This is a genomic window from Pseudomonas fluorescens (assembly GCF_902497745.1).
Classification (GTDB): Bacteria; Pseudomonadota; Gammaproteobacteria; order Pseudomonadales; family Pseudomonadaceae; genus Aquipseudomonas; species Aquipseudomonas fluorescens_BM.
Window position 1 is genome coordinate 173,014 of the sequence record NZ_CABVHJ010000009.1, and the last position, 57,671, is coordinate 230,684.

General features: G+C 59.4%; 50 protein-coding genes and 8 tRNA genes (1 of these 58 running past the window's edge). 48 read left to right on the forward strand and 10 right to left on the reverse strand.

Annotated elements, in window-relative coordinates; translation table 11 throughout:
• On the reverse strand, window positions 1-880 hold the 5' portion of the coding sequence (locus F8N44_RS16120) for an HlyD family secretion protein (RefSeq protein ID WP_095111759.1). The gene continues 170 nt to the left of window position 1, outside the view; 880 of the gene's 1,050 nt are visible here — the first part of the coding sequence; the start codon lies at window positions 878-880; the stop codon falls past the left edge of the window.
• A gap of 228 nt (window positions 881-1,108) precedes the next feature.
• Between F8N44_RS16120 and gltX the strand changes: the two genes are divergently transcribed.
• From gltX to F8N44_RS16180, 12 genes are all read left to right on the forward strand, one after another.
• A complete protein-coding gene (gene gltX, locus F8N44_RS16125; RefSeq protein WP_150651000.1) occupies window positions 1,109-2,590 on the forward strand; it encodes a glutamate--tRNA ligase in 1,482 nt (493 codons plus the stop codon).
• A gap of 202 nt (window positions 2,591-2,792) precedes the next feature.
• A tRNA-Ala gene (locus F8N44_RS16130) sits at window positions 2,793-2,868 on the forward strand.
• A gap of 79 nt (window positions 2,869-2,947) precedes the next feature.
• Window positions 2,948-3,023 (forward strand) — tRNA-Glu (locus F8N44_RS16135).
• Window positions 3,024-3,076: 53 nt separating this feature from the next.
• Window positions 3,077-3,152, forward strand: a tRNA-Ala gene (locus F8N44_RS16140).
• Window positions 3,153-3,232: 80 nt separating this feature from the next.
• Window positions 3,233-3,308, forward strand: a tRNA-Glu gene (locus tag F8N44_RS16145).
• Window positions 3,309-3,490: 182 nt separating this feature from the next.
• Complete coding sequence (locus F8N44_RS16150; protein ID WP_007913421.1) at window positions 3,491-4,030, forward strand: TetR/AcrR family transcriptional regulator; 540 nt, start codon at window positions 3,491-3,493, stop codon at window positions 4,028-4,030.
• Window positions 4,031-4,060: 30 nt separating this feature from the next.
• The gene (locus F8N44_RS16155; RefSeq protein ID WP_150651001.1) at window positions 4,061-4,894 is read left to right on the forward strand and encodes an alpha/beta fold hydrolase; all 834 of its coding nucleotides are present in this window, start codon (window positions 4,061-4,063) and stop codon (window positions 4,892-4,894) included.
• A gap of 45 nt (window positions 4,895-4,939) precedes the next feature.
• The gene (locus F8N44_RS16160) at window positions 4,940-5,389 is read left to right on the forward strand and encodes an acyl-CoA thioesterase (RefSeq protein ID WP_150651002.1); all 450 of its coding nucleotides are present in this window, start codon (window positions 4,940-4,942) and stop codon (window positions 5,387-5,389) included.
• 157 nt (window positions 5,390-5,546) lie between these two features.
• Window positions 5,547-6,506, forward strand: coding sequence for a tRNA dihydrouridine synthase (locus tag F8N44_RS16165; RefSeq protein WP_116031011.1), 960 nt, complete (start codon window positions 5,547-5,549; stop codon window positions 6,504-6,506).
• A 122-nt stretch (window positions 6,507-6,628) separates the two neighbouring features.
• On the forward strand, window positions 6,629-7,075 hold the full coding sequence (locus tag F8N44_RS16170) for an Hsp20 family protein (protein WP_122609043.1): 447 nt from the start codon (window positions 6,629-6,631) through the stop codon (window positions 7,073-7,075).
• A 189-nt stretch (window positions 7,076-7,264) separates the two neighbouring features.
• Window positions 7,265-7,960 (forward strand): DUF1266 domain-containing protein, encoded by a 696-nt coding sequence (locus F8N44_RS16175; RefSeq protein WP_150651003.1) that lies wholly within the window; start codon window positions 7,265-7,267, stop codon window positions 7,958-7,960.
• Window positions 7,957-10,659 carry a DUF805 domain-containing protein gene (locus F8N44_RS16180; protein WP_150651004.1) on the forward strand — a complete coding sequence of 901 codons (2,703 nt, stop codon included), beginning with the start codon at window positions 7,957-7,959 and terminating at the stop codon, window positions 10,657-10,659. Before F8N44_RS16175 ends, F8N44_RS16180 begins: the two co-directional genes overlap by 4 nt.
• Here F8N44_RS16180 and F8N44_RS16185 read toward each other — a convergent pair.
• From F8N44_RS16185 to F8N44_RS16195, 3 genes are all read right to left on the reverse strand, one after another.
• Complete coding sequence (locus F8N44_RS16185; protein ID WP_150651005.1) at window positions 10,656-12,347, reverse strand: molecular chaperone HscC; 1,692 nt, start codon at window positions 12,345-12,347, stop codon at window positions 10,656-10,658. The genes F8N44_RS16180 and F8N44_RS16185 overlap by 4 nt on opposite strands.
• A gap of 86 nt (window positions 12,348-12,433) precedes the next feature.
• Window positions 12,434-15,712: a PAS domain S-box protein gene (locus F8N44_RS16190; protein ID WP_150651006.1), complete on the reverse strand. Its 3,279-nt coding sequence runs from the start codon at window positions 15,710-15,712 to the stop codon at window positions 12,434-12,436.
• A gap of 73 nt (window positions 15,713-15,785) precedes the next feature.
• Window positions 15,786-16,670: a LysR family transcriptional regulator gene (locus F8N44_RS16195; RefSeq protein WP_150651007.1), complete on the reverse strand. Its 885-nt coding sequence runs from the start codon at window positions 16,668-16,670 to the stop codon at window positions 15,786-15,788.
• A gap of 140 nt (window positions 16,671-16,810) precedes the next feature.
• On the opposite strand from F8N44_RS16195, the gene leuC reads away from it, so the two are divergent.
• The 23 genes from leuC to F8N44_RS16310 all read left to right on the forward strand — a co-directional run bounded on the left by leuC (window position 16,811) and on the right by F8N44_RS16310 (window position 41,956).
• Window positions 16,811-18,229 carry a 3-isopropylmalate dehydratase large subunit gene (leuC, locus tag F8N44_RS16200; RefSeq protein WP_016984527.1) on the forward strand — a complete coding sequence of 473 codons (1,419 nt, stop codon included), beginning with the start codon at window positions 16,811-16,813 and terminating at the stop codon, window positions 18,227-18,229.
• Window positions 18,230-18,240: 11 nt separating this feature from the next.
• On the forward strand, window positions 18,241-18,885 hold the full coding sequence (leuD, locus tag F8N44_RS16205) for a 3-isopropylmalate dehydratase small subunit (protein WP_007913445.1): 645 nt from the start codon (window positions 18,241-18,243) through the stop codon (window positions 18,883-18,885).
• Window positions 18,886-19,032: 147 nt separating this feature from the next.
• A complete protein-coding gene (locus tag F8N44_RS16210; protein WP_150651008.1) occupies window positions 19,033-19,800 on the forward strand; it encodes a class I SAM-dependent methyltransferase in 768 nt (255 codons plus the stop codon).
• 54 nt (window positions 19,801-19,854) lie between these two features.
• Window positions 19,855-20,937: a 3-isopropylmalate dehydrogenase gene (leuB, locus tag F8N44_RS16215; protein WP_038363640.1), complete on the forward strand. Its 1,083-nt coding sequence runs from the start codon at window positions 19,855-19,857 to the stop codon at window positions 20,935-20,937.
• A 66-nt stretch (window positions 20,938-21,003) separates the two neighbouring features.
• A complete protein-coding gene (gene asd / locus F8N44_RS16220) occupies window positions 21,004-22,116 on the forward strand; it encodes an aspartate-semialdehyde dehydrogenase (protein WP_007913448.1) in 1,113 nt (370 codons plus the stop codon).
• A gap of 249 nt (window positions 22,117-22,365) precedes the next feature.
• Window positions 22,366-23,376: an aspartate-semialdehyde dehydrogenase gene (locus tag F8N44_RS16225; RefSeq protein WP_150651009.1), complete on the forward strand. Its 1,011-nt coding sequence runs from the start codon at window positions 22,366-22,368 to the stop codon at window positions 23,374-23,376.
• 208 nt (window positions 23,377-23,584) lie between these two features.
• On the forward strand, window positions 23,585-26,233 hold the full coding sequence (locus tag F8N44_RS16230) for a FimV/HubP family polar landmark protein (RefSeq protein WP_150651010.1): 2,649 nt from the start codon (window positions 23,585-23,587) through the stop codon (window positions 26,231-26,233).
• A gap of 246 nt (window positions 26,234-26,479) precedes the next feature.
• Window positions 26,480-27,304: a tRNA pseudouridine(38-40) synthase TruA gene (truA, locus tag F8N44_RS16235; protein ID WP_034152768.1), complete on the forward strand. Its 825-nt coding sequence runs from the start codon at window positions 26,480-26,482 to the stop codon at window positions 27,302-27,304.
• 65 nt (window positions 27,305-27,369) lie between these two features.
• Window positions 27,370-27,996, forward strand: a complete 627-nt coding sequence (locus F8N44_RS16240; protein ID WP_150651011.1) for a phosphoribosylanthranilate isomerase — start codon at window positions 27,370-27,372, stop codon at window positions 27,994-27,996.
• A 204-nt stretch (window positions 27,997-28,200) separates the two neighbouring features.
• Entirely contained in the window at window positions 28,201-29,121 is a 921-nt protein-coding gene (gene accD / locus F8N44_RS16245; RefSeq protein ID WP_123448656.1) for an acetyl-CoA carboxylase, carboxyltransferase subunit beta, read from the forward strand.
• Window positions 29,118-30,425, forward strand: a complete 1,308-nt coding sequence (folC, locus tag F8N44_RS16250; RefSeq protein WP_150651012.1) for a bifunctional tetrahydrofolate synthase/dihydrofolate synthase — start codon at window positions 29,118-29,120, stop codon at window positions 30,423-30,425. Before accD ends, folC begins: the two co-directional genes overlap by 4 nt.
• Window positions 30,409-31,071 (forward strand): SPOR domain-containing protein, encoded by a 663-nt coding sequence (locus F8N44_RS16255; RefSeq protein WP_150651013.1) that lies wholly within the window; start codon window positions 30,409-30,411, stop codon window positions 31,069-31,071. The genes folC and F8N44_RS16255 overlap by 17 nt, the downstream gene beginning before the upstream one ends.
• Window positions 31,072-31,169: 98 nt before the next feature.
• On the forward strand, window positions 31,170-31,730 hold the full coding sequence (locus F8N44_RS16260; protein ID WP_007913461.1) for a CvpA family protein: 561 nt from the start codon (window positions 31,170-31,172) through the stop codon (window positions 31,728-31,730).
• Between the two features lie 41 nt (window positions 31,731-31,771).
• A complete protein-coding gene (gene purF, locus F8N44_RS16265) occupies window positions 31,772-33,277 on the forward strand; it encodes an amidophosphoribosyltransferase (RefSeq protein ID WP_016984539.1) in 1,506 nt (501 codons plus the stop codon).
• 73 nt (window positions 33,278-33,350) lie between these two features.
• Window positions 33,351-34,562, forward strand: a complete 1,212-nt coding sequence (locus F8N44_RS16270; RefSeq protein ID WP_150651014.1) for an O-succinylhomoserine sulfhydrylase — start codon at window positions 33,351-33,353, stop codon at window positions 34,560-34,562.
• Entirely contained in the window at window positions 34,559-35,335 is a 777-nt protein-coding gene (locus tag F8N44_RS16275) for an SDR family oxidoreductase (RefSeq protein ID WP_150651015.1), read from the forward strand. Before F8N44_RS16270 ends, F8N44_RS16275 begins: the two co-directional genes overlap by 4 nt.
• Before the next feature lie 167 nt (window positions 35,336-35,502).
• A tRNA-Val gene (locus tag F8N44_RS16280) sits at window positions 35,503-35,578 on the forward strand.
• Window positions 35,579-35,633: 55 nt separating this feature from the next.
• A tRNA-Asp gene (locus F8N44_RS16285) sits at window positions 35,634-35,710 on the forward strand.
• A gap of 94 nt (window positions 35,711-35,804) precedes the next feature.
• Window positions 35,805-35,881 (forward strand) — tRNA-Asp (locus F8N44_RS16290).
• Window positions 35,882-36,381: 500 nt separating this feature from the next.
• Window positions 36,382-39,213: a xanthine dehydrogenase family protein molybdopterin-binding subunit gene (locus tag F8N44_RS16295; RefSeq protein ID WP_150651016.1), complete on the forward strand. Its 2,832-nt coding sequence runs from the start codon at window positions 36,382-36,384 to the stop codon at window positions 39,211-39,213.
• A complete protein-coding gene (locus F8N44_RS16300; RefSeq protein WP_150651017.1) occupies window positions 39,206-39,745 on the forward strand; it encodes a (2Fe-2S)-binding protein in 540 nt (179 codons plus the stop codon). The genes F8N44_RS16295 and F8N44_RS16300 overlap by 8 nt, the downstream gene beginning before the upstream one ends.
• Window positions 39,746-39,747: 2 nt before the next feature.
• Window positions 39,748-40,983: a c-type cytochrome gene (locus F8N44_RS16305; RefSeq protein WP_150651018.1), complete on the forward strand. Its 1,236-nt coding sequence runs from the start codon at window positions 39,748-39,750 to the stop codon at window positions 40,981-40,983.
• 1 nt (window position 40,984) lies between these two features.
• Window positions 40,985-41,956 (forward strand): XdhC family protein, encoded by a 972-nt coding sequence (locus tag F8N44_RS16310; RefSeq protein WP_150651019.1) that lies wholly within the window; start codon window positions 40,985-40,987, stop codon window positions 41,954-41,956.
• Window positions 41,957-42,003: 47 nt separating this feature from the next.
• Here F8N44_RS16310 and F8N44_RS16315 read toward each other — a convergent pair whose 3' ends face one another.
• Window positions 42,004-43,287 carry an NAD(P)/FAD-dependent oxidoreductase gene (locus tag F8N44_RS16315; protein WP_150651020.1) on the reverse strand — a complete coding sequence of 428 codons (1,284 nt, stop codon included), beginning with the start codon at window positions 43,285-43,287 and terminating at the stop codon, window positions 42,004-42,006.
• Between the two features lie 183 nt (window positions 43,288-43,470).
• Between F8N44_RS16315 and F8N44_RS16320 the strand changes: the two genes are divergently transcribed.
• A tRNA-Val gene (locus F8N44_RS16320) sits at window positions 43,471-43,547 on the forward strand.
• A 606-nt stretch (window positions 43,548-44,153) separates the two neighbouring features.
• Window positions 44,154-44,609: a DUF2214 family protein gene (locus F8N44_RS16325; RefSeq protein ID WP_150651052.1), complete on the forward strand. Its 456-nt coding sequence runs from the start codon at window positions 44,154-44,156 to the stop codon at window positions 44,607-44,609.
• Window positions 44,610-44,834: 225 nt separating this feature from the next.
• Here F8N44_RS16325 and csrA read toward each other — a convergent pair whose 3' ends face one another.
• A complete protein-coding gene (gene csrA / locus F8N44_RS16330; RefSeq protein WP_003179932.1) occupies window positions 44,835-45,029 on the reverse strand; it encodes a carbon storage regulator CsrA in 195 nt (64 codons plus the stop codon).
• A 250-nt stretch (window positions 45,030-45,279) separates the two neighbouring features.
• Here csrA and F8N44_RS16335 point away from each other — a divergent pair, with 250 nt between their 5' ends.
• A complete protein-coding gene (locus F8N44_RS16335) occupies window positions 45,280-45,645 on the forward strand; it encodes an SPOR domain-containing protein (protein ID WP_150651021.1) in 366 nt (121 codons plus the stop codon).
• 87 nt (window positions 45,646-45,732) lie between these two features.
• A complete protein-coding gene (locus F8N44_RS16340; RefSeq protein WP_150651022.1) occupies window positions 45,733-46,635 on the forward strand; it encodes a siderophore-interacting protein in 903 nt (300 codons plus the stop codon).
• A 53-nt stretch (window positions 46,636-46,688) separates the two neighbouring features.
• On the opposite strand, the gene F8N44_RS16345 is transcribed toward F8N44_RS16340, so the two are convergent.
• From F8N44_RS16345 to F8N44_RS16355, 3 genes are all read right to left on the reverse strand, one after another.
• The gene (locus tag F8N44_RS16345) at window positions 46,689-47,378 is read right to left on the reverse strand and encodes an endonuclease (protein ID WP_095111733.1); all 690 of its coding nucleotides are present in this window, start codon (window positions 47,376-47,378) and stop codon (window positions 46,689-46,691) included.
• Window positions 47,379-47,382: 4 nt separating this feature from the next.
• Window positions 47,383-47,652: a DUF1654 domain-containing protein gene (locus tag F8N44_RS16350; protein ID WP_064389142.1), complete on the reverse strand. Its 270-nt coding sequence runs from the start codon at window positions 47,650-47,652 to the stop codon at window positions 47,383-47,385.
• Between the two features lie 198 nt (window positions 47,653-47,850).
• Entirely contained in the window at window positions 47,851-48,939 is a 1,089-nt protein-coding gene (locus F8N44_RS16355) for an asparaginase (RefSeq protein WP_034152752.1), read from the reverse strand.
• A 349-nt stretch (window positions 48,940-49,288) separates the two neighbouring features.
• Here F8N44_RS16355 and F8N44_RS16360 point away from each other — a divergent pair, with 349 nt between their 5' ends.
• The 8 genes from F8N44_RS16360 to F8N44_RS16395 all read left to right on the forward strand — a co-directional run bounded on the left by F8N44_RS16360 (window position 49,289) and on the right by F8N44_RS16395 (window position 56,902).
• Window positions 49,289-49,735, forward strand: a complete 447-nt coding sequence (locus F8N44_RS16360) for a hypothetical protein (RefSeq protein WP_150651024.1) — start codon at window positions 49,289-49,291, stop codon at window positions 49,733-49,735.
• 200 nt (window positions 49,736-49,935) lie between these two features.
• Window positions 49,936-50,892: a sugar ABC transporter substrate-binding protein gene (locus tag F8N44_RS16365; RefSeq protein WP_150651025.1), complete on the forward strand. Its 957-nt coding sequence runs from the start codon at window positions 49,936-49,938 to the stop codon at window positions 50,890-50,892.
• A 56-nt stretch (window positions 50,893-50,948) separates the two neighbouring features.
• Entirely contained in the window at window positions 50,949-52,502 is a 1,554-nt protein-coding gene (locus tag F8N44_RS16370) for a sugar ABC transporter ATP-binding protein (protein WP_150651026.1), read from the forward strand.
• On the forward strand, window positions 52,499-53,476 hold the full coding sequence (locus F8N44_RS16375; protein WP_016984938.1) for an ABC transporter permease: 978 nt from the start codon (window positions 52,499-52,501) through the stop codon (window positions 53,474-53,476). The genes F8N44_RS16370 and F8N44_RS16375 overlap by 4 nt, the downstream gene beginning before the upstream one ends.
• A 3-nt stretch (window positions 53,477-53,479) precedes the next feature.
• Entirely contained in the window at window positions 53,480-54,499 is a 1,020-nt protein-coding gene (locus F8N44_RS16380; RefSeq protein ID WP_150651027.1) for a LacI family DNA-binding transcriptional regulator, read from the forward strand.
• Window positions 54,500-54,523: 24 nt separating this feature from the next.
• Window positions 54,524-55,441, forward strand: coding sequence for a ribokinase (gene rbsK / locus F8N44_RS16385; RefSeq protein ID WP_150651028.1), 918 nt, complete (start codon window positions 54,524-54,526; stop codon window positions 55,439-55,441).
• On the forward strand, window positions 55,438-55,842 hold the full coding sequence (rbsD, locus tag F8N44_RS16390; RefSeq protein ID WP_150651029.1) for a D-ribose pyranase: 405 nt from the start codon (window positions 55,438-55,440) through the stop codon (window positions 55,840-55,842). Before rbsK ends, rbsD begins: the two co-directional genes overlap by 4 nt.
• Window positions 55,843-55,873: 31 nt before the next feature.
• A complete protein-coding gene (locus tag F8N44_RS16395; RefSeq protein WP_150651030.1) occupies window positions 55,874-56,902 on the forward strand; it encodes a nucleoside hydrolase in 1,029 nt (342 codons plus the stop codon).
• Between the two features lie 31 nt (window positions 56,903-56,933).
• Here the strand turns inward: F8N44_RS16395 and F8N44_RS16400 are convergent, their stop codons facing one another.
• Window positions 56,934-57,146 carry a hypothetical protein gene (locus F8N44_RS16400; RefSeq protein ID WP_150651031.1) on the reverse strand — a complete coding sequence of 71 codons (213 nt, stop codon included), beginning with the start codon at window positions 57,144-57,146 and terminating at the stop codon, window positions 56,934-56,936.
• Between the two features lie 130 nt (window positions 57,147-57,276).
• Between F8N44_RS16400 and F8N44_RS16405 the strand changes: the two genes are divergently transcribed.
• Entirely contained in the window at window positions 57,277-57,582 is a 306-nt protein-coding gene (locus F8N44_RS16405) for a hypothetical protein (RefSeq protein WP_007913485.1), read from the forward strand.
• Window positions 57,583-57,671: the final 89 nt, after the last annotated feature.

Here is a 57,671-nt window from a genome sequence, read left to right on the forward strand (position 1 = left end):
ATTGCGCGCCGGACGCGGCGAACAGGCTGTCGACCCGCGCTTCGATCGGCGTGTCGCCATAGGCATCGAAGGTCAGCTCGGCTTTCTGGCCGGGTTGCATATGGCCGATCTGGGTTTCCTTGAAGTTGGCCTGCACCCAGATGTCTTCGTCCGGGACGATCGACAGCAGATAAGCGCCGGCCTGCACCACTTGACCATTGCGCGCGGCACGCTGGCCGACCAGACCGCTGATTGGCGCGTGGATTTCGCTGCGGGTCAGATTGAGTTCGGCTTGCGCGAGATCGGCGCGGGCGTTGGCGATCTGTGCGTCGAGGCGTTTGATTTCCGCGTTCAGGGCGTTGACCTGTTGGCGCTGGCCCTGCGCATCGGCTTGCGCCTTGGCCACTTGTGATCGAGCAATGTGGGCGTCGGCGGAGAGGGTGGTCACGCGTTCTTCGGAAACATAACCGGGTTTGCGCAGGGTTTCTGCCCGCGACAAATCCATCTGCGAGCGGCCAAGCGTCGCTTGGGTGGTCGCCACTTGTGCATCGCTAGCGGCGATCAGGCTGGATTGCTGGGTCAGTTTGCTCTGCGCTTGCAGGCGTTCGGCTTCGCGGGTAGCGAGGGCGGCATTGGCGCGGTCGATGGCCAGGCGGAAATCATTGGGTTCGAGGCGCACCAGCAACTGGCCTTTTTCGACGTGCTGATTGTCCTGCACCAGCACTTCATCGATGCGTGCGCTCAACTGGCTCGACACACGGGTGATTTCGCCCTGGACATAAGCGTTGTCGGTGCTTTCATAAAAGCGTCCCTTGAAAAACCAATGAGCGAAGAAGCCCCCGGCGATCAGCAGGACGAGCAGCAGGAAAATCAACAGGCGACGCTTGAGTTGGGCAGGCATGGGCAAACTGTAGTCGAGGAATTGTAAGGAAAGTTATCAGCAGGCGAATCTGGCATACAGCCGATAAACGGTAAATGTCATCCGCTGATATTTACCCATTCACTGCGGCTTACGGGCGTTCCAGAGGCAAACTTGGCTTAAATGCCCTGCCTGCTGGAGCGGGGCGGGTGTCGCCTGTTACCATTCGCCGCTTGATTGTTTTGCTTTTCATTCTTTTCGAGACATGCCATGACCACCGTCCGCACTCGCATCGCGCCATCGCCTACCGGGGATCCCCACGTAGGTACCGCTTACATCGCATTGTTCAACTACTGCTTTGCCAAGCAGCATGGCGGTGAGTTCATCCTGCGGATCGAAGACACCGACCAGTTGCGTTCGACCCGTGAGTCCGAACAGCAGATCTTCGACGCCCTGCGCTGGCTGGGTATCGACTGGAGCGAAGGCCCGGACGTCGGCGGCCCGCACGGCCCGTACCGTCAGAGCGAGCGCGGTGACATCTACCAGAAGTACTGCCAGCAACTGGTCGACATGGGCCATGCGTTCCCATGCTTCTGCACCGCTGAAGAGCTGGATCAGATGCGCGCCGAGCAAATGGCTCGCGGCGAAACTCCACGTTACGACGGCCGCGCGCTGCTGCTGTCGAAAGAAGAAGTCGCCGCCCGTCTGGCTGCCGGCGAACCGCACGTAATCCGCATGAAAGTGCCGAGCGAAGGCGTTTGCGTGGTACCGGACATGCTCCGTGGTGATGTCGAGATCCCGTGGGATCGCATGGACATGCAAGTGCTGATGAAGACCGACGGCCTGCCGACGTACTTCCTCGCCAATGTTGTCGACGACCATTTGATGGGCATCACCCACGTCCTGCGCGGCGAAGAGTGGCTGCCGTCGGCGCCAAAACTGATTCTGCTGTACGAATACTTCGGCTGGGAGCAACCGGAGCTGTGCTACATGCCGCTGCTGCGTAACCCGGACAAGAGCAAGCTGTCCAAGCGCAAAAACCCGACTTCGGTGACGTTCTACGAGCGCATGGGCTTCATGCCTGAGGCGATGCTCAACTACCTCGGCCGCATGGGTTGGTCGATGCCGGACGAGCGCGAGAAGTTCTCGCTGCAGGAAATGGTCGACAATTTCGACCTCAAGCGTGTGTCCCTCGGCGGGCCGATCTTCGACATCGAGAAGCTGTCGTGGCTCAACGGCCAGTGGCTGCGTGATCTGCCGGTGGAAGAGTTCGCCGCACGCGTGCAGAAGTGGGCGTTCAATTCCGATTACATGATGAAGATCGCGCCGCACGTTCAGGGTCGCGTCGAAACCTTCAGCCAGGTTGCACCGCTGGGCGGGTTCTTCTTCGCTGGTGGCGTCAATCCGGATGCCAAACTGTTCGAATCGAAGAAGCTCTCCGGCGATCAGGTTCGTCAGTTGATGCAGTTGATCCTGTGGAAGCTGGAAAGCCTGCGTCAGTGGGAGAAGGACAACATCACTGCGACGATTCAGGCTGTGGTCGAATCGCTGGAGTTGAAACTGCGTGATGCGATGCCGCTGATGTTCGCTGCGATCACTGGTCAGGCGAGTTCGGTGTCGGTGCTCGATGCCATGGAAATCCTCGGCCCGGACCTGACCCGTTATCGTCTGCGCCAGGCGATTGATCTGCTGGGCGGCGTGTCGAAGAAAGAAAACAAAGAGTGGGAAAAGCTGCTGGGCGCTATCGCCTGATTGCTTTTGCTTCGCTTTAGGAGCTGCCGAAGGCTGCGATCTTTTGATCCTGCCTTCGGCGCTTCTCCCGAATTTACGGGGGGAGGGCGGTAAGTGATTGTTATGCCGACGAAAAACTTTGAAAAATTTCAAAAATAAGTTTGACAGGCTTTCGATACGCCCTTAAGATTCGCCCCGTCCTCAGCGATGACATCAACGATGAGGGGCTATAGCTCAGCTGGGAGAGCGCTTGCATGGCATGCAAGAGGTCAACGGTTCGATCCCGTTTAGCTCCACCAATTTACACTTCAAGGTCTGGCCACACCGGCCTTGAAGCGATCAACACTCAGCGTTGATCAGTTGTATAGAAGGGTTTGCGTCCCCTTCGTCTAGTGGCCTAGGACACCGCCCTTTCACGGCGGTAACAGGGGTTCGAGTCCCCTAGGGGACGCCAGTTTTACAGAAGCGATGTTGCAAAATGTCGCTCCGCCGCGAGGCGAAAAATCCGGGGCTTTAGCTCAGCTGGGAGAGCGCCTGCATGGCATGCAGGAGGTCAGCGGTTCGATCCCGCTAAGCTCCACCAATTTTACAAGTTCAAGGTCTGGCCACACCGGCCTTGAATCGATCAGTTCTCAGCGCTGATCAGTTGTATAGAAGGTTTGTGTCCCCTTCGTCTAGTGGCCTAGGACACCGCCCTTTCACGGCGGTAACAGGGGTTCGAGTCCCCTAGGGGACGCCACGATTACCCGCTCTGCGGGATTTTATAAGGGTCATTCAATTATTGAATGGCCCTTTTGTTTGTCTGGCGTTTGGCCAATTCTCCTTTTTCCTTACACTGTGCTTCAGACCAGCGGTCATATCCTTGACTTGCAGAATATTATTATAAGAATAATATTCTAGTCGTAATATTCGGAGGCAACGATGAACGATAAAAAAGCTCAAACCCGCGAACGCATCCTTAAGGCTGCCAGCGCCGCACTGATCCAGCGTGGCCCGGCCGACCCGAGCGTGGGCGAAGTGATGGGCGCAGCCGGCCTGACCGTCGGTGGCTTCTATGCGCACTTCGAAAGCAAGGACGCGATGATGCTCGAAGCGTTCAAGCAATTACTCGGTCGCCGCCGCGACCTGATTGCTGACATGGATGCCGAACTGACCGGCGAAGAGCGCCGCGCCCTGGTCGCTGCGTTCTACCTGTCGCGCAAGCATCGTGATTCCAGTGACGCGGCATGCCCGATTCCGGCTTCGATTGGCGAGTTGGGCCGTTTGCCGGAATCGTTCCGCATCGCGCTGAACGAACACCTGGAGTTGATGATTGCGCAGTTGGCGTCCAGCCCCGAGGACACCGACAAAGCTTTAGCCGACGTGGCCTTGATGGTGGGTGGTCTGGCACTCGCAAGAGCGCTCGGCCCAGGAGATTTATCCGATCGATTGCTGCGCGCTGCCAAGTCGGCGGTGCGTTGACCTGAAGGCAACACGCCTGAGGAGAGAGCGATGAACACGTTGAAGTGGATTCGTGGCGTTAATGGCACCTTGGGCTGGATTGCACCGAAACGGGTTGCGAGCAAAATGCGTCTGGCGTTCATGACGCCACGTTCGCTGCCTCTTCGTGATTGGGAGCTGCCGCTGCTGGCCAGTTCCGAACGCATTACCTTGCGCTTCGGTCTCTCGGCGCTGCGCTGGGGCCAAGGTCCAACTGTGCTGCTGATGCACGGTTGGGAAGGGCGGCCAACCCAGTTCGCCGCGCTGATCACCGCGCTGGTAGACGCCGGTTATACCGTCGTCGCGCTCGATGGTCCGGCCCACGGGCGTTCGCCGGGGCGTGAAGCCAACGTGGTGTTGTTCGCCCGGGCGATGCTCGAAGCCGCTGCCGAGCTGCCGCCATTGCAAGCGGTCATCGGCCACTCCATGGGCGGCGCCAGCGCCATGCTCGCCGTGCAATTGGGCCTGCGCACCGAAACCCTCGTCAGCATCGCCGCGCCTGCGCGCATTCTTGGCGTACTGCGCGGGTTTGCCCGCTACGTTGGTATGCCGCCCCGGGCCCGTTCCGCCTTCATCCGCCAAGTCGAACAAGATGTCGGCATGCGCGCCGCGACTCTCGACGTTGCCCACTATCAACTGGATATGCCCGGCCTGATCGTGCATGCCGAGGATGACAACTTCGTCTCGGTCAAGGAATCGCAACTGATCCACGAATCCTGGTTCGACAGCCGCCTGTTGCGCCTTGAAGGTGGCGGTCACCAGCGCGTGCTGGCCGACCCTCGGGTGGTTGATGGCGTGTTATCACTGCTGGCCGGCCGCAGCCTACAGGCGCGCCAATCGGCCTGAGCTCCGTTACACTGCCCGGGTTGAATCATTGACCGGGAGTGGGGCATGGGCTGGGATCGGGCAACGCCGTTTACCATTGATCTGCAAGTAGGCGCCGAGGATATCGACGGGTTGGGCCACGCGAACAACGCGGTGTACGTGACCTGGCTTGAACGCTGCGCCTGGCGCCACTCGCAGCGTCTGGGGCTGGATCTGGTCGAATATCGGCGGCTGGATCGGGCGATGGCGGTAGTGCGCCACGAAATCGATTATCTCGCTGCGGCCTATGAAGGCGACGAACTGCAATTGGCGACCTGGATTGTCGATTGGGATCAGCGCCTGAAAATGACCCGGCATTTCCAGCTCAAGCGCCCGAGCGACAACACCACGCTGTTGCGTGCGCAAACCACGTTTGTCTGCATTGAGCTGTCCACGGGTAAACCGAAGCGTATGCCGGCGGAATTTATCGAAGGCTATGGCCCGGCTATCCAGATCCCGGATACCGCCCAAATCTAAATGTGGGAGCGAGCCTGCTCGCGAATGCAGTATGTCAGTTGATATATGCATGGCTGACCCCCCGCCTTCGCGAGCAGGCTCGCTCCCACAAGGTTTCTGCGATTTCTTGCGATATCCAGTAAACTGCCGCACGTTTTTCTTCAAGTAGTGTTTTCCCATGCAAATTGCTCTGGCGCCCATGGAGGGGTTGGTCGACGACATCCTCCGCGACGTGCTGACCCGCGTTGGCGGCATCGACTGGTGCGTGACCGAATTCATTCGGGTCAACGATCAGTTGCTCACACCGGCCTACTTCCACAAGTTCGGCCCTGAGCTGCTCAACGGTGCCCGCACCGCGTCAGGTGTGCCGTTGCGCGTGCAATTGCTAGGTTCCGACCCGGTGTGTCTCGCGGAAAACGCTGCACTGGCCTGCGAACTCGGCTCCGAAGTGATCGACCTCAACTTCGGCTGCCCGGCCAAGACCGTCAATAAATCCCGTGGCGGTGCCGTCCTGCTCAAAGAACCGGAACTGCTTAACCAGATCGTCGAGCACGTGCGTCGCGCCGTGCCCGCGCATATTCCCGTGACCGCAAAGATGCGTCTGGGCTTCGACAGCCCCGACGGTTCACTGGTCTGCGCCACGGCGTTGGCCGAAGGCGGCGCCGAGCACATCGTGGTTCACGCCCGTACGAAAATGGACGGCTACAAACCGCCCGCACACTGGGAGTGGATTCCACGCGTGCAGGACGTGGTCAAAGTCCCGGTGTTCGCCAACGGTGATATCTGGAGCGTCGAAGACTGGCGGCGTTGCCGCGAGATCAGTGGCGTGGAAGACATCATGCTCGGTCGCGGTCTGGTGTCGCGCCCGGATCTGGCCAAGCAGATCGCCGCCGCTCGCGCTGGCGAAGAAGTCGTCGAGATGACCTGGGCCGAGCTGATGCCGCTGATCCAGGACTTCTGGCTGCAAGCCAAAGCGCAGATGACCGCACGCCAATCGCCGGGCCGTTTGAAGCAATGGCTGGCGATGCTGACGCGCAATTATCCCGAGGCAACCGAGCTGTTTACCGTCCTGCGCCGTGAGACGGAGCCGGATCACGTCTCGCGTTTGCTCGGTCTGCCGGTCGCCGAAGCGGCCTGAAAAAAATCTGCAAATAGTCTCTTGAAATCATTTCAGCGGTCCCTATCTAAGGGTTACGCGATGCCGAATTCGGGTCGCGGAGACAAAAAAACTTGCTGATTTGTTTTCAGGAGATTTGAACCATGAGTACTGCATTTTCCCTCGCGCCACTGTTCCGTTCCTCGGTAGGTTTCGATCGTTTCAACGACCTGTTCGAAACCGCCCTGCGCAACGAGCCAGGTAGCACCTATCCACCTTACAACGTGGAAAAACACGGTGACGACCAATACCGCATCGTCGTCGCGGCAGCCGGTTTCCAGGAAGAAGACCTGGAGCTGCAAGTCGAGAAAGGCGTGCTGACCATCAGTGGCGGCAAGCGTGATGCCAACGAAGGCGTGACCTTCCTGCATCAGGGCATCGCCCAACGTGCTTTCAAGTTGTCCTTCCGTCTGGCCGATCACATCGAAATCAAGGCTGCGGATCTGAAAAACGGTCTGCTGAGCATCGACCTGTTGCGCGTGATCCCGGAAGAAGCGAAAGCCAAACGCATCCCGATCAACGGGACGCAGAAGCCGGCGTTGCAGCACTGAGTCATGTGCCGCAACACAATCGCCTGAACCGGCGATGAGCCGCTGAATGAAGGCCCCGATACGTCGGGGCCTTTTTTGTGCGCGCAAGAAAAGCGCTGTGCGACTTTGCCGCTGGCGGTGGTTTCTCTACAATCCGCCGCAGTTTTGCCGACCCCCCATTCCTCACCGGTCGGCCTGGAGCCCTTTTTCATGGACGAGATTCAACAGCGCTGGCTGTGCGCCCTGTCTGCGCCTATGGCGGCGATCAATACCGGCGCCAGCTACGATGACCCCGCGTTCTGCGACGATCGCTACATCGACCTGAAAGACAGTTGGGGTATCGACGACCGTGGGCAACTGTTCGACATGCTCGAACGGATGACCGACGACGGCCATGCCAAGCACCTCAGCGCGGCCTACTTGGCGTGGCAGCGCTGTCTGCCAAGTGAATGGCAGGCTCTGCTCGACGACCTGAGTCCCCGCGAACGCATCCTGCATGAGTTTGCCAGTCGCACGTTCGGCAGTTGCGGGCCGGGCGGGATTTTGTCCTGGGACTATGGCCGCATGGGTTTTCTCTTGCGCTGTGCGGTGCGCAATCAGTGGGTCGCCCTGGACGAAAGCAACTGGCTGCACAGTCGTTTAGCCCTCAGAGCGCAATTTCACTACGGTAGCTGGATGGCTTACTTCGACGGTTTTGTCGTGGGCCGGACCTTTTGGTCGTGCCTGAGCGCCAGCGACGATGAGCTGGCGCGCGAACTCGATCGACAAGGCGCCAGCGCCCTTAACGTGCGGATTGCCCGTGGCCTTGCGGCGAACATCCCTCAGTTTCTGGCTGATTTGCCGTGGCACATGGAAATTGACCTGCCGCCACGTCCGGCATCGCTCAAGGAGTTCGACTGGTCATGAGTTGCTGGATTCACTTGGGCATCGAGCCTACCACCGACGAAAACCTGATTCGCAACGCCTACCGCGCACGTCTGCCAGCGCACCACCCGGAGACCGACCCGCAAGGCTTCCAGGCGCTGCGCATGGCCTACGAAAACGCCCTGCGTCTGGCGCGTGAGGAAGAGGAAGAAGGGCCTGATGACGAGTACCAGTCCCAAGCCTCTGAGCAGCCTGTGGTTGAGGTCCCTCCGGTATTCGGGGAGTTCTGCGAGCTGCTGGATGATCCCGCGCGTCGGTTCAATTTTGCCGCGTGGCAGGTCTTTGTCCGAGGGCTGGATGAGCTGTCGCTGGACGTGCTCGATGAAGTCAGCTGGGGCCTGTACCACCGGATGGCCGACGCCGGTCCGTTGTCGTACCGTTGCGCGAATCTGTTGGCCAAACGTATGGCCTGGGATCAACAGTTGCTGGATCTGGGTTTCGACGAAGCACATCGGGTGGAATCCTTTCTCCAGCGAATCGAAACGCCGGACCCGTTCGATACGGATCTGATGAGCACATGGTCAGAGGCTGCGCAGACCGAATCACTGTGGTACGCCCGCAGCCTCGACTTCATCTTCAACCAGCGTCCACTGCCTGAGTTCGCCGACTTCGCCAGTCAGCACACCTGCCTGCCGTTGCCGGATGATGCCGCGTTTCTCAAGCGTCTGTTGGTGCAGTTCACTCAGGCAGGTATTGGCGGGCCGACGTTTTTGCAGTGCTGTATCGAACAGCAGCTTGCCGCACCGGATGATGTCGACTGGCTTTACCTGTTGGCGTGCCAGAACAGTCTGCTGGGGCGGGACGATCAGGCATTGCCGTGCTGGATCCGGCTGTGGAACGAGCATCGCCATCCGATGGCGGAAAGTCGTCTGCTGGAGCTGTGTGCCAAGCGCCAGCCGACTTTCCTGCCCCTGCTGATTCAGGCATTCGATCGCTTGCAGGGCATCTCTGACTGGTCAGAGGATCTTGCCGATGACTGCCAGGTGTTTGGCAGCCCGTCACAACACCCCGAGACGCTGAACCGTTGGCTGGGTGTCGGCAGGCTGAAGCTTGAGGGTCTTGCGCAAAGCTTTGTCGATTGGCGCATGAGCGGTGATGAGTTGCCATTGCTCGCGCAATTGCTGGGCGAAAATGCCGACAGCCGATTGCTGCACCTGTACCGGCATGCCTGGGCGCTGCATCGGGGTGATTCGGCTTTGCTGCAGCAGATTGTGGATGCACCGCTGCCGATCGATGCCCTCGAAAGCCTGGTGATGAGCGGATTCAAATATCAGGCTGAGCAACACCTGCGCTGGTTGCGCAGGGCACCGATTGCACTGGCCATGGGCGCTTTCAGTGACGCGGATTCAAGTGCGCGGCCCTTGCCGCAGGTACTGACGCAAGGCGAGCCGCACAAGGTCTGTCGTCTGTGGTTGCGTCGCTTGCGGCCTTACAGCGACGCTGCGCTGGAAAGACTGGCAGACGCGTTCAAGCTGGCCGCGGTCAAAGATGATTGCGACTTGTCCGAACTCGATTTGATTCTGCAGCTGAGCCGTCGCGGGATTCAGTTGCCACCGGTCGGGCTGGGTGAGGCCACTTGGGAATGGCACGCTCAGACCCTGTTTTTGTTGGCATTGCTGGACCAGCCCGAACGCTGGCTGCAAATGATTGATGTGCAGTGTGTGGAGCGCCTGTCTTTCAATCCGGCCCATCCCTTGAGTCGCCTGCAACCCTTGTTGCGGCGCTTGCAGCGTGAGCAAGGCCATTGCGCCGGTTTGCTCGGATGGCTGCAGGGCAGTGATCCGGTACACGGCTTGTTGGTGCAGCAATTGTTCAGCGTACAGCAGGCACTCGACAGCACGCGGTTACCGGCCAATACCCTGCTTTACACCTGCCTTGAAAGCGATCGTGCTGCCTGTGGCGACGATTTGCTGGGTTTGATGATGTTCTGGGGCGTGCTCTATCACGACCCGAGCCTGAGTGCCGAGCAGCATCGCGCATTGTTGCAATCGATCGCTGCGATCAGTTGTGAAGATGATTGGTTCGAAGGCTTCCGCGACGGTTTGATCAAAGGCGAACCGGTGTGGCCGCCGCGCAAAGTGCTGACCGATTTTGGTGTCGACAAACTGCTGGCGTATGAAGCGCTGGATGCGCTCAAGGGCTTGATTCGCTATGGCGCTGCCGGGGTGCCGAAAACGCGCGTCCTGCGCCAACTGCAACAGGGCAAGGACGATGTGCAGAACAGTGTCGGGTTGCGCCTGGCCCTTTGCGCGATATTGTCCTGGTCGGAACGATTACTGCTGGCGAAAAGCGATGTGCAGCCGGTACCGGCGAGAGCGATCTGGCGTTTGGGATCGCGGTTGGGGCGCAAGGCTTTTATCGCTCAGGTCTTGGGGTGTGTGGTGATTGCACCGGTTGCAGGGCTGATCAGTGGCACTACGGGTGCAGGCATTCTTATCCTGCTATTGGCCGTGCTGCTGGTGTTCGGCGCTATTCTGCGCCGTTTGCATGACATAGGCCGAGGCATTCCGACGTTGCTGATCTTCATGGCGCTGACGCCGTTTTTGCCATTCCTGCCGTTGGTGTTATTCGGGCTTGCCGGTGACAAGTTGCCCAACCGCTATGGTGTGCCGTCGGACAGCGACGATTCCGAAATGCTGTCCGGCGGCTTGCAGGCTGCCTTGCGGCGGCTCAACGGTTAGAGGCGCAGTTGATCCAGCGCCTTGTTCAGCTCTGAGCGATGGCTGGCAATTTCCGAGGGTTGCTGGCCGCTGAGCACGGTGGTGAAGTTGTGCAGCCATTCGGCAATGTGCTCGCGTTGCGTGCCGAGGCTTTGCATCCATGCTCGCTCCAGACGGGCGAGCAACGTGCGGTTGGGCAGCGCATCGCGTGGATGGACTTTCAGGGTCGACAGCCGGTTGTGGCTGTCTCGGCGTGCTTGCTCGTCCAGACCCGTGGGGCTGCGGTCGATGCTGTGACTGTGACGCTCGCCGGTTTCGAGCAGGGTGACATCAACTTCGAGCAGACCGTTGATGTCATAACTGAAGCGCACGTCCAGTTCCTGGATGTGTTGAGTAGGCGTCAACGTGACATCGAAAGCATCAATCAGAATGTTGTCGCAAACCCACGGCCGCTCACCCTGATAGACGGCGATGCGCAGCAGCGATTGCTTAGGCTGGGTGGTGTAATAGCGCTCCACCCTTGACGTCGGAATGATGGTGTTACGTTCGATGATGGGCGAGAAGGCACCTTTGATGTCTTCGCCACGCATGGTCGCAATCCCCAGCGTATACGGGCAGACATCCGTCAGAATCAACTCTTCAACCGCCCCGTCACGCGCCTTGCACGCCGCTTGCGTCGCCGCCCCCAGCGCAACAATCGTGTCCGGATCAAGGTGCCGGTAAGGCAGGCGCCCGAACAGCGTGGCGACCATTTGCTGCACCGCCGGCATGCGCGTGGCGCCGCCGACCAGCACCAGGCTGTCGAGGTCGCGAGGTTTGAGGCGAGCATCGCGCAAGGCCTGTTCGATCGGCGCGCGCAAACGCGCCAGCAGCGGCTCCCAGATTTTTACCGCAGCCGCTTCGTCCAGTGACCATTCGAAGGTTTTGTCGGCGTGGCGCCAGCTCAGGTGTTGAGTGCCTTCACCGAGTTTGCATTTGAGCTGCTCAAGCGCATCACCGAGGCTGGCCATGCTTTGCGCGTCGACCATGGCCGGGGTCAGTTGCCAGTGTTTCAGGCAGGCCTGCAACAGGGCGGCAGTGAAGTCTTCGCCGCCGAGAAAGTTGTCGCCGGTGGAGGCGTGCACTTCGATCAGCGGCAAAGCGTATTCCAGCACCGTGACGTCGAACGTACCGCCGCCAAGATCGAAGATCAGCGTGCGTTCGAACTTCTGCTCATGCAGCCCGTAAGCCATGGCGGCGGCGGTCGGTTCGTTGATCAGACGCGTCACCGAGAGCCCGGCCAGTTCAGCGGCAAACAGCGTGCGTTTGCGTTGTTCGTCGCTGAAATACGCCGGAACGGAAATCACCGCTTCCGACACCGGGTGGCCGAGAAAGGCTTCGGCGTCCTGCTTGAGTGAGCCGAGCACCAGCGCCGACAATTCTTCCGAGCTGAACTGACGTGTGCCGAGCTGGATTTGTTTATCGCTGCCCATGAAACGCTTGAATGCTGCCGCGGTTCGTTCCGGGTGCGTGGTCAGGCGGGCGCGGGCGGCTTTGCCGACCAGAATCGTGTCGTCTTCATCGAGGCTGACCACCGAGGGCGTCAGCACATCGCCCAGAGCGTTGGGAATCAGGCGGGCCTGACCGTCCTGCCAGACGGCGATCAGACTGTTGGTGGTGCCAAGGTCGATGCCCAGCAAAGCCGGGCGGGAGAGGGATGCATCCTGCATGACAGATCTCGAAACGGCGCAAAAAACGCGACCCTACAGGTTGCCGCAAATCGTGGCAATTGCGCGTCTGTTGCAACGTGCACCGGTTATGGCAGGAGCTTTTTCAGATCCTCCAGCGCAACCGGTCGACTGTGCAGATAACCCTGATACAAATGGCAGCCCAAACCCTGCAGGAACGCCAGTTGTTCAGGGGTCTCCACACCTTCGGCAATCACCTCCAGCTCCAGACTGCGCGCCATGGCGACAATCGCGCGAATGATCTCGGCATCGTTCGGATCGGTCGTCGCATCGCGGATAAACGATTGATCGATTTTTAGCGTGTCCACTGGCAGACGCTTGAGGTAAGTCAGCGACGAATAACCGGTGCCGAAGTCATCCATGGCGAAGCTCACGCCAAGCTTTTTCAGGCGACGCATTTTGCTGATGGTGTCTTCCAAATTCTGGATAACGATGCCTTCGGTGATTTCCAGTTTCAGCAGCGAGCAGGGCAGACCGTGGCTGGTCATGCTGTGTTCGATGCGCTCGACGAAGTCGTTCTGGCGGAACTGCCGTGGACTGATGTTCACGCACAGGCTGAAATTCAGCGGGTCGACCCGTTTCAGCGCAATCAGTTGTTTGAACGCATTGCAGGCTTCGTCGAGGATCCAGGTGCCGACTTCGAGAATCAGGCCGCTGTCTTCCAGCACCTTGATGAACTCGGTGGGTGATTGCGCACCCAGCTCCGGGTGATTCCAGCGCACCAGCGCTTCGGCGCCGATGATGCGGTTGTCGCGGGCATCGACCTGCGGCTGAAAGTGCACATTGAATTCCCCGCGCGACAGCGCCAGACGCAGGTCGGTCTCCATGCGCAGCCGTTCGCTGGCGGCTTTCTGCATGGTGTTGTGATACATCTGCGTGGTGTTGCGCCCGGAGTCCTTGGCCCGGTACAGAGCAATGTCGGCGCGTTTGAGCAGGTCGGTCGGCGTCGAGCCGTGATCGGGGATCAGCGCCACGCCGATGCTTGGGGTCACTTGCAGACGCTGGCCGTCGAGGAACATCGGCTCCGAGAGCAATTCGCGCAGGGTGTCGGCCAGATTGCGCACTTGTGTGCTGACTTCATTGCGCGAGCCTTCGAGACCGCTGAGCAGCACGACAAATTCGTCGCCGCCGAGGCGTGCGACCGTGTCTTCCATGCGCACACTGGCTTCGAGCCGCGCAGTGATGATCTTCAGCACCGTGTCGCCGACCGGGTGGCCGAGCGAATCGTTGATGTGCTTGAAGTGATCGAGGTCGAGAAACAGCAAGGCACCGCGCAGGTTGTGGCGCTTGAGCAGGGCGATCTGCTGGCTCAGACGATCCATCAGCAAGGCGCGGTTGGGCAGGTTGGTCAGCGGGTCGTGATAAGCCAGATGACGGATTTGCGCTTCAGCGTTTTTCAGCAGGCTGACGTCCCGCGCGGTCAGCAGCAGGCACGCGGTTTCATTTAGCGTGATCGGCTCGACCGAAACCTCCACCGTCAGCATCTCCCCGCGTTTGTTACGCCCGAGCATTTCCTGATGGTGCACGCGGCCCTTGATCTGCAACTCGGCGAGTAACGCCGAGCGCTGCTTTTCTTCGGCCCAGATACCCACCTGATACACCGTTTTGCCCACCACTTCTTCGGCGCGATAGCCGGTGAGCCGGCAGAAACCGTCGTTGACCTCCAGATAACGCCCGGTGTCGCGTTCGGTGATGGTGATTGCGTCCGGGCTGGAGTGGAACGCCTTGGCGAATTTCTCTTCACTGGCTTTCAGCGCTGCTTCCGAGCGCTGCTGCTGGGTAATGTCGCGCAGGGTGGTGACGATGCAGGGCTGATCGCCGACGCTGATCTGCCGGCTGGAAATCACACAGGTCAGCGACTGGCCGTCCTTGTGTTGCACGATGATCGCGACGTTGCTCAAACCCTGTTCGCGGATCACCCGCTCGATGCGTTGCAGGCTTTTCGCCGAGGCGTCCCACAGGCCGATTTCTTCGGCGGTGTGGCCAATCACGTCGGTGGCGCTCCAGCCGAAGGTCTGGGTAAAGCTGTTATTGATTTCGATGAACTCGCCACTGTCCTGGCGGGTGACGCAGATCGGGTCCGGGCTGACCTGGAACAGCGTGGCGAATTTCTCTTCCGAGGCCACCAGCCGCTGTTCGCGCTCGACCTGATCGGTGATGTCGAGCAACGTGCCGGCCATGCGCAGTGGCGCGCCGTTGTCGTCGCGGTAGAGGCGGGCGCGGCTTTCCAGATAACGCGAGCTGCCGTCCGGCAGTTGCACGCGATAGGTCAGCTGATAGTTGCCCGCCGGGCCTTCGCGCAGGCTGCGGTAGGCGTCGCGCATGCTGTCGCGCTCTTCGCCGGGCACGCCTTCGAAAAACTCTTCAAACGACTCATGGAACGGTTTCGGCTCCAGGCCGTGCAATTGCGCGGCGCGGGCCGAGCCGTAGAGCATGCCGCTGGGAATGTGCCAGTCCCAGGTGCCGAGTTGCGCGGAGTCCAGCGCCAGGTCGAGGCGTTCCTGGCTGTCCTTCAAGGCGTGTTCGGCGGCCTTGCGTTCGGTGGTGTCGAGAAACGTGCTGAGTAGGTATGGCTGGCCTTCGAGTTCGACCTTCTGCGCACTGAGAATGCCGTCGTGAATCTGCCCGTTGCTGGCACGAAACTGCACTTCCATGCTGATCAGCTCGCCTTTGGCTTTGGTCTTCTTGACCAGTTCGGCGCGTTGCTCGGGATGTACCCACAAACCCAGTTCCAGCGTGGTGCGGCCGATGGCGCTCTGCACCGGCCAGCCGAACAGGCTTTCGAAATACTGGTTGGCTTCGCTGATCAGGCCGTCTTCCTGGCGGGTCAGCAGGACCATATTCGGGCACAGGTGAAAAAGTGTCGCGAAACGTTTCTCCGAGCTGCTCAGCGCCTGTTCACGTTGACGCTGGTGGGTGATTTCACGAATCACCCCGATCATTCGGGGGCGGCCGTTTTTATCCGGCAGCAGGCTGCCGCTGATTTCCAGCCAGTGCAGGCTGCCGTCAGGCCAGCGGATGCGGTGGTGCATCGCTTGTTCCAGCGGTGCGCCGGCAATTACCGCGTGGAAGGCGCGAACGGTTTTCGCCCGGTCTTCCGGCGGCAATAGGTCGAGGTATTCCAAGTCTGCCGGCAGCGGCTGGCGTGGATCGAAACCGAACAAGGCCTGGGTACCACGCGACCAACTGATCTGCCCGCGCTCGATGTCCCAATACCAGGCGCCGAGCCGCGCGCCGTTGAGCGCCGCCAGCAATTGCGGCGCGCTTTCCCAGCTCTGCTCGGAATGACGCGGGTCAATCGCCTGAATACGCGGCATCGGCGGAATTCGGTCAACAGATTTCGGCATTGTGGACAGGCCTTGAGCTGATGGTGGCGTTGGCACAGGGGCGGCGGCTCTATAGGAGTAGCACAAGTTGGCCTCAAGTCCCTGGCAGATCGATTTGTGCGTCCAGCAGTGCCATAAAGGCTTTTGCCGCATTCGATAGCGTCCGTTCGGTGTGCAGGATATAGCCTAGCTGGCGAGTGAGCTGTATGCCCGGCAAAGCGATGCTCGCCACCTGCTCATCAAGCATGGTGCGCGGCAAAACGCTCCAGGCCAGACCAATCGAGACCATCATCTTGATGGTTTCCAGGTAGTTGGTGCTCATGGCGATGTTCGGCGTCAGGCCCTGAGCCTCGAATAACCGTTGGACAATATGGTGGGTAAAGGTGTTGCCTCCGGGGAAAACCGCCGGATGACCGGCGATGTCCGCCAGATTGACCGGGCCATTGCTGATCAGCGAATGCTCCGGGGCGACCACGAAATCCAGCGGGTCGTCCCACACCGGCTTGGCTTTGACCAGTGCGTGGGGCTCCGGCGCGAGGGTGATGACCGCCAGTTCGGCGCGGCCATGGAGAATTTCTTCGTAGGCCACTTCCGAATCGAGGAACTGAATATCCAGCGCCACCTGTGGGTAACGGCGGGTGAATTCCCTTAATAGCGGCGGCAAACGGTGCAGGCCAATGTGGTGACTGGTGGCGAGGGTCAGACGACCGCTGACTTCGCCGGTCAGGTTGGTCAGCGCGCGGCGGGTGTCATCCAGCACGTTGAGAATCTGATAAGCCCGCGGCAGCAGGGCGCGGCCGGCCTCGGTCAGGCCGACTTCACGGCCCAGTCGATCAAACAGACGCACCTTCAATTGCTGTTCTAGACCGGCGATGCGTTTGCTGATTGCCGGTTGTGTCAGGTGCAAGCGTTCACCGGCGCCGGAGAAGCTGCCGGTCTCGGCTATCGCGATAAACGCGTTAAGGTTGGCCAGATCCATGTTCGTATTCCATTTGGTTATCCAAAGCATAAAAAATATGAATTTGAGTTATTTAATCTAACCCCATAGGATCGGCCTCACAAGCCAAAGGGTTATTGATAAGCCCAGGGCATAGAAACAAGCTGATGAGGAACCGTCTGATGGCCGGCAAAACGCTCTACGACAAGCTCTGGGATTCGCATTTGGTCAAGCAGCGCGACGATGGCTCGGCGCTGATCTATATCGATCGTCACATCATTCACGAAGTGACCTCGCCGCAAGCCTTCGAAGGCCTGCGTCTGGCCGGGCGCAAGCCTTGGCGCATCGATGCCAATATCGCAACCCCGGACCACAACGTACCGACGACTCCAGAGCGCAAGGGCGGCATCGAAGCCATTGCCGATCAGGTCTCGCGTTTGCAGGTTCAGACCCTCGATGACAACTGTGATGAATACGGCATCGTCGAGTTCAAGATGAACGACGTCCGCCAGGGCATCGTCCACGTGATCAGCCCGGAGCAGGGCGCGACCTTGCCAGGCATGACCGTGGTCTGCGGCGACTCGCACACCTCGACCCACGGCGCGTTCGGCGCGTTGGCTCACGGTATCGGCACTTCCGAGGTCGAGCACGTGCTCGCCACCCAGTGCCTGGTCGCCAAGAAAATGAAGAACATGCTGGTGCGCGTTGAAGGGCAATTGCCGTTCGGCGTGACCGCCAAGGACATCGTCCTCGCGGTGATCGGCAAGATCGGCACCGCCGGCGGTAACGGCCACGCCATCGAATTCGCTGGCAGCGCGATCCGCGATTTGTCCGTTGAAGGCCGCATGACCATCTGCAACATGTCCATCGAAGCTGGCGCTCGCGTTGGCTTGGTGGCGGCGGATCAGAAGACTGTCGATTACGTGAAGGGTCGTCCATTCGCACCGAAAGGCGCGGAATGGGACATGGCTGTGGAAGCCTGGAAAGACCTGGTTTCCGACGCCGACGCCAAGTTCGACACTGTGGTTGAACTCGACGCTGCGCAGATCAAGCCGCAAGTGAGCTGGGGCACTTCCCCGGAAATGGTCTTGGCCGTTGATCAGAACGTGCCGGATCCAGCCAAAGAGATGGATCTGGTCAAGCGCGACTCGATCGTCCGCGCCTTGAAATACATGGGTTTGACCGCCAATCAGGCGATCACCGACATTCAGCTGGATCGCGTGTTTATCGGTTCCTGCACCAACTCGCGCATCGAAGACTTGCGTGCTGCGGCGGTGATCGCCAAGGGCCGTAAAGTCGCTTCGACCATCAAGCAAGCGATCGTGGTGCCGGGCTCGGGTCTGGTGAAGGCTCAGGCTGAGGCCGAAGGTCTCGACAAGATTTTCCTCGAAGCCGGTTTCGAATGGCGTGAGCCGGGTTGCTCGATGTGCCTGGCGATGAACCCGGACCGTTTGGAGTCCGGCGAGCATTGCGCCTCGACCTCCAACCGTAACTTCGAAGGCCGTCAGGGCGCCGGTGGCCGTACCCACCTCGTCAGCCCGGCCATGGCGGCGGCGGCAGCGGTGAACGGTCGGTTCATCGACGTTCGTGAATTGATTTAAAGGAGCGCAGCATGAAAGCTTTTACCCAGCACACTGGTCTTGTCGCGCCTCTGGATCGTGCCAACGTCGACACTGACCAAATCATTCCGAAACAGTTTTTGAAGTCGATCAAGCGCACCGGTTTCGGCCCGAACCTGTTCGACGAGTGGCGCTACCTCGATGTCGGCCAGCCGTATCAGGACAACTCCAAACGTCCGCTGAACAAGGACTTCGTCCTCAACGCCGAGCGTTATCAAGGCGCCAGCGTGTTGCTGGCCCGTGAGAACTTCGGTTGCGGTTCCAGCCGTGAACACGCGCCGTGGGCCCTGGAAGAATACGGTTTCCGCAGCATCATCGCGCCGAGCTACGCCGACATCTTCTTCAACAACAGCTTCAAGAACGGCTTGTTGCCGATCATCTTGAGCGACGCTGAGGTTGATGAGTTGTTCAAGCAAGTTGAGGCCGAGCCGGGCTATCAATTGCAGGTCGATCTGCAGGCGCAGACCGTGACTCGCCCGGATGGCAAGGTGTACAGCTTTGAGATTGATGCGTTTCGCAAGCATTGCCTGTTGAACGGTCTGGACGATATTGGTTTGACCTTGCAGGACGGTGATGCGATTGCGACGTTCGAGGCCAAGCATCGGGTTAGCCAGCCGTGGTTGTTTCGCGACGCATAAGCAAGTTTTAAATTGATGCAGTTCAGGCTGGCCTCTTCGCGAGCAAGCTCGCTCCCACAGGGGAATGCATTTCAAGTGTGGGAGCGAGCTTGCTCGCGAAGGCGGTAGTCCAGGCAATACAAGGCTAAAACCCAGAAGGATGTGACCATGACCAGCACCGCCCAGCACACCCAGGTCGTACAAAAGCAATTCGGTGAACAGGCCGCCGCCTACCTGAGCAGCGCCGTTCACGCGCAGGGTACCGAATTCGCACTGCTACAGGCTGAGCTGAAAGGGCAGGGCAACGCTCGGGTACTGGATCTGGGTTGCGGCGCCGGTCACGTCAGTTTCCACGTGGCACCGCTGGTCAGGGAAGTGGTCGCCTACGACCTGTCACAGCAAATGCTCGACGTGGTCGCCGCCGCGGCCGTTGATCGCGGTTTCACCAACATTGCCACGGTCAACGGCGCCGCCGAGCGTCTGCCGTTTGCCGATGGCGAGTTCGACTTCGTGTTCAGCCGTTATTCGGCGCATCACTGGAGCGATATCGGCGTGGCCCTGCGCGAAGTGCGTCGGGTGCTGAAGCCTGGCGGTGTGGCGGCGTTCGTGGATGTGTTGTCACCGGGCAGTCCGTTGTTCGACACTTACCTGCAAAGCGTCGAAGTGCTGCGCGACACCAGCCACGTGCGCGATTATTCAGGCGCTGAGTGGCTGCGGCAGGTCAGCGAGGCCGGTTTGCATGTGCGCAGTACCACGCGTCAGCGTCTGCGTCTGGAGTACACAAGCTGGGTTGAACGTATGCGCACGCCTGACGTGATGCGCGCGGCGATCCGCCAGTTGCAGCAGTCGATGGGTAATGAAGTGCGCGAATATTTTGAGATTGATGCCGATGGCTCGTTCAGTACCGATGTAATTGTATTGATGGCCGAGCGATAAGAATTTTTCCGGGCGTGCCGGTAAAGGCGCACCGACTGAAGACACGAGGAAAGCATGAGCAAGCAGATTCTGATTCTCCCAGGTGATGGCATTGGTCCGGAAATCATGGCCGAAGCGGTCAAGGTGCTGGAACTGGCCAACGACAAGTACAGCCTGGGCTTCGAGCTGAGCCATGACGTGATCGGTGGCGCCGCCATCGACAAGCACGGCGTGCCGCTGGCCGACGAAACCCTCGACCGCGCTCGTGCTGCCGACGCTGTGCTTCTGGGCGCCGTTGGCGGCCCGAAATGGGACACCATCGAGCGTGACATCCGCCCTGAGCGCGGCTTGCTGAAAATTCGTGCGCAACTGGGCCTGTTCGGCAACCTGCGCCCGGCGATCCTTTATCCGCAACTGGCTGACGCTTCGAGTCTGAAGCCGGAAATCGTCGCTGGCCTGGACATCCTCATCGTTCGTGAGCTGACCGGTGGTATCTACTTCGGCGCGCCACGTGGCACCCGCACTTTGGAAAACGGCGAGCGTCAGTCCTACGACACGCTGCCGTACAGTGAGAGCGAAATCCGTCGCATCGCCCGTGTCGGTTTCGACATGGCCATGGTTCGCGGCAAGAAACTCTGCTCGGTGGATAAGGCCAACGTGCTGGCCTCCAGCCAACTGTGGCGTGAAGTGGTCGAGCAAGTGGCCAAGGATTACCCGGAAGTCGAACTGAGCCACATGTACGTCGACAACGCCGCCATGCAACTGGTGCGCGCACCGAAGCAGTTCGACGTGATCGTCACCGACAATATGTTCGGCGACATCCTGTCCGACGAAGCGTCGATGCTCACCGGTTCCATCGGCATGCTGCCTTCGGCCTCGCTGGATTCCAACAACAAGGGCATGTACGAGCCTTGCCACGGTTCCGCTCCGGACATCGCCGGAAAAGGCATTGCCAACCCGTTGGCGACCATTCTGTCGGTGTCGATGATGCTGCGTTACAGCTTCAATCTGCATGACGCGGCCGATGCCATCGAGAAAGCCGTCAGCGTGGTGCTCGATCAAGGCCTGCGCACCGGTGACATCTATTCGGCCGGTTGCAGCAAAGTCGGTACGCAGGAAATGGGCGACGCAGTAGTCGCCGCGCTGCGGAATCTGTAATCTCTCGGGCCCGCTGCGAAATTCAATACAAAGCAGCGGCCCACTTTTCAAGAAGGTGTAGTTGCGATGAAACGTGTAGGTCTGATCGGTTGGCGCGGGATGGTCGGTTCCGTGCTCATGCAGCGGATGCTGGAAGAGCAGGATTTCGATCTAATCGAGCCGGTGTTTTTCACCACTTCCAACGTCGGTGGCCAAGGCCCGTCCGTGGGCAAGGACATTGCTCCGCTCAAGGATGCTTACAGCATTGACGAGCTGAAGACCCTCGACGTGATTCTGACCTGCCAGGGTGGCGACTACACCAGCGAAGTGTTCCCCAAGCTGCGCGAAGCCGGCTGGCAGGGCTACTGGATCGACGCGGCCTCGAGCCTGCGCATGAACGATGACGCGGTGATCATTCTTGATCCGGTCAACCGCAAGGTCATCGACCAGCAACTCGACGCGGGCACCAAGAACTACATCGGCGGCAACTGCACCGTCAGCCTGATGCTGATGGGCCTGGGCGGTCTGTTCGAAGCCGGTCTGGTTGAGTGGATGAGCGCCATGACCTATCAGGCGGCCTCCGGTGCCGGCGCGCAGAACATGCGTGAACTGATCAAGCAAATGGGCGCAACCCACGCCGCTGTCGCCGATCAACTGGCCGACCCGGCAAGCGCGATCCTCGACATCGACCGTCGCGTGGCCGACGCCATGCGCAGCGAAGCCTACCCGACGGAAAACTTCGGCGTACCTTTGGCCGGCAGCCTGATCCCGTGGATCGACAAGGAACTGCCGAACGGCCAGAGCCGCGAAGAGTGGAAAGCTCAGGCCGAGACCAACAAGATCCTCGGTCGCTTCAAGAGCCCGATCCCGGTCGACGGCATTTGCGTGCGCATCGGCGCCATGCGTTGCCACAGCCAGGCGCTGACCATCAAGCTGAACAAAGACGTGCCGATCGCCGACATCGAAGGGCTGATCAGCCAGCACAATCCTTGGGTCAAACTGGTGCCGAACCAGCGCGAAATCAGCATGCAGGAGCTGAGCCCGACCAAGGTCACCGGCACTTTGAATGTTCCAGTGGGTCGTCTGCGCAAGCTGAACATGGGTTCGCAATTCGTCGGTGCCTTCACCGTCGGCGACCAACTGCTGTGGGGCGCGGCCGAACCGCTGCGTCGCATGCTGCGGATTTTGCTTGAGCGTTGATTGCTTGAAGTAATGAAAGAACCCGTGCCTTGTGAGAGGTGCGGGTTTTTTTATGCTTTGGATTTCTCGGTTGCCTGGTCTGGCCCCTTCGCGAGCAGGCTCGCTCCCACAGGGGGAATGCTTTTCAAATGTGGGAGCGAGCTTGCTCGCGAAGGGGCCGGGGCAGTCGCCGCAAATCCGGCAGAAATTGCCTGTGCGCCAGTCACCCGGTAAAGTGCCGCTCCCCCCGTTTCGCCAGAGGCTCGCACCATGACCCAGACCCTAGATATTGCCGTGATCGGCGCCACCGGTACTGTCGGCGAAACCCTCGTACAGATTCTCGAAGAACGCGACTTCCCGGTCGGCAACCTGCACCTGCTGGCGAGCAGTGAATCCGCCGGCAGCTCGGTGCTGTTCCGCAACAAGAACGTGCGCGTTCGCGAAGTCGACGAGTTCGATTTCAGCAAGGTCAAACTGGTGTTCTTCGCCGCCGGCCCGGCGATTACCCTGAGTTACGCCGCCCGTGTCCACGCTGCCGGTTGCTCGCTGATCGACCTGTCCGGCGCCTTGCCGGCCGATCAGGCTCCGCAAATCGTTCCGGAGGCCAACGCTGCCAAGCTCGGCGGTTTGAAGGCCCCGTTCCAGGTCAGCAGTCCAAGCCCGTCGGCCACTTCGCTGGCCGTGGTGCTGGCGCCGCTGCTCGATCTGATCGACCTGCAATCGGTGCATGTCACCGCCAATCTGGCCGTTTCCGCCCAAGGCCGGGAAGCAGTGACCGAGCTGGCGCGGCAAACCGCCGAATTGCTGAACATGCGCCCATTGGAGCCGACTTTCTTCGATCGGCAGATGGCCTTCAATCTGCTGGCCCAGGTCGGCACGCCTGACGCGCAGGGCCACACGCTGCTGGAAAAACGTCTGGTGCGCGAGTTGCGTCAGGTGCTGGCCAAGCCTTTATTAAAGATTTCCGCAACTTGCGTTCAAGCCCCGGTGTTTTTTGGCGATAGCTTTAGCGTGACCTTGCAGTCAACGTCGGCTGTCGACCTGGCAAAAGTCAACGCTGCACTCGAAGATGCGCCGGGTATCGAGCTGGTCGAGGCCGGCGATTATCCGACAGCGGTGGGTGACGCGGTGGGGCAGGACGTTGTCTATGTCGGTCGCGTGCGCAGCGGTGTCGATGACCCGGCGGAACTAAATCTGTGGCTGACGTCAGATAACGTACGCAAAGGCGCGGCCCTTAACGCTGTGCAGGTGGCTGAATTGTTGATAAAAGACCTGCTGTAAAAGATACTTGGCAACAATTTGTCGACTGATTCTAGGTGAGCGCTATGCTTGCCCAGATCGCTTGATAACGTGTCACCCTCCGGGACATTCCGGGGCATCAAAGAAATGATCGCGCGCGACATCTGTCGTCGTCGCGCGCAATGCCTTACGGCAGCGGTATTCAACATCTTCTCGCTGGCCGAGGAACGTTCAAACAAAGGATGAGGCTATGGTTCAAGTTCGCAAACTGGTGTTAGCAATAGCGGCCGCCTCGGCGCTGTCCTCCGGTATGGCGCATGCCCTCGGGCTCGGGGAGCTGACCCTGAAGTCGACCCTGAACCAGCCGCTGGTGGCTGAAATCGAGCTGCTCGACGTCAAGGATCTCACCGCTGCCGAAGTGGTGCCGAGCCTGGCTTCACCTGAAGACTTTGCCAAGGCCGGCGTCGATCGCCAGGCTTTCCTCAATGATCTGACCTTCACCCCGGTGCTCAACGCCAGTGGCAAAAGCGTGCTGCGCGTAACGTCGAGCAAGCCGCTGTCGGAGCCGATGGTGAAATTCCTCGTGCAGGTGATGTGGCCAAACGGCCGTCTGCTGCGCGATTACAGCGTGCTGCTCGATCCGTCGAAGTTCTCGCCAGAGACCGCTGACGCCGCCGCACAACCGGCGCCGTCGCAGACCATCACCGCGCCGACCACTGGCGCCACGCACCCGACGCAATACACCACCACGCCGCGCGATACCCTCTGGGAAATCGCCGCGAAGGCGCGCAACGGTGGTTCGGTGCAGCAGACCATGCTGGCGATTCAAGCGCTGAACCCGGATGCGTTCATCGGCGGCAACATCAACCGTCTGAAAACTGGCCAGGTACTGCGCCTGCCGGATGCGGTGCAGAGCACGGCGTTGCCACAGTCCAAGGCCATTGCCGAAGTCGCGGCGCAGAACGAGGCCTGGCGCTCGGGCCGTCGTTATGTGGCCAAGCCAGGCACCGGTCAGCAGCAACTCGATGCGACCAACCGTGGTCGCGGCAATGCTGGCGCGGCACAGGATGCTCAAGACAATCTGAGTCTGGTCTCCGCCGAAAGCGCCAAGGCGCGCGGCAAAGGCCCGGCGGGTGACGCCAAGGCGCTGAGCAACAAGCTTGCGGTCACCCAGGAAAGCCTCGACACGACCCGTCGTGACAATGAGGAGCTGAAAAGCCGCATGTCCGATCTGCAAAGCCAGATGGACAAGCTGCAAAAACTGATCGAGCTGAAGAACAATCAGCTGGCGAAACTGCAGGCCGAAGGGGCGGGCGCTGCACCAGCCGCCAACGCTGCCGCACCGGCGGTGCCTGCAATCACGGCTGAACTGGCCGCCACGCCGCCAGCCACTCCAGCAGAAGCGGCGCCGACGCCAGAGTCGGCGATTGCGCCACCGGCTGAAACACCGGTTGAACCCGTTGTAGCGCCGAAGCCACCTGTCGATGAAGAGAAAACCTTCAATGAACTGCTGACCAATCCGGTTCTGCTGGGTCTGATCGGTGGCGGTGCAGTTGTCCTGCTGCTCCTGCTGTTGCTGCTGGCACGTCGCCGCAAAGCTCAGCAGGAAGCCGAGAAACACCTGCGCATGGCGCGTGCCCTGTCGGAAGAGCAAACATTCTCCGCCGAGCAGGATCTGCCGGAAAGCAGCTTCGAAGGTCTCGAAACCCCGGCGGCGAGCGTCAAGCTCAACACTCCGGCGGCTGCACCTGCTCCGGCACCCGTAGTGGCCCCGGTCGTCGCCCCGATCGTAATGGCTGAGCCGATTGCCGCGCCGCTGGTGGCGCCGGCCGCCGAGCGCTCTGATGATGTGCTCGACAAGGCACAATCGCACATCAACGCCGGTCGCCTGAATCAGGCTGCCGCGTTGCTGGAAGAGGGCGTCAGCCTGGAGCCGCAGCGCAGTGATCTGCGTCTGAAGCTGATGGAAGTCTACGGTCAGCAGGGTGATCGCGATGCGTTCGTCGGTCAGGAGCGTCAACTGGTGGCCAATGGCGACAACTTCGCCAAGGTCGAAGAGCTGAAAAGCCGCTTCCCGGCCATGGCCGTGGTCGCGGCTTCGGGTCTGGCCGCTGCTGCGGTGGCTGCCGAGCTGGACGCGCAATACGTCAAGGATCTGCTGCTGGATGAGCCTGAAGCACCTGCGCCGTCGCCAGTGGAAGACGACCTCGACAGCGCGTTTGATCTGAGTCTGGACGATCTCGATAACATCACCCCGGTAGAGCCTGCGCCCGTGGTTGAGCCAGAAGCGCCGGTCGAGCTCGACGAATTCCCGTCCGACGATGACCTGAGCTTCGAGTCGGTGCTGCAGCAGCAGACCGATATCAAAGAAAACCTGGATGATCTGTCGGACTTCGACCTTGATCTGGATCTCGGTGCCGAGCCGGCGGCTCCGGCAGTTGATCTGGCTGACGATGACTTCCTGCTGGACCTGGACGAAGGCGTGAAGGATCTGCCGCCAGTCGAGGCGCCGGTGGTGGCTGACGTGCCGCAGGATGATCTGGAACTGCCGGCCGATTTCGATCTGTCGCTGGCCGACGAAATGGACAGCAACCCAGCGGCCGAACCTGATGCGTTCGCGGCCGAACTGGACGACGTCAACGCCGAGCTGGATCGCCTGTCGCAAAGCATTGCCGAGCCGACCTTCACCGAAGCCGATGCCATGAAGGGTGATGATCTTGGCGAAGACGATTTCGACTTCCTCGCCGGCACCGATGAAGCGGCGACCAAGCTTGATCTGGCTCAGGCCTACATCGACATGGGCGACAGCGACGGTGCACGCGACATCCTCAATGAAGTGTTGACTGAGGGTGACGAGAAGCAGCGTGGTGAGGCCAAGGACATGCTTTCGAGCTTGTAGTAAGTCCAGCGGTGAACGAAAGCGGCAGCCCATTGAGGCTGCCGTTTTTGTTTGTCTTTTTTGAATCAAAAGATCGCAGCCTTCGCCAGCTCCTACATGAGATGGCGTTCCCCTGTAGGAGCTGCCGAAGGCTGCGATCTTTTGATCTTGAAACTGGTATCCCCGGTCCACAGCCTTATAATGCCCGCCTTTGCACAAACAGCAGGCTGTCCCACCTTGGCAAACATAGATAACCCGGTCGCCGAAATGGCCCCCGACGGCTTTTACCGCGTCGCGCTGGGCGTTGAGTACAAAGGCTCGCGCTACAGCGGCTGGCAGCGTCAGTTGACGGGTGTGGCGACGGTTCAGGAAGAACTCGAAAAAGCCCTGTCGAAAGTCGCCAACTCACCGGTTTCACTGCAGTGCGCCGGGCGCACCGACGCGGGCGTGCATGCCTGCGGGCAGGTGGTGCATTTCGATACGACCGTCGATCGTTCGCTGAAAGCCTGGGTCATGGGCGCCAACATCAATCTGCCTCACGACATCAGCGTCAGTTGGGCGCGGGTGATGCCGGCGCATTTTCATGCGCGGTTCAAAGCCATCGCCCGGCGTTATCGCTACGTGATCTACAACGATCAGATCCGCCCGGCGCATCTCAACGAAGAAATCACCTGGAACCACCGCCCGCTGGACGTCGAGCGCATGGCCGAGGCTGCGCAGTACCTGATCGGCACTCACGATTTCAGTGCTTTTCGTGCCGGCCAATGCCAAGCCAAGTCGCCGATCAAGAAGATGCATCACCTGCGCGTGACCCGGCACGGCAAGATGATCGTGCTCGACATCCGCGCCAATGCGTTTTTGCATCACATGGTGCGCAATATCGCTGGCGTATTGATGACCATTGGTGCCGGCGAGCGACCGGTGGAGTGGATGAAGGAAGTCCTGGAGAGTCGTGAGCGTCGTTCTGGCGGCGTCACAGCGCATCCGTACGGCCTGTATCTGGTGCAGGTCGAGTACCACGATGAATTCCCGTTGCCCGAGCGTTTTATCGGGCCACATTTCCTTACGGGTTTCTCCGAACTTGACGGCTGACGCCCTCGAACGCTTTTGTTACCATCCGGGACTTTCCCGGATTTTGCCTCGGAGTTTTTCTCGAAATGTCAGCCGTTCGCAGCAAGATCTGCGGGATTACCCGCATAGAAGACGCGCTGGCCGCCGTTGAGGCCGGGGCGGATGCGATCGGGTTCGTGTTCTACGCCAAGAGTCCGCGTGCAGTATCCGTGCAGCAGGCGCGGGCGATCATCAAGGCGTTACCGCCGTTTGTGACCACCGTGGGTTTGTTCGTCAATGCCAGTCGTTGCGAGCTGGGGGAAATCCTCGATGCCGTGCCGCTGGATCTGTTGCAGTTCCATGGCGATGAAGTCGCTGAAGACTGCGAAGGCTGGCATCGTCCGTACATCAAGGCGTTGCGGGTCAAGGCCGGCGATGACATTGCGGCAGCGGTTGATGCCTACCCGAGCGCCAGCGGCGTGCTGCTCGACACTTATGTCGAAGGTGTGCCCGGCGGAACCGGTGAGGCGTTCGACTGGTCATTGATTCCGCAGGTTTTGAGCAAGCCGTTGATTCTCGCGGGTGGTTTGACGCCGGAGAATGTCGCGGATGCCGTGGCTCGGGTAAAACCCTATGCGGTAGACGTCAGTGGTGGAGTAGAGGCGAGCAAGGGCATCAAGGATCACGCAAAGGTTCGAGCGTTCATCGACGCTGTACGCAAAGCGCCATATTGATGTGACGGCTGGCAGTCTGCCGCCGTCCATCAATGCACTTGCACAAAGCAGGCGCGGCTGAGGGTTAATGGAATGTACGCAGGTCATGTTTCGCGCTGACCGTGGCTGTTCATCAACCATCGCCACACACATGAATTTAGCTGAAGGGCATACGCGGGGCTGCGAACCAGAGCGTTCGGGCCGCCGGTACTGGAGAAAGAAAGCATGAGCAACTGGTTAGTAGACAAACTGATCCCTTCGATCATGCGTTCCGAGGTCAAGAAGAGCTCGGTCCCTGAAGGTCTGTGGCACAAATGCCCGTCCTGCGAGGCGGTGCTGTATCGTCCGGAGCTGGAAAAGACCCTGGACGTTTGCCCCAAATGCAACCACCACATGCGCATCGGCGCACGTGCACGCATCGATATCTTCCTCGATGCTGAAGGTCGCAACGAACTGGGCGCCGATCTTGAGCCGGTTGACCGTCTGAAGTTCCGCGACGGCAAGAAGTACAAGGATCGCCTGACCGCTGCACAGAAGCAGACTGGCGAGAAAGACGCGCTGATCTCGGTCAGCGGTACCTTGCTGGGCATGCCAGTGGTGGTTTCCGCGTTCGAATTCAACTTCATGGGCGGTTCCATGGGCGCCATCGTCGGTGAGCGCTTCGTACGCGCCGCCAACTACGCCCTGGAAAATCGCTGCCCGATGATCTGCTTCGCCGCCTCTGGTGGTGCGCGCATGCAGGAAGCGCTGATCTCGCTGATGCAGATGGCCAAGACTTCGGCTGTGCTGGCGCGTCTGCGTGAAGAAGGCATTCCGTTCATCTCCGTACTGACCGACCCGGTCTACGGCGGTGTTTCCGCGAGTCTGGCGATGCTCGGCGACGTCATCGTCGGTGAGCCGAAAGCCCTGATCGGCTTCGCCGGTCCGCGTGTTATCGAACAAACCGTGCGTGAAAAACTGCCGGAAGGCTTCCAGCGCAGCGAATTCCTCCTGGAGCACGGTGCAATCGACATGATCATCCACCGTCAGGAACTGCGCCCGCGTCTGGGTAACCTGCTGGCACAGATGACTGGCAAGCCGACGCCGAAGTTCGTCGCCGCGCCAATCGAGCCGATCGTAGTTCCACCGGTACCTGCTGGCCTATGACCGAGCGCACCCTTGGCGAATGGCTCGCCTACCTTGAGCAGTTGCATCCGTCGGCCATCGACATGGGCCTGGAGCGTTCGCAACAGGTAGCGTCCCGCATGGGGCTGGGCCAGCCGGCGCCTCGGGTGATTACGGTCACCGGCACCAACGGCAAGGGGTCGACCTGCGCTTTCGTGGCTTCATTGCTGCGCGCGCAGGGCCTGAGCGTTGGTGTCTACAATTCTCCGCACCTGCTGCGTTACAACGAGCGGGTGCAGCTCAATGGCGTCGAAGCCACTGACGCGCAGCTGTGCGAAGCCTTTGCTGCGGTCGAGGCCGGGCGCGGCGACACTTCCCTGACTTACTTCGAAATGGGCACCCTTGCGGCGTTCTGGCTGTTTCAGCAGGCCGGGCTCGATGCGGTGGTGCTGGAAGTCGGGCTGGGCGGGCGTCTGGACACGGTCAACGTGGTCGATGCCGACATCGCGCTGGTCACTAGCATTGGCGTCGATCATGCCGATTATCTGGGCGACACCCGCGAATCCGTGGCTTTCGAGAAAGCCGGAATTTTCCGTCAGGGCAAACCTGCCTTGTGCGGCGATCTGAATCCTCCACAACCGTTGCTCGACAAGGCGCGTGAACTGGCCTGTCCGTTCTTCCTGCGTGGGCGTGACTTCGATCTCGGCATCACTGATCAGCACTGGCAGTGGCGCGGTACCGATGCGCAAGGGCAGGCTGTCGAATTGCGTGACTTGCCGCTGCTCGATCTGCCGATGGAAAACGCCGCGTTGGCGTTGCAGGCGTATCTGTTGCTCGGTTTGCCGTGGAGTGCGCAACAGATTGTGGCGGCGTTGCAGGCGACTCGCGTGGTCGGTCGACTGGATCGCCGCTCGTTCGAGTGGAACGGCAAGCGTCTGAACCTGTTGCTGGATGTAGGGCATAACCCGCATGCCGCCGAGTATCTGGCCCGTCGTCTGGCCTCGCGTCCGCCCGTCGGCAAGCGTCTGGCGGTGTTCGGTCTGTTGGTCGACAAGGATCTGGATGGTGTTGTCAGCGAATTGAATGCTAGTGTCGAGCACTGGGCTGTAGCGCCGCTGGATTCACCGCGCGCGCGCCCTGTGGCTGAGTTGCACGCGGCACTGCAGAACCTTGGCGCCGCCGTCACGTCTTACGACAGTGTCGCGTCCGCACTGGAAGGGCAGTGCGCCGTGGCGACCAGCGACGACGAGATTCTGTTGTTCGGATCATTTTATTGTGTCGCCGAGGCCCTCGAATGGCTGTCCCGGCGCTCCACGGAGGAAGCGGCAAATGGCTTTGCTGGATAAAGCGTACAAGCAGCGCATGGTTGGCGCTTTGGTGCTGGTTGCGCTGGCGGTGATCTTCCTGCCGATGCTGTTTTCCCGTCAGGATGAGCAGCGTCAGGTGACTGTCGAAGCGCCTGCCGCGCCGCAAGCGCCTGCCGTGCCGCAAGTGCAAATGGAAACCGTGGCTGTTCCCGAGCCGCAAGCCTTGCCGCAAGAGCCAGTGCCGACCGATGAAGAAGTCGCCGAAGACACGGCGCCTGCTGCATCCGCTGCGCCGGCACCGGCACCGGCACCGACAGCGCCCATTATGATCACCAAGCCTGTTGCGCCGCCCGCGGTGGCCAAGCCGATTCCGGCACCTGCTCAGCCGATCACTGCGGCCTCAAGCAAGCCTGACACCACGCAAAGCCGCGTCGATGCCAATGGCCTGTCGGTGAGCTGGTCGGTGCAGCTGGCCAGTCTGTCGAGTCGCGCCAGTGCAGAGAGTTTGCAGAAAACCCTGCGCAGCCAAGGCTACAACGCCTATATCCGTTCGGCCGATGGCAAGAATCGGGTATTTGTCGGTCCGCTGATCGAGCGTGCCGAAGCCGATCGTCTGCGGGATCTGTTGGGTCGTCAGCAGAACCTCAAGGGTTTTGTCGTGCGCTTCCAGCCTGAGCGCGGTTAAAAACTATCGCCTCGATTGAAATGCACTGACAATCGCAGCTTACCGAGAGGCATGCGCTCTGCTAAAATGCGCCGCCTTATCCGTCTGTAGGCTGCACTGTGCCATTTACCTGGGTTGACTGGGCGATCGTTGCAATCATCGCCATCTCCGCTTTGATCAGTTTGAGCCGCGGCTTCGTCAAGGAAGCATTATCGCTGGTGACCTGGATCATCGCAGGAGTCGTCGCCTGGATGTTCGGTGGCTCATTGTCCGAGTACCTCGCCGGATACATCGAAACCCCATCGGCTCGCGTGATCGCGGGCTGTGCCATCATGTTTGTCGCCACACTGATCGTGGGCGCAATGATCAATTATCTTATCGGCGAGTTGGTTCGCGTCACCGGGTTGTCCGGGACCGATCGATTCCTCGGCATGGCCTTCGGCGCAGCGCGTGGCGTGTTGCTGGTGGTCGTGGCGGTCGGGCTGTTGAGCCTGGGGCCGGTACAGCAGGACGGGTGGTGGAAAGAATCACAGCTCGTACCAAAATTTCTATTGGTCGCTGATTGGTCCAAAAACCTGATACTCGGGTGGAGCAGTCAGTGGCTTGCCAGCGGAATCAGCGTACCCGCTGATATTCCGTTCAAGGAGCAACTCTTGCCGTCGGCGAAAACGCCTCAGTGAGTGTTGTTCAGTTCAGATCCATTAAGTAGGGGTTGCGTCGCATGTGTGGCATCGTCGGTATCGTCGGTAAGTCGAACGTCAATCAGGCGCTGTATGACGCGCTAACCGTGCTCCAGCACCGCGGCCAGGACGCTGCCGGTATCGTGACCAGCCATGATGGCCGGTTGTTCCTGCGCAAGGACAATGGCCTGGTGCGTGACGTGTTTCAACAGCGTCACATGCAGCGTCTGGTCGGCCACATGGGTATCGGCCACGTCCGTTACCCGACCGCGGGCAGCTCGACTTCGGCCGAAGCCCAGCCGTTTTACGTCAACTCGCCTTACGGCATCACCCTGGCGCACAACGGTAACCTGACCAACGTCGAACAGTTGGCCAAAGAGATTTACGAATCCGATCTGCGTCACGTCAACACCAGTTCCGACTCGGAAGTGCTGCTGAACGTGTTCGCCCACGAGCTGGCTCAGCGCGGCAAGCTGCAGCCGACCGAAGAAGACGTGTTTGCCGCCGTGACCGACGTGCACAACCGTTGCGTCGGCGGTTATGCAGTAGTCGCCATGGTGACCGGTTACGGCATCGTCGGTTTCCGCGACCCGCACGGCATCCGTCCGATCGTGTTCGGCCAGCGTCACACCGACGAAGGCGTCGAGTACATGATCGCCTCGGAAAGCGTTTCGCTGGACGTGCTCGGTTTCACCCTGATTCGCGACTTGGCTCCGGGCGAAGCGGTCTACATCACTGAAGACGGCAAGCTGCACACCCGTCAGTGCGCGACCAACCCGTCCCTGACCCCGTGCATCTTCGAACACGTCTACCTGGCGCGTCCGGATTCGATCATCGACGGCGTGTCGGTCTACAAGGCCCGTCTGCGCATGGGTGAGAAGCTCGCCGAGAAGATCCTGCGCGAGCGTCCAGAGCACGACATTGACGTGGTTATCCCGATTCCGGACACCAGCCGTACCGCAGCACTGGAACTGGCCAACCACCTGGGCGTGAAATTCCGCGAAGGTTTCGTCAAGAACCGTTACATCGGCCGTACCTTCATCATGCCGGGCCAGGCGGCGCGCAAGAAGTCGGTGCGTCAGAAGCTCAACGCCATCGAGCTGGAATTCCGCGGCAAGAACGTGATGCTGGTCGACGACTCGATCGTGCGCGGCACCACGTGCAAGCAGATCATCCAGATGGCCCGTGAAGCCGGTGCGAAAAACGTCTACTTCTGCTCGGCAGCGCCAGCGGTACGCTTCCCGAACGTATACGGCATCGACATGCCGAGCGCGCACGAACTGATCGCGCACAACCGTTCGACTCAGGACGTGGCGGATCTGATCGGCGCTGACTGGCTGATCTATCAGGACCTGCCTGACTTGATCGAAGCAGTCGGCGGCGGCAAGATCAAAATCGAGAACTTCGATTGCGCGGTGTTTGACGGCAAGTACGTCACCGGCGACGTCGACGAGGCTTATCTGGACAAGATCGAACAGGCACGCAACGATGCCTCGAAGGTCAAGACCCAAGCGGTCAGTGCGATCATCGATCTGTACAACAACTGAGTTTCTACCGGCCCTGAGGGGCCGGTTTTGTATCTGACTTTCAATTTTCGAGAACAGGGCAAGGAGTGACAGCATGAGTCAGGAATGGGATGCCGGTCGGCTGGACAGCGACCTTGAAGGCGTAGCGTTCGATACCCTGGCCGTACGTGCCGGTCAGCACCGTACGCCGGAAGGCGAGCACGGTGATCCGATGTTCTTCACCTCCAGCTACGTGTTCCGCACCGCTGCCGACGCCGCCGCGCGGTTTGCCGGGGAAGTGCCGGGCAACGTTTACTCGCGTTACACCAACCCGACCGTGCGCGCGTTCGAAGAGCGCATTGCTGCGTTGGAAAGCGCCGAGCAGGCCGTAGCGACTGCAACTGGCATGGCCGCGATCATGGCGGTGGTAATGAGCCTGTGCAGCGCCGGCGATCACGTTCTGGTTTCGCGCAGTGTGTTCGGTTCGACCATCAGCCTGTTCGAGAAGTACTTCAAACGTTTCGGCGTTGAAGTCGATTACGTTCCGTTGGCTGACCTGTCGGCCTGGGGTGCGGCGATCAAGTCCAACACCAAACTGCTCTTTGTCGAGTCGCCATCCAACCCACTGGCCGAACTGGTTGATATCACCGCACTGGCTGAAATCGCGCACGCCAAAGGCGCGATGCTGGTGGTCGACAACTGCTTCTGCACGCCAGCGTTGCAGCAACCGCTGAAAATGGGTGCAGACATCGTTGTGCACTCGGCGACCAAGTTCATCGACGGACAGGGCCGTTGCATGGGCGGTGTGGTTGCGGGCCGCAGCGAACAGATGAAAGAGATCGTCGGCTTCCTGCGCACCGCCGGGCCGACCTTGAGCCCGTTCAACGCGTGGATCTTCCTCAAAGGCCTGGAAACCCTGAACCTGCGGATGAAGGCGCACTGCGCCAACGCCCAGGAGCTGGCCGAATGGCTGGAGCAGCAGGACGGCATCGAGAAAGTCCATTACGCCGGTCTGAAGAGCCATCCGCAGCACGAACTGGCTCAGCGTCAGCAGAAAGGCTTCGGTGCGGTAGTGAGTTTTGAGGTCAAGGGCGGCAAAGAGGGCGCCTGGCGCTTTATCGATGCCACCCGGCTGATTTCGATCACGGCCAACCTCGGTGACAGCAAAACCACCATCACGCATCCGAGCACCACGTCTCACGGCCGTCTGGCGCCGCAGGAGCGGGAAGCGGCGGGCATTCGTGACAGCCTGATTCGCATTGCGGTCGGTCTGGAAGATGTCGCGGATCTGCAAGCCGATCTGGCACGCGGTCTGGCAGCGTTGTGATCGAGTTGTCCACTCCGACAGCGGGTACCCATGGCCGCGTTGCACTGGTCACGGGTGCCGCGCGCGGTATCGGTCTGGGGATCGCGGCATGGCTGATCAGCGAAGGCTGGCAAGTGGTGCTGACCGATCTGGATCGTGCGCGCGGTTCGAAAGTGGCGAAGGTGCTGGGCGAAAATGCCTGGTTCATCGCCATGGACGTTGCCGATGAAAGTCAGGTCGCGCTTGGGGTTGCTGAAGTGCTGGGGCAGTTTGGTCGTCTCGATGCGCTGGTGTGCAACGCGGCGGTGGCTGATCCGCACAACATCACCCTGGAAAGCCTCGATCTGGCGTACTGGAATCGCGTGCTGGCGGTGAACCTCAGTGGGCCGATGTTGCTGGCCAAGCACTGTGCGCCGTATCTGCGCGCGCACAACGGTTCGATCGTCAATCTGGCCTCGACCCGAGCGCGGCAGTCGGAGGCTGACTCCGAGGCCTATGCGGCGAGCAAGGGCGGCTTGCTGGCGCTGACGCATGCGCTGGCGATCAGCCTGGGGCCGGAGATTCGCGTCAACGCGGTCAGTCCGGGCTGGATCGATGCGCGTGATCCTTCTGCGCGTCGTGCTGAACCTTTGGCGGATGCCGATCATGCTCAGCATCCAGCGGGCAGGGTAGGGACAGTTGAAGATGTCGCGGCGATGGTCGCCTGGTTGCTGTCGAGGAATGCCGGATTTGTCACCGGGCAGGAATTCGTCGTCGATGGCGGTATGACCAAGAAGATGATTTACACGGACTAAGAAGCGAAGCCGCAAACTTGTAGGAGTGAGCCTGCTCGCGATAGCGGTTCAAGGTTGATACTTTCTTCCGGGATTGACTCAATTTCGTCTTTTTCAGAAAAACTTCAATCCTGCTATTGACTTAGGTTCGCTACCTGCGTAAATTTCGCGGCCTCGGAGATGCAAACGGGTGATTAGCTCAGCTGGGAGAGCGTCTGCCTTACAAGCAGAATGTCGGCGGTTCGATCCCGTCATCACCCACCACTCCCGAGAGACTTGCGTAAGCAAGAACGTAGGCTGAAAGTGCCTGCACCGACGCGCAGCGGTAGTTCAGTCGGTTAGAATACCGGCCTGTCACGCCGGGGGTCGCGGGTTCGAGTCCCGTCCGCTGCGCCATATTTTACGAGTCAGGCATTGTCTGGTTCGCGATTGCAAAGCACCGAAGCTTGCAGTCAAAACGAGTTACTTGAGCGCAAGCTCAAAGCGATACGCAGCGGTAGTTCAGTCGGTTAGAATACCGGCCTGTCACGCCGGGGGTCGCGGGTTCGAGTCCCGTCCGCTGCGCCATATCTGCTTCAAGGACCACTGAACGCCTTGAAGCACCGAAAGCAACCTTTGGTTGATTCGGAATCGATAGCAAAGACCCTGGTCGAAAGACCGGGGTTTTTTGTGTCTGAAATTTGCCTCCCCTTCTTTTTCTCTTCCCCATTATCCAGCGCCCAACACGAATCCATGTAGGAGCTGCGGCACGCTGCGATCTTTTGATCTTGATCGTAAAAAACAAGATCAAAAGATCGCAGCCTCGTTTCACTCGACAGCTCCTACATGAGTATGGCGTGGGGCAATTGGCCTCATGCGGTCTCACGTCGCATTGATTTTTTGATTCTTTAGTCAAATTTTTGTAACTGGTTGTTTGCTGCGAGCGCAGAAACCTTTAAAGTTAACCTTTCGGTCAGCTTTGCACTGTCAACACGCCCTTTGTTTAGCCAAGAAGGGCTTCTGCAAGACTCGAGATTCCCCAGTAGATAACCAGAAGGGCGGACACATAACCGCCCAGAGGATGATCCATGTCCAACCGTGAAATATCCCGGCGCTCGTTCCTCCAGGGCGGGCTGGTGGCGGGTGTGAGCGTCACGCTCACGCCGCTCAGCAGTCAGGCGCTGGCTGCCTTGATGGAAAACAGCGTTACCGTGCCGTCCGAGAAGTGGCTCGGTAACAACGGCAAGGCGCGTCAGCGAAACGATGCCCTGTCCAAAGTCTGCGGCAGCAAAGTCTTTGCCCGCGACATCCGCTCCAAGGACATGCCGGGCTGGCCTGAACAGCAAGGCCACGCCATGCTGCTGAAAACCATCAAGGCTGACCGCATCTACGACGGCTATGACCTGTCGTGGCTTGGCGCTGACTTGCAGCCTGACCGTATCGTCACCGCCGCGGATCTGGACAAGGACGGCATTGTCTTCCCGGAAGAGCACGCGCCGGACCCACTGCTGCCGGAAGGCAAGGTGCCGATGTTCATCGGTCACCCGGTGGCGATCCTGATCTGGAACGACTTTGAGCGTTTCCGTCAGGCGAAGAACAAACTCAAATTCAATGACAAAGCGATTCGTTACGGTGCCAAAGTGCCGTTCTACGAAGGCGATCCGTATGGCAGCTTCCGCTACGTACGTGTGGGCGGCGCGACCTCGGCTGATGAAGATGAGTTCGCCAGCCTCAAGGACTCGATTCTGTTTCCGATGCTGAAAAACCGTCGTCCGGTGTGGAATTCCCAACCGAACCTGCACGGCAACCTGACCGAGCGCGGCCTGTTCTACGCTGACCGCATGAAGAACGAGATCGATACGCCGCCGGACAACTGGCTGGTGTTCGACGAGCGCTACAAAACCCCGTCGATCGAACCGGCCGCGATGGAGCCGGACAACGGCAACGGCTGGTACGACCCGAAAACCAAAACCCTGCACTTCGTGGTGGCTACCCAGTGCCCATTGGAAGCGGCGACCGAGACCGCGAAAATGATCGCGCCGTCGCGCTTCGGCCTCGACAATCTGAACATGCACCCGGGTTACACCGTCGGTTACGGTTCCAAAGACCACAACATCTTCGTCTACTACGCAGCCCTCGCCGCGTTGTACGGTGCTGGTGTGCCGGTACGCTTGGCCAACGATCGCTACGAGCAGTTCCAGAGCGGCATCAAGCGCCACCCGTTCGACATTCGCTACCAACTGGCCGTGGACAAGAACGACTACACCTTCAAGATTTTCCGCGCGGAAATGAGCGTCGACGGTGGTGGCCGGATCAACTACAGCCCGTCGGTAGCGGCGGTTGGCGCCACGGCGGCGCAGTCGATCTACTACATGCCGCAGAACGACCTGCAGGTGACCGCCTACCACTCACGTGGCGTTGAGGCAGGTTCGATGCGCGGTTACGGCACCCTGCAAAGCATGGCGGCGACCGAGATGATGGTCGACGAAATCGCCAATCGCCTCGGTGTCGATGCCATCGACTTGCGTCGCAAGAACGCCCTGCGTTCGGGCATGAAAAATACCCAGGGCGCGATCCCGGCCGGTGCCTTGCGCCTGCACGAAATCCTCGACAAGGCCTCGGTACACGAAGTCTGGAAAAACCGCGACGCGATCAAGAAACAGCGCGAAGCCGCCGACCCGGACAACTGGTACGGCGTCGGTTTTGCCATCTGCCAGAAAGACTTCGGCACCGGTTCTGAAGCGCCGATGGCCAGCATCGAATTCACCGCTGACGGTCGCATTACTTTGCGCCACATCGGTATCGAAATCGGCACCGGCATGTCCACCTCGCAAGCCCTGGTCGTCGCCGATTTCCTCGGCAGCCCGGCGCACGAAGTGAAGACCGGCGAAACCGAATGGAAGGAAATGCAGCTGATCACCAGCGGCAACCCTTACATCATGAGCCAGGCCGAGCAGGACAACCTGCTGCGCAACCCACGTTGGGTCGGCAAACTGGCTTCGGCTTCGTCGGCGACCAACTCTGCCTACTATTTCAGCCACGCCACCCGTGAAGCGGCACGCGTGCTGTTCAACAACGGTTTGTGGCCGGCGGCCATGGAGATCTGGCGTCAGGGTCCTTACGGCGGTCAAGCCAACCCTTACGTCGTGCGTCGCGAAGATGCGCACTGGGTCGACGGCAAGCTCACCGCCAACGGCATGCAGCCGTTGACCTTCGAAGAGCTGGCCAAACACGCTCACGAGCGTGGCCTGGTGACCGGCGCCACCGTTCACGCATTCAACCGCTGGAGCTGGGCCGAGGCCGAATACAGCATCGACGGCGTGCGCGAACGTCTGCCGCTCGACGGTCTGGCGGTGAAATACGGTGACGGCGCGCCGAAAGCGAAGAAAGCGTTGATGACCACGTCCGGTTTCCACCTGTTGGATCGCCAGAACATCAATTACCCGGTGGTCCAGTTGAACAACGCTGCGGTGACTTACTACAGCCCGGTTGCCACGTTGGTCGAACTGAAGGTCAACAAAGGTTCGGCAGAAGTCGAAGTGCTCAATCACCATTCGTGGGTCGAGTGCGGTCGTGTGTTGGTCGAAGAACTGGTCAAGGGTCAGCTCGAAGGCGGTATCGCCATGGGCATCGGCCACGCCTTGATGGAAGAGATGCCGCTGTATGAAGGCGGGCCGGGGGAGGGTGACTGGAACTTCAACCGTTACCGTCTGCCGATGGCGCGTCATGTTGCCGTGTGGAAGCAGACTGCGGAGATTCTGCCACCGCTGTCGCCAAGCGATCCGTCGAAAGGCATCGCCGAAGTGGTGATGATCCCGATTGTGGGAGCCATCGGTAACGCCGTGGCGCACGCCATCGGTAAACGTGTTCGCGATCTGCCAATCACTGCTGCGCGCATCAAGGAGGCCCTCAATGGCTAATCGTCCGCTTCAACTGACCCTCAATGGTCAATCCGTCGGCCCGGTGGACATCCCTGATGACCTGCCGATGATCGACTACCTGCACGAATACAAAAACCTCACCGGTTCGCGTCTGGGCTGTGGCCAGGGCATCTGCCACGCCTGCGTGGTGATCGTCGACAATCCGGACGGCACCAGCGAAGAAGTGCGCACCTGCATCACCGGCGCGCATTACTTCGAAGGCAAGAACGTCCGCACCATCGAAGCTCACGCCAAGCGTGACGAAAGCGGCCAGGTCACCGAACTGAATCCGATCCAGCAGCGCTTTGTCGACGAATTCGCGTTCCAGTGCAGCTACTGCGCACCGGGCTTCGTCAACGCCGCGACCGTGCTGGTCGAGAAACTGCAACGCCAGCCGACCGTGCAAAGCAAGCTCGAACAAGTCATCGAGGACAGCCTCGGTCATCACGTCTGCCGTTGCACCGGGTACGTGCGTTATTACAACGCCACTCGCAACGTGCTGACCGATCTCGGCCTGGTCAAGGAGGGTTAAGCATGAAGCTTTTTCTGACCCGCCTGACCCTGGCGGTCGGCCTCGCTGCGCCGCTGGTGTTTGCCCATGCCGATGATCAGGTCAAGCGCGGCGAGTATCTCGCTCGCGCCGCTGACTGCATGGCCTGCCACACAGCAGCGGGCGGCGCACCATTTGCTGGTGGCCTGCCGATTGTGTCGCCGTTCGGCACGATCTACGGCACCAACATTACGCCGAGCAAGGAGCACGGCATCGGTCTGTACAACGATGACGAGTTCTTCGCTGCGCTGACTGAAGGCAAGCGTCGCGATGGCGCGAACCTCTATCCGGCGATGCCGTACACCTCGTATCACCTGATGCCGCGTGCAGATTCGGATGCGATTCATGCGTACCTGAAAACCATCGAGCCGATCGAGCGTGCAGCGCCGGTCACCAGTCTGAGCTTTCCATTCAACGTGCGTCCGGGCCTGATCGGCTGGAACATGATGTATGGCAAAGCCCTGAAGCTGGAGTCGGCCGAAGGCACAAGTGAAGCCTGGAAACGCGGCCAGTACATGGTCGAAGTGCTCGGTCACTGCGGCGAATGCCACACCCCGCGCGGTCTGCCGGGTGCGATGCAGCTGGACAAACGCCTGACTGGCGGCATTCTCAATGGCTATCTGGCGCCGAGCCTGCTCGCTACTGATCTGGCCGCTCGCGGCTGGAACGAGCAGGATCTGAGCACGTTCCTCAAACACGGCATGAGCGCGCAGGGGACGATGTTCAACGAGATGTTCCCGGTGTTTCACAACAGCACTCAGGGTCTGAGCGATACCGATCTGGCGGCGATGGCGACGTTCCTGCTCGGCGACAAACCGCCGGCAGCCAAAGCGCTGGTTGAAGTGCCGGTAGAGAAACTCAGCGCCAGCGCCCAGCGCGGCCAGCAGGAATACCTGAACGTCTGCGCCGGTTGTCATGCGGTCGGTGGCGAAGGCAAGCCGCACATTGCGGTGGCCATGCGCGGCAACACCACGTTGCGTCTGGAAGATCCGCGCAACCTGCTGCGGGTGATCGAGGACGGTATCGGCGAGCAGAAGTTCTCCGGTTTCGAGCACATGCAACCGATGCCGGGTTTCGCCGACAAGCTCAAGCCTGAACAGCTGACCGATCTGCTCAACTACTTGCGTCAAGGTTGGGGTGGTCAGTCGGCTGAACTTGCGGTGAGCGACGTGCAGAAACTGCAAGCCGACGCACCGTCCATCGAGCACAAGGCCCACTGATATGCAGCATCTCGATCTACAAGTGGTGCGCCGCGCGCTGGAGTGGTCGGTGGCGGGGCAGCGCATCTGGCTCTGCACCGTGCTGACCACCTACGGTTCGGCACCGCGTGCGCCGGGGTCGCTGCTGGCGGTGAATGACGGCGGACAGTGGATCGGCTCGCTGTCGGGTGGCTGCGTCGAGGAAGATTTCCTTGAGCGCGTCGCCGAAGGTGTGTTTCTCGATGCAGTCAATGTCGTGCGCTACGGCGAGGGCGACGATCCGCGCTCGCGGGTCAGCCTGCCCTGTGGCGGCATTCTCGATGTGCTGGTTGAGAAATTTGACGCTGACTGCGAGGTGCAGGCGCATCTGCGTGAATTGGAGTCTGCGCTGCTCGGTCAGCGTCGCTTGATTCGCGAGGTTGATCTGGCCAGCGGTGCGCGCAGTCTGTTCGCTGATCGTGAGCAGGGTGCGCGGATCGAGCGCGAGATCGATCAGGTGCGCATTCGTGTTGGCGCAGCGCAGCGTTTGTTGCTCGCCGGCTATTCCAGCGTGGCGCAGGCGTGTGCCGAATTTGCCGTCGGCCTCGGGTTTGAAGTGATTCTCTGTGATCCTCGCGATGAAGTGCTGGAAGGCGTGGTGCTGGGTGGCGTTGAGATTCGTCGGCAATTGCCGTCGGTGTTTATTGCTGACGGTGGTTGTCATCGTGATACGGCGGTCGTCGCGCTGACGCATGATCCTCGTATCGACGATCTGGCAATGATGGAAGCGGTGCGCACAGAGGCGTTCTACATTGGCGTAATGGGGTCGCTGCAAACATCGCAGAAGCGCTTCGAGCGGTTACGTCGGATTGGCGGCTTGGGGGAGGCTGAGCTGGCGCGGATTCATGCGCCGATTGGTCTTAACCTCGGCAGCAAGACGCCGGCGGAAATCGCCCTGGCTGTGCTGGCGGATATCCTGCGCATCCGTAGCGGGATTGCTCGGGATCAGCTCTGAAACCGTTCAGTGTTGAATAAAAAGGGCCGCTGTTCAGCGGCCCTTTTTTACATCCCGAATTTGTCGCGTAAGCCGTAATACCAAGCGCCCAACGCAGCAAACGGCGTGCGTAACAGTTGCCCGCCGGGGAACGGGTAGTGCGGCAAGTCGGCAAACGCATCGAAGCGCTCAGCCTGACCGCGCAACGCTTCGGCGAGGACTTTGCCTGCCAAATGCGTGTAGGTCACGCCATGGCCGCTGCAGCCTTGCGAGTAATAGATGTTGTCGCCCAGGCGCCCAACCTGTGGCAAGCGCGACAGGGTCAGCAGGAAATTTCCGGTCCAGGCGTAGTCAATCTTCACATCCTTGAGCTGGGGGAACGCCTTGAGCATTTTCGGGCGGATGATCGCCTCGATGTTCGCCGGATCACGTGCGCCATACACCACGCCACCGCCGAAGATCAGGCGCTTGTCGCCGGTCAGTCGGTAGTAGTCGAGCAGGTAGTTGCAGTCTTCAACGCAGTAGTCCTGCGGCAGCAGCGCTTTCGCCAGCTCATCACCTAGCGGTTCGGTAGTGATCACCTGAGTGCCGCACGGCATCGATTTGGCCGCCAGTTCCGGCACCAGATTGCCGAGGTAGGCGTTGCCGGCGACGATAATGAACTTGGCTCTGACCTTGCCTTGCGGCGTATGTACCACGGGACTGGCACCGCGTTCGATGCGCACGGCAGGCGACTGCTCATAGATCGTGCCGCCGAGTGACTCGACCGCCGCTGCTTCGCCGAGCGCGAGGTTCAGCGGATGAATATGGCCGCCGCTCATGTCGAGCATGCCGCCGACGTACTGATCGCAGGCAACCACTTCGCGGATGCGGCGTTGATCGAGCAGTTCGAGCTGCGTATGACCAAAACGCTCCCAGAGACGCTTCTGCGATTCCAGATGACCCATCTGCTTGGCCGTCAGCGCGGCGAACACGCCACCGTCCTTCAGGTCGCACTGAATGTTGTACTTGGCCACGCGCTCGCGAATGATCCGACCGCCCTCGAACGCCATCTGCCCGAGCAGTTTCGCTTGCTTGGGACCGACACTGCGCTCGATCACGTCGATGTCACGGCTGTAGCTGTTAACGATCTGCCCGCCATTGCGCCCGGAGGCGCCGAAACCGACCTTGGCCGCTTCCAGCACGGTGACGCGAAAACCGTTTTCCAGCAGAAACAGGGCAGAGGACAATCCGGTATACCCGGCGCCGATCACACAGACGTCCGTCTCCACGTCATCCTGCAAGGCAGGGCGGGGCGGTACGGTATTGGCCGACGCAGCGTAATAAGACTCTGGGTAAGGGGTGTTCGCCATCCTGCAGCCTCTGTTTAATATATTTTACGAGTGCGTCGATCCTACCCGAGTTGAAAAACCTCCGCCAGCCACCGGAAAATCTTCGTCGGAGCCTCGAAATTAAATATTTTGCATATTCATAGGGTTAGGTGAAAAAAAGGTGTTGACACCCCTCCGGAATTCCGTAGAATGCCGCCTCACAGCAGGCACGTAGCTCAGTTGGTTAGAGCACCACCTTGACATGGTGGGGGTCGTTGGTTCGAGTCCAATCGCGCCTACCAAACAAAATCCGCTCTGCTGGGCGGTCTGGAAGGGCTCACCGAAAGGTGGGCCCTTTTTTGTTGTCTGCGATTTGCCAAGCCCTCATCAGGGCGCCAGCTGGACTTCGCGTTTAGTCGATCTCAGGGCATTCGAAATTCCATGCGAGGCGTGTTGATCCACAGCGAGTCGTACTTCACCGTTTTGCGGTCATTGCTGGATGGCGTGCGCAAGTCTTTGGCGTCTCCCCACCCACGATGAAATTTCTGCGTCGTCGGGTCAGGCAGTTGGCCGACCATTCGCCGTTCGTCGCCAGCATCCTTTAAAAAAGTGTGGATATTGAACAAGTTACGATTGTTACTAACCAACCGGTTATCAAAAAAACGTTGTTACTGTTCGTGGAATTAAGTAACATTCGCCCCGCGTTCACCACCACGGTTTATGCATTTTTAAATCCCAAGCTTCCATCAGCTGCTTGGGATTTTTTTTGCCTGCGATTTGGCAGCTGCTGTTTCAAATTCTCCTCGCAATGCCTCATCGCGCCCGGCGATTGCGCCGCAAGCAAATCCCTGCTTTTTCGACTACTACTGACTGGCCGATTTTCAACTCGTTTTGATGGGGGGGTATCGATGCTGGTTCATTGGTTTCTTGCTGCTATTCATCTATTGGCTTTCGCCTTGGGCTTTTGGGCGGTTCTGACTCGAGGGACGGCATTCAGCCGCCTTGCTGCTGGCGCAGGTGAGGCCGGGCGCGTTTTGCTCGCCGATAATCTATGGGGTATTTCTGCGTTGATTCTATTGGTGACAGGTGGAATGCGGGCGTTTGGTGGCTTTGAAAAGGGCACTGACTATTACCTTCATCAGCCACTGTTTCATCTGAAGATGACGCTGTTTGTGCTGATCCTGATTGTCGAACTCGCCCCGATGATCACGTTGATCAAGTGGCGAATCGCGTCCGCACGCGGCGCAGCTATCGATACCGGACGCGCAAAACTGTACGCGCGAATCAGTCATGTCGAGGCGTTGCTGTTGGTGCTGATGATGATTGCGGCCACGGGCATGGCGCGAGGCGTGACATTTGGTTAGAGGGCGAATTCTCTGCGCGCTATCGGAAACGTCCGACAGCCAGTCTCGGTGATGGCAGGTAGTATCGGGCGGCAAGAGGGTGCGGGGGGCGGTATGAAAGGGTAATCGGGATTTGCGTGTCAGGCGCCGTGCCCAGCAGAGTGGGGAGCGGATGGCAATACGGCGCGTGAATCTCTAGCCAGTCATTCCACAAGGTAAACGGACTGGCTACTGACTGCGTTTGGTTCAGGGGGTTTGTGGCTTGTCCGGGGCGGTCAGGCCAGCCTGAATGCGCTGGTAAATCTCTTCACGGTGCACGGCAACGTTTTTCGGAGCGTTGATACCAATGCGAACCTGTTGGCCGCTTACGCCCAGAATGGTGATAGTGATGTCATCACCGATGTTTATGCTTTCACCGACTTTGCGGGTGAGTATCAGCATGGTCTTCTCCTTGATTGCTTTGTAGGGCACCTGATTCAGACAGTGCAGAGGTCGGTGGTACGTATAGATTAGTGCGAAGTCTCACGGTTTGGGTGCCTCTTTCTGACGCGCAGAAGCGGCATTAATTCCCAGGGCGTAACTATACAGAGGCTGCAACCATCAATCTCGTTGTTTTGTGCCCATTTTGCGGGGCTCGCGAAGTATTTATGAATGATAAGATCGCGGCTTTGAGAATTTCGAGGAAAGCGTTGTGCGCAAATTGGTTTGGGTAGTCGCGGCACTGGTATTGGCAGGGTGTGGCGAAGGCAAGAATGTAGATGCACCAAAACCACAATTGGCCGCAGTGACGGCACCGGCGGCAGCTACACCACAATGGGATCTTGAGGTGCGCGGCGAAACTCCGCAGGCTGTCAGCGACCTGAGCGGCTGGTTGATTGAGCACGCCTTCGTGCCTACGGTGATCAAGGACAACAGTGGCAAAGCGCGAATTCTGATTGGTCCTTTCAACTCGCAAGCCGAAGCTGAAGCCCGAAAAGTACAAGTGGATGCCGCTCTGGTGAAAGCCAAGAAGCAGAATATTGAATCGGTGGTGATCGAGCACCCGCTCACGCCGTAACTGCTGCAGTTCAGCGGAGCGACCTAAAGGACCTCGGATGTGGCTCGTCTTATACGAGTCAGTCACGATTTTCCGAAGGAGCTCCGCATGGCCTCCGCCAATCCTTACAAGCTGTTCGACGTCCTCCTGCATCGCAAAATCTTACTCAGCCCGCACATGATGCGGATCACGCTGGCCAGTCCTGCTGTTAAAGAAATGGCCACCTGGGCGCCGGACCAAAGGGTGAAACTGTTTTTTCCTGCGGCTGATGGTTCGCCTGCTAGGCTTGCCCAGGGCGAGGGCTGGTACGCCCGCTTCAAGGCAATGATTGCCGATCGACGTCCAGCGATGCGCACCTACACCATTCGTCATTTGCGTACCGAACAGGGCGAAGTGGATATTGATTTCGTCCTGCATGGCGAAACCGGACCGGCTTCGCGTTGGGCGCTTCGGGCGCAGCCCGGTGATTCGATGCAGATTCTCGCCCCGGATCGCCGCTTTTCAGCACGGGACGCCGGAGGATTCGAATGGAAGCCGCCGCAGATCCTCAAGCAGGTTCTGCTGGTCGCCGACGGCACGGCGCTACCTGCGGCCATGGGCATTCTTGATGAGTTGGCTGCTATGGCCGAGCCGCCCCTGACGCAGGCGTTCTTCGAGGTCGACAGTCCTGAAGATATGCTGCCGGTTCCCGATTGGGCGGGGCTGACGGTGCAGTGGCTGATCCGGGGCCAGGCCAGTGCTGGTACGTTGATGGTGGCGGCGGTACAGAAAGCGGTTCCACCCATTCATGCCTCATCCATCGGCCAGGCTGTCGAGTTGGCCGAGGTCGATATCGATAAAGAGATTCTTTGGGAAACAGCCGAGACAGCCAGTGAGGGTTTCTATGGCTGGATCGCTGGAGAAAGCGCTGCGGTGATGAGCCTGCGCAGGTACTTGATTAAAGAATGCGGGATCGCGCGGCAGTCGCTCAACCTGATGGGGTACTGGCGCTACAACAAGGCAGGCAGCTAGCCACAAAAAAGGCCTCGGACATGACGTTCGAGGCCTTTTCTTTTAAGTGTCGATCAGCCGCAGGCTTTCATGTTCACCGGACCGACAAACTCATTGCCGCGTCCCATCACGCACGCCACGCTCTGATTGCGCTGACGCTCCCAGTCCTGCACCGGGTAAGTCTTGTCCCACGCTTCATACAATTGTCGATCCTGCTTCGACAGGCGCAAGCCGTATTGCTTGCTCATGTAGAAGTAAGTCCGGGCGATCATGCCGCGAATCGACGGGCGAGGCATGACCTTCTTCGCCTTGAAGTCGACCTGGGTCAGACATGAGCCGTACTGCCCGGACTGCACTGGCAACCAACCGTAGCTGAAGTTGCTGCGATCGCCATTGACCTCGCCAATGCTCGGCACCAGGTTATGCAGATCGGCTTCAGCCTTCTGATAGCTGGGGTCGTAACGGGTGCAGTTCTTGCGTCCACCTTCCTGCCAGCATTGGCGCTGATGGCCGAACTGCCAGGCCGGCACGATGTGCTCCCATTCGATGCGTGATGCACGTTTGGCGTTCTTGCGTGGTACATAACCGCAGGCTTTCAGATCAACCTTGTTGCCGGTGTATTTGCACCCGCAGTAAAACTCTGTGGACTGTGGTGCGTAAAGCTTCCAGGCGACCTTCTTGGCTTCGGTAAATGTGCGGGGTGCGCCAGCCTGCGCGCCCATGGTGATGAACAGCAACAGCAATGCAAAACAGCGGACACTCATTGAATCAATCTTCCTTCGGTACAACCCAAAAAATCTGCACGCCACCGTCGTCGCGATAGGCGAGGGTGACGTTGTCGTTCTCGTCGATTTCCTCGAGCAGACGCTCCCACTCATCCATCGGTTCGTCCGGCAGACGGAAGATCAGTGCGGCTTTGGCTTTTTGGGCGGTGGGAGAGTTGATGATTTTCTGAACGCGCAGACCCATGCGTTCGTAAGCGTCAGGAGCATCAGGGGAGGTGGCCACGAGGTTATCCTTATTAAGCTGTACGTGCATACAGTATTTAACCGTAAGCATTTTCGCAACTGCTTAAAATTCAAGAAAATCCTCTGACAGCGCTTTTCCTGTTTTGGTGTAGGTCGAGGCGAGTTTTTTGTGGGAAAAATGCGAGAGCGTTGTAGGTGACACGCCACCCGCCCTTAGAGCGAGTGGTGTGCAGGGTGCCCGATCAGGAGTGGATCGGGCGAAGGTCAATCAGTATTCCCAGAACATCCGTTGCAACTCTTTGCTGTCATTGGTTTTGGTCAGTGCGACCATCGCCAGGATGCGGGCTTTTTGCGGATTCAGGTCGTGTGCAACAACCCAGTCGTACTTGTCGTCTGGCTGTTCGGCGTTACGCAGAACGAAGCCGCCGGCATTGACGTGGGACGAGCGAATGATTTGCACGCCATCCTTGCGCAGTGCTTGCAGGGCTGGAACTACGCGAGAGGACACCGAGCCGTTACCGGTACCGGCGTGGATGATCGCCTTGGCACCGGACTGTGCGAGAGCCTTGTAGGCAGTGTCGCTGACGTTGCCGTAGGAATAGGCGATTTCTACGTCAGGAAGGCTCTTGATGTTTTTGATGTCGAATTCCGAATCCATGGTGTGACGCTTGGCTGGCAAGCGGAACCAGTAGGATTTGCCTTCAACCACCATGCCCAATGGACCCCAGGCACTTTTGAACGCTTCGGTCTTGATGTTGATCATTTTGCTGACATCGCGACCGGACTGGATTTCATCATTCATGGTCACCAGTACGCCTTTGCCGTGCGCTTCTTTGCTGCTGGCCACGGCCACGGCGTTGTACAGGTTGAGCATGCCGTCTGCAGACATGGCGGTGCCCGGACGCATCGAGCCGACGACGATGATCGGCTTGTCGGTTTTTTCCACGAGGTTGAGGAAGTAAGCGGTTTCTTCCAGGGTATCGGTACCGTGGGTGATCACGATGCCGTCGACGTCTTTGCTGTCAGCCAGTTCGGCCACGCGGCGACCGAGTTGCAGCAGGTTTTCGTTGGTGATGCTTTCCGAGGCAATCTGCATGACTTGTTCGCCACGCACATTTGCCAGCTTGCTCAGTTCTGGAATGCCGGCGATCAATTGTTCCACGCCAACCTTGGCCGCCTGGTAGGTGGCGCTGTTGGCGGCGCTTGCGCCAGCACCGGCAATGGTGCCGCCGGTAGCAAGTACCACGACGTTAGCGAGCTTGGTCTGGGTTTCGACTTCTTTTGCCTGAAGAGCGGTGGGCAGGAGCAGGAGGAGGGCCAAAGCGCCCGGAACCAAAGTGTTGAAAGCAGATTTCATTATTTTTCTCTCTAGTAGTGAGACGGTGCTGATGCAGGTTCATCTAGATTCACCCCAAGCCGATCTGGATGCCCGGAGTGCTGTGAAGTGAGCAGGATCTGTACCAGCGCTACTTTGCGATAGAAAAATGTTTAACCTGATGATTTACATCAAGATTTTCTCAGTTTGAAAATCCTGTTCACCGTCCTCTATCCGGGTTTCCGAACAATGGACACTTTCGCGTTCGGCTCTCCGAAAGGGACTACTGCTTTTGTCGAGTGATTCGGGTTGCCGGTTTCGGCTTTTCTGCTAAAGAAACCCTCGCGCGGGCCGATGGGTGTTCAAGGAAACTGAATTTTAGGGAGTTAACATGTCACTGACGGTCGGTTTTTCAAATCCTGGCGCAGTCACGATCGGCGGCAAAACCGCAGCGACCATTAATGCAATGAGCGAGGCGGAAGCGGATGCTTCCACCGAGGCGCTGGGCACTGAGAAAGATGAAAGCAATCAGGTCAGAACCGGTGGTGCTGCGCAAGAAGACAGCAAGGCTGAAAGCGGCGATAACCTGAGCGTTACCGTCAAGATGCTGCTCAAGCGCATGCAGGAATTGCAGAAGCAGCTTCAGGAGCAGCAACAGCAATTGGCAGCGGCCCAAGCCGAGACCTACCCGACGCCCGAGGCGAAATCGCAGGCGGTCATGTCCATTCAGGGGCAGATCGCGCAAACCAGCGCCGCGATGGCAGAAGTGGCGGGTGCATTGGTCAAGGAAATGTCCAAGAGTGCCACCAGCGGTAATTTGGTCAGCACCACGGCATAAGCAGCGAAGGGGCGAGCCGGACCATTCGCCCTACAACAAATGACGATTTCTGATTGTTGACAAATGTCGGCGGGATTCGCATAGTTCGGTCTACGCAAACGTTTGCGCGGCTTTTTCGGCGCAGTATCGGCCAGAAAAGCCGGTGTAGCTTACGCCAGCGCAAACGTTGCTCACAATAATCATAAGATCGGAGTGAACCCATGAAGCTGCCATTCGCTGGACTTCTTCTTGCTGTCGCTATGCTGGCTGCCACAGCCGCCGCATTACCTGTCTCCTCGGCATTCGCCGAATCCGCCGAAAAACCTAAAGTCGCGCTGGTCATGAAGTCTCTGGCCAACGAATTCTTCCTGACCATGGAAGACGGCGCCAAGGCTTACCAGAAAGAACACTCCGCCGATTTCGACCTGATCTCCAACGGTATCAAGGATGAAACTGATACTGCTGGCCAGACCCGTATCGTCGAGCAAATGATCCTGGCCAAGGTCAATGCGCTGGTGATCGCGCCTTCCGATTCCAAGGCCATGGTGCCGGTGATCAAGAAAGCCGTCGATGCCGGCATCACCGTGATCAACATCGACAACCAGCTCGATCCGGCCATCGTCAAAAGCAAAAACATCAGCGTGCCCTTCGTAGGTCCGGACAACCGCAAAGGTGCGCGTCTGGTCGGTGAATACCTGGCTAAGCAGCTCAAGGCCGGAGACGAAGTCGGCATCATTGAAGGCGTGTCCACCACGACCAACGCCCAGCAACGTACCGCTGGCTTCAAGGATGCGATGGACGCTGCACAGATCAAGATCGTTTCCCTGCAATCCGGTGACTGGGAAATCGACAAGGGCAACAAGGTTGCCGCTTCGATTCTCAGTGAGTACCCGGATGTCAAAGCGCTGCTGGCCGGCAACGACAGCATGGCTGTAGGTGCGGTTTCCGCCGTGCGCGCTGCCGGCAAGGCCGGTCAGGTACAGGTCGTCGGTTACGACAACATCAATGCCATCAAGCCAATGTTGAAGGACGGTCGCGTGCTGGCGACTGCTGATCAGTTCGCTGCCAAGCAAGCTGTCTTCGGCATCGAAACCGCGCTGAAAATCATCAAGGGCGAGAAAGTCGACAGCGGTGCCAACGGCGTGATCGAAACACCGGTCGAACTGGTCACCAAGTAAGTCTTCTGGCGACACAACGGCGCTCATCCGTCCGGGCGAGCGCATGGAGAGTTTTTATGTCAGTTTCCGCCCCGAACGCTGTCCTCTCGGTCAGCGGTATCGGTAAGACCTATGCGCAACCGGTGCTCACCGGCATCGATCTGACGCTGATGCGCGGTGAAGTGCTGGCGCTGACCGGCGAGAATGGTGCCGGCAAAAGTACCCTGTCGAAGATCATTGGCGGACTGGTCACGCCGACCACCGGCCAGATGCAATTCCACGGCAAGGACTATCGTCCGGGCAGTCGTACCCAGGCCGAAGAGCTCGGCGTGCGCATGGTCATGCAAGAACTCAATCTGTTGCCGACACTGTCGGTCGCGGAAAACCTGTTTCTCGACAACCTGCCAAGCAATGGCGGCTGGATCAGCCGCAAGCAATTGCGCAAAGCCGCGATCGAAGCCATGGCGCAGGTCGGTCTCGACGCGATTGATCCGGATACGCTGGTCGGCGAGTTGGGTATCGGGCATCAGCAGATGGTCGAAATCGCCCGTAACCTGATCGGCGATTGCCATGTGCTGATTCTCGATGAGCCGACCGCGATGCTTACGGCGCGGGAAGTCGAAATGCTCTTTGAGCAGATTACCCGTTTGCAGGCACGCGGCGTCTCGATCATCTACATTTCCCATCGCCTCGAAGAGCTGGCCCGAGTCGCACAGCGTATTGCCGTGCTGCGTGACGGCAATCTGGTCTGCGTCGAGCCGATGGCCAATTACAACAGCGAGCAACTGGTTACGCTGATGGTTGGTCGCGAGCTGGGCGAGCACATCGACATGGGTGTGCGTAATATTGGCGCCCCGGCGCTGACGATCACCGGTTTGACTCGCTCTGACAAAGTGCGCGATGTCTCGTTTGAAGTGCGTGCCGGCGAGATCTTCGGGATTTCCGGGCTGATCGGGGCAGGGCGCACGGAGCTGCTGCGACTGATCTTCGGCGCAGACGTTGCCGACAGCGGCAGCATTGCCCTTGGCTCGCCAGCCAAAGTTGTCAGTGTGCGCTCGCCAGTCGATGCCGTGCGCAACGGTATCGCGTTGATCACCGAGGACCGCAAGGGTGAAGGCCTGCTGCTGAGTCAGTCGATCAGCGCCAATATCGCGCTCGGCAACATGCCGGAAATTTCCAGTGGCGGTGTCGTCAACAACGGCGACGAGATCGCTCTGGCGCAGCGTCAGATCGACGCCATGCGCATCCGCAGTTCAAGCCCGACACAGCTGGTTTCAGAGTTGTCCGGCGGCAACCAGCAGAAAGTCGTGATCGGCCGCTGGCTGGAGCGTGACTGTTCGGTGCTGCTGTTCGACGAGCCGACCCGCGGCATCGACGTCGGCGCCAAGTTCGACATTTATGCCCTGCTCGGCGAACTGACGCGCCAGGGCAAAGCGCTGGTGGTGGTGTCCAGTGACCTGCGTGAGCTGATGCTGATCTGCGACCGGATCGGCGTGTTGTCGGCAGGGCGCTTGATCGACACCTTCGAGCGCGACAGCTGGACCCAGGATGATTTGCTTGCCGCCGCGTTCGCCGGCTACCAAAAACGTGATGCGTTGCTCAACGAAGCGGCGCCTAGGGATCTCCCATGAAAACTGCATCTCCTGCCGGCAAACGTAGTGGCAACTTCTATGGTCTGGGCACTTATCTTGGCCTGGCCGGTGCCTTGCTGGCGATGATTGCGCTGTTCTCGGTCTTGAGCAGCCACTTTCTGTCGTATAACACCTTCAGTACGCTGGCCAACCAGATTCCTGATCTGATGGTGCTGGCGGTCGGCATGACGTTCGTGTTGATCATCGGCGGCATCGACCTGTCGGTAGGTTCGGTATTGGCGCTGGCCGCTTCGACGGTCAGCGTCGCCATTCTCGGTTGGGGCTGGGGTGTTTTGCCGTCAGCCTTGCTCGGCATGGCGGTGGCGGCTTTGGCCGGTACGGTCACCGGGTCGATCACCGTGGCCTGGCGGATTCCATCGTTCATCGTTTCTCTCGGTGTGCTGGAAATGGCCCGAGGTCTGGCGTATCAGATGACCGGATCGCGCACTGCATACATCGGAGACTCATTCGCCTGGCTGTCGAATCCGGTCGCGTTCGGTATCTCGCCGTCGTTCATTATTGCGTTGCTGGTGATTATCATCGCCCAGGCTGTGTTGACGCGCACCGTGTTCGGTCGCTACCTGATCGGCATCGGCACCAACGAAGAGGCGGTGCGCCTGGCGGGGATCAATCCGAAACCCTACAAGATTCTGGTATTCAGCCTGATGGGCCTGCTGGCCGGTATCGCCGCGCTGTTTCAGATTTCCCGTCTGGAAGCCGCTGACCCGAACGCCGGTTCCGGTCTGGAGCTGCAAGTGATCGCCGCGGTGGTGATCGGCGGTACCAGCCTGATGGGCGGACGCGGTTCGGTGATCAGCACGTTCTTCGGCGTATTGATCATCTCGGTGCTGGCGGCGGGTCTGGCGCAGATCGGTGCGACCGAACCGACCAAACGAATCATCACTGGCGCCGTCATCGTGATCGCGGTGGTGCTCGATACTTATCGCAGTCAGCGCGCCAGTCGCCGGGGCTAAGACATGGCAACGATCAAGGACGTGGCAGCCCTCGCGGGAATTTCCTACACGACGGTGTCGCATGTGGTGAACAACACCCGCCCGGTCAGTCAGGAAGTGCGGCTGAAAGTCGAGGCGGCGATCAAGAGCCTCGACTATGTACCGAGTGCGGTGGCGCGCTCGCTGAAGGCCAAGACCACTGCAACCATCGGCCTGCTGGTGCCAAACAGTCTCAACCCGTACTTCGCGGAGTTGGCACGGGGCATCGAGGATTATTGCGAGCGTAACGGCTACTGCGTGATCCTCTGCAACTCCGACGATAACCCCGAAAAGCAGCGCAGCTATTTGCGCGTATTGCTGGAGAAGCGCATCGACGGTTTGATCGTCGCCTCTGCTGGCGGTGACAGCGGCCTGGCGCAAGGGCTGGCTGGCGTGAAAACGCCGATGGTGATCGTCGACCGTGGTCTGGACGGTGTCGATGCAGATCTGGTGCGCATCGACCATGAATACGGCGCTTACCTCGCAACCCGGCACTTGCTGGAATTGGGTCACCGCGACATTGCCACCATTGGCGGTCCGGCGAGTACCAGTGTGGCGCAGATGCGTCAGGCCGGATATTGCCGGGCGCTGAAAGAAGCGGGCATTGAAGTGCGACAAACGCGCATGCTGGAAAGTGATTTCACCAGTACCGGCGGCTACAACGCGGCAGCGATTCTGCTGGAGAGCAATCCGCCAAGCGCGATCTTCGCCGGAAACGACATGATCGGTATCGGTGTTTTGCGCGCGGCGGCGGAGCGAAATGTTCGCGTGCCGAGCGAGTTGTCGGTGATTGGCTTTGACGATATCCAGATGAGTCGTTACGTGTATCCGGCGCTCACCACGGTGGGGCAATCGATCCTGCAGTTGGGCGAGATGGCGGCCGAAGTGCTGCTGCGACGGATTGCTACGCCGACTCTCGGCACTGATCAGCGGATCGTGACCCCGAGTATTGTCTTGCGCGAATCGACCGCACCGTTGTCCGGCGTGTTCACCGAATACCGCTGAAACCGAATTGACGAGAAATGATGTATGCCAGCAAATGTAGTGGTAATAGGCAGCCTGAACATGGATCTGGTGACCCGGGCGCCACGGCTGCCGGTAGGCGGTGAAACGCTGATCGGTCATTCGTTTGCCACGGTTTCCGGTGGCAAGGGCGCCAATCAGGCAGTGGCCGCCGCGCGATTGGGCGCACAGGTGGCGATGGTCGGTTGCGTTGGCACTGACGACTATGGCGTGCAATTGCGTGACGCTCTGTTGGCCGAGCAGATCGATTGCCAGGCTGTCAGCACAGTCGATGATTCCAGCGGTGTGGCGTTGATCGTGGTCGATGACAACAGTCAGAACGCCATTGTCATCGTCGCTGGCGCCAACGCTGCAATGACGCCCGCAGTGATCGACCGGTTTGACGCAGTGCTGCAAGCTGCAGACGTGATTATCTGCCAGCTCGAAATCCCTGATGCCACGGTGGGGCATGCGCTCAAGCGAGCGCGTGCGCTGGGCAAAATCGTCATCCTCAATCCGGCACCGGCCAGTCGTCCACTGCCGGCAGACTGGTTTGCCGCGATCGACTACCTGATTCCCAACGAGAGCGAAGCGACCGTGTTGAGCGGATTGCCGGTGGACTCGCTGGAAAGCGCAGAGAGTGCTGCCAGCCAACTGATCGCCATGGGTGCGGGTAAAGTCATCATTACCCTCGGTGCTCAAGGTTCGCTGTTCGCCAACGGCCAGAGCTTTGAGCATTTTCCGGCACCGAAAGTGAAGGCTGTCGACACCACTGCGGCGGGGGACACCTTCGTCGGTGGTTTTGCCGCTGCGCTGGCCAATGGCAAGTCCGAGGCTGAAGCGATTCGCTACGGGCAGATCGCCGCCGCGCTGTCGGTAACTCGTGCCGGCGCGCAGCCGTCCATTCCAACCCAATCCGACGTACAGGCCTTTAAACCCGCATGAAAAAGACTCCTCTGCTTAATGTCGCCTTGTCGCGGCTGATTGCATCTCTGGGCCATGGCGACATGGTGGTGATCGGTGATGCCGGGTTGCCGGTGCCGCCGGGGGTCGAGCTGATTGATCTGGCGCTGACCCATGGCGTCCCGGATTTCGTCAGCACCCTGAAGGTCGTGCTCAGCGAGATGCAGGTGGAAAGCCATGCGTTAGCCAAAGAAATCTTCGACAAGCAACCGACCGCGCTGATAGCGCTGGATGAGTTGAATGAAGAGGGCGCTCTGGGGCGTCGCGATCTGCTCAGTCATGAGCAATTCAAGGTTCTCAGCCGACAGGCTCGCGCGATTGTTCGTACAGGCGAATGCCAGCCGTACTGCAATATCGTCCTCGTCGCCGGGGTTACATTCTGATTTTCGATTCCACATGCACAAGGAATGCGCCATGCAACGCTATGCTCAGAAACTGCATCAACTCATCCGGGGTTTACTGCTTTTGTCCGTAATCACTGCGACCGGCGCTCAGGCGGCGGAAAAAATCGACCTGATCATCGACACAGATCCGGGTGCTGACGACGTGGTCGCCCTGTTGTTCGCGCTGGCCTCGCCGGACGAACTGAATATTCGTGCGCTGACCACCGTGGCCGGCAACGTGCGCCTCGACAAGACTTCGCGTAACGCGCGCCTGGCTCGCGAGTGGGCAGGGCGCGAAGACGTACCGGTTTATGCGGGTGCGCCAAAGCCGCTGATGCGCACGCCGATCTACGCCGAGAACATCCATGGCAAGGAAGGCCTGTCGGGTGTCACCGTGCACGAACCGAAGAAGGGGCTGGCGGAAGGCAATGCGGTCAACTACCTGATCGATACCTTGAAAAAAGCCAAGCCGCACAGCATCACCATCGCCATGCTCGGTCCACAGACCAACCTGGCGCTGGCCCTGATCCAGGAGCCTGAAATTGTTCAGGGGATCAAGGAAGTGGTGATCATGGGCGGTGCGCACTTCAATGGCGGCAACATCACTCCGGTGGCCGAATTCAATCTGTTTGCTGACCCGCAAGCGGCTGAAGTGGTTCTGAAAAGCGGCGTGAAACTGACCTACCTGCCGCTGGACGTGACCCACAAGATTCTTACCAGTGATGCGCGCCTGAAGCAGATCGATGCGCTGAACAACAACGCCAGCAAGATTGTCGGCGACATCCTCAACGAGTACATCAAAGGCGATATGGAGCACTACGGTATTCCGGGTGGCCCGGTGCACGACGCTACCGTTGTGGCCTATCTGCTCAAGCCGGAACTGTTCACCGGTCGCTCGGTGAATGTCGTGGTGGATAGCCGTGAAGGGCCGACTTTCGGCCAGACCATCGTCGATTGGTACGATGGCCTGAAGGCGCCTAAAAACGCTTTCTGGGTGGAAAATGGCGATGCTCAAGGCTTCTTTGACTTGCTGACCGAGCGCCTGAAACGCTTGAAATAAGCGACTCACCCGCAGGTGCCAGCCTGCGGGGTTATCCCTTCTCTGCGTGTTCGTGCTCGACCTGTTCGCTCGGATAGCGCTCGAAAATCTGCTTGATGAATTGCTTGGCCGCTTCTGTGCCCAGCTCTTTGACCAATAAATCGATACCAATCAGCGCCAGTTCTTCGGTGGTTCCCGGACTATAAGAGCTGTGTCCGTCAGCCCATTTGGCATTGATGGCGGCGTCGATGCTGATGGTGGTCATGAGAGCGCTCGAAAGGTCGGAATGTCTGAAGTTCGAGTTAACCATTTTGTCGGGCATTTGGCACTGCGACTTAGGCATGAGCGGAGTGCTATGCGACACTTGGTCTTTTAAGGCTTCCAAGGATCGTGCTGTGCAGATCGATTTGAACACCCCTGACGGACTCACGCTCGACGCAGTGCGCCAGTTGCTCGCCTCGGCCAGTGATGACGAACACACGCAGCTGCGCGTGACCAAGGGCGGTATCGCTTACATTTCCTCTGGCGTTACCGGTGGGCAGGATATCGACGGCTTGCTGTTTCGCCTGGAAACCTGGGCCAAGGGCTCGGGCTACGTGGGCAATGTCGCGGCCAGTGACGAGGTGTGGGTGATGCAGATTTTCAACGCGCTGAAGGATAACTGGCCGAATCCGCCGTATGACTACATCGACGTCTACTGAGCGCCGTTAATATTCAGTCACGATTGATTGATGAAGTGACGCATGCCGCTCAGGCACACTCGGCGTTTTTCCAGTCGTGGGGCAGGGTG

Coding starts and splice junctions, on each gene's coding strand:
- F8N44_RS16315 (WP_150651020.1), bottom strand. CDS start 43,287: ATGGCGAACACCCCTTACCCAGAGTCTTATTACGCTGCGTCGGCCAAT.
- F8N44_RS16155 (WP_150651001.1), top strand. CDS start 4,061: ATGAACACGTTGAAGTGGATTCGTGGCGTTAATGGCACCTTGGGCTGG.
- F8N44_RS16365 (WP_150651025.1), top strand. CDS start 49,936: ATGAAGCTGCCATTCGCTGGACTTCTTCTTGCTGTCGCTATGCTGGCT.
- F8N44_RS16150 (WP_007913421.1), top strand. CDS start 3,491: ATGAACGATAAAAAAGCTCAAACCCGCGAACGCATCCTTAAGGCTGCC.
- F8N44_RS16325 (WP_150651052.1), top strand. CDS start 44,154: ATGCTGGTTCATTGGTTTCTTGCTGCTATTCATCTATTGGCTTTCGCC.
- F8N44_RS16230 (WP_150651010.1), top strand. CDS start 23,585: ATGGTTCAAGTTCGCAAACTGGTGTTAGCAATAGCGGCCGCCTCGGCG.
- F8N44_RS16300 (WP_150651017.1), top strand. CDS start 39,206: ATGGCTAATCGTCCGCTTCAACTGACCCTCAATGGTCAATCCGTCGGC.
- F8N44_RS16180 (WP_150651004.1), top strand. CDS start 7,957: ATGAGTTGCTGGATTCACTTGGGCATCGAGCCTACCACCGACGAAAAC.
- F8N44_RS16350 (WP_064389142.1), bottom strand. CDS start 47,652: ATGCACGTACAGCTTAATAAGGATAACCTCGTGGCCACCTCCCCTGAT.
- leuD (WP_007913445.1), top strand. CDS start 18,241: ATGAAAGCTTTTACCCAGCACACTGGTCTTGTCGCGCCTCTGGATCGT.
- F8N44_RS16185 (WP_150651005.1), bottom strand. CDS start 12,347: ATGCAGGATGCATCCCTCTCCCGCCCGGCTTTGCTGGGCATCGACCTT.
- asd (WP_007913448.1), top strand. CDS start 21,004: ATGAAACGTGTAGGTCTGATCGGTTGGCGCGGGATGGTCGGTTCCGTG.
- F8N44_RS16170 (WP_122609043.1), top strand. CDS start 6,629: ATGAGTACTGCATTTTCCCTCGCGCCACTGTTCCGTTCCTCGGTAGGT.
- rbsK (WP_150651028.1), top strand. CDS start 54,524: ATGCCAGCAAATGTAGTGGTAATAGGCAGCCTGAACATGGATCTGGTG.
- F8N44_RS16210 (WP_150651008.1), top strand. CDS start 19,033: ATGACCAGCACCGCCCAGCACACCCAGGTCGTACAAAAGCAATTCGGT.
- F8N44_RS16255 (WP_150651013.1), top strand. CDS start 30,409: ATGGCTTTGCTGGATAAAGCGTACAAGCAGCGCATGGTTGGCGCTTTG.
- folC (WP_150651012.1), top strand. CDS start 29,118: ATGACCGAGCGCACCCTTGGCGAATGGCTCGCCTACCTTGAGCAGTTG.
- F8N44_RS16175 (WP_150651003.1), top strand. CDS start 7,265: ATGGACGAGATTCAACAGCGCTGGCTGTGCGCCCTGTCTGCGCCTATG.
- F8N44_RS16305 (WP_150651018.1), top strand. CDS start 39,748: ATGAAGCTTTTTCTGACCCGCCTGACCCTGGCGGTCGGCCTCGCTGCG.
- F8N44_RS16270 (WP_150651014.1), top strand. CDS start 33,351: ATGAGTCAGGAATGGGATGCCGGTCGGCTGGACAGCGACCTTGAAGGC.
- accD (WP_123448656.1), top strand. CDS start 28,201: ATGAGCAACTGGTTAGTAGACAAACTGATCCCTTCGATCATGCGTTCC.
- leuB (WP_038363640.1), top strand. CDS start 19,855: ATGAGCAAGCAGATTCTGATTCTCCCAGGTGATGGCATTGGTCCGGAA.
- truA (WP_034152768.1), top strand. CDS start 26,480: ATGGCCCCCGACGGCTTTTACCGCGTCGCGCTGGGCGTTGAGTACAAA.
- gltX (WP_150651000.1), top strand. CDS start 1,109: ATGACCACCGTCCGCACTCGCATCGCGCCATCGCCTACCGGGGATCCC.
- rbsD (WP_150651029.1), top strand. CDS start 55,438: ATGAAAAAGACTCCTCTGCTTAATGTCGCCTTGTCGCGGCTGATTGCA.
- F8N44_RS16195 (WP_150651007.1), bottom strand. CDS start 16,670: ATGGATCTGGCCAACCTTAACGCGTTTATCGCGATAGCCGAGACCGGC.
- F8N44_RS16190 (WP_150651006.1), bottom strand. CDS start 15,712: ATGCCGAAATCTGTTGACCGAATTCCGCCGATGCCGCGTATTCAGGCG.
- F8N44_RS16160 (WP_150651002.1), top strand. CDS start 4,940: ATGGGCTGGGATCGGGCAACGCCGTTTACCATTGATCTGCAAGTAGGC.
- F8N44_RS16395 (WP_150651030.1), top strand. CDS start 55,874: ATGCAACGCTATGCTCAGAAACTGCATCAACTCATCCGGGGTTTACTG.
- F8N44_RS16380 (WP_150651027.1), top strand. CDS start 53,480: ATGGCAACGATCAAGGACGTGGCAGCCCTCGCGGGAATTTCCTACACG.
- leuC (WP_016984527.1), top strand. CDS start 16,811: ATGGCCGGCAAAACGCTCTACGACAAGCTCTGGGATTCGCATTTGGTC.
- F8N44_RS16240 (WP_150651011.1), top strand. CDS start 27,370: ATGTCAGCCGTTCGCAGCAAGATCTGCGGGATTACCCGCATAGAAGAC.
- F8N44_RS16400 (WP_150651031.1), bottom strand. CDS start 57,146: ATGACCACCATCAGCATCGACGCCGCCATCAATGCCAAATGGGCTGAC.
- F8N44_RS16310 (WP_150651019.1), top strand. CDS start 40,985: ATGCAGCATCTCGATCTACAAGTGGTGCGCCGCGCGCTGGAGTGGTCG.
- F8N44_RS16165 (WP_116031011.1), top strand. CDS start 5,547: ATGCAAATTGCTCTGGCGCCCATGGAGGGGTTGGTCGACGACATCCTC.
- purF (WP_016984539.1), top strand. CDS start 31,772: ATGTGTGGCATCGTCGGTATCGTCGGTAAGTCGAACGTCAATCAGGCG.
- F8N44_RS16225 (WP_150651009.1), top strand. CDS start 22,366: ATGACCCAGACCCTAGATATTGCCGTGATCGGCGCCACCGGTACTGTC.
- F8N44_RS16360 (WP_150651024.1), top strand. CDS start 49,289: ATGTCACTGACGGTCGGTTTTTCAAATCCTGGCGCAGTCACGATCGGC.
- F8N44_RS16340 (WP_150651022.1), top strand. CDS start 45,733: ATGGCCTCCGCCAATCCTTACAAGCTGTTCGACGTCCTCCTGCATCGC.
- F8N44_RS16375 (WP_016984938.1), top strand. CDS start 52,499: ATGAAAACTGCATCTCCTGCCGGCAAACGTAGTGGCAACTTCTATGGT.
- F8N44_RS16370 (WP_150651026.1), top strand. CDS start 50,949: ATGTCAGTTTCCGCCCCGAACGCTGTCCTCTCGGTCAGCGGTATCGGT.
- csrA (WP_003179932.1), bottom strand. CDS start 45,029: ATGCTGATACTCACCCGCAAAGTCGGTGAAAGCATAAACATCGGTGAT.
- F8N44_RS16345 (WP_095111733.1), bottom strand. CDS start 47,378: ATGAGTGTCCGCTGTTTTGCATTGCTGTTGCTGTTCATCACCATGGGC.
- F8N44_RS16355 (WP_034152752.1), bottom strand. CDS start 48,939: ATGAAATCTGCTTTCAACACTTTGGTTCCGGGCGCTTTGGCCCTCCTC.
- F8N44_RS16295 (WP_150651016.1), top strand. CDS start 36,382: ATGTCCAACCGTGAAATATCCCGGCGCTCGTTCCTCCAGGGCGGGCTG.